General features: G+C 63.7%; 55 protein-coding genes (1 of these 55 only partly in view). 26 read left to right on the plus strand and 29 right to left on the minus strand.

Annotated elements, in window-relative coordinates; genetic code table 11:
- Positions 1–143: 143 nt before the first annotated feature.
- The 6 genes from lipA to leuS all read right to left on the minus strand — a co-directional run bounded on the left by lipA (position 144) and on the right by leuS (position 7,317).
- Positions 144–1,196 (minus strand): lipoyl synthase, encoded by a 1,053-nt coding sequence (gene lipA / locus AAHM40_RS18685; protein WP_342245975.1) that lies wholly within the window; start codon positions 1,194–1,196, stop codon positions 144–146.
- Between the two features lie 140 nt (positions 1,197–1,336).
- On the minus strand, positions 1,337–2,653 hold the full coding sequence (locus AAHM40_RS18690; RefSeq protein ID WP_342245976.1) for a lytic murein transglycosylase: 1,317 nt from the start codon (positions 2,651–2,653) through the stop codon (positions 1,337–1,339).
- A 65-nt stretch (positions 2,654–2,718) separates the two neighbouring features.
- A complete protein-coding gene (arfA, locus tag AAHM40_RS18695) occupies positions 2,719–2,877 on the minus strand; it encodes an alternative ribosome rescue factor ArfA (protein WP_342245977.1) in 159 nt (52 codons plus the stop codon).
- 71 nt (positions 2,878–2,948) lie between these two features.
- Entirely contained in the window at positions 2,949–3,986 is a 1,038-nt protein-coding gene (gene holA, locus AAHM40_RS18700) for a DNA polymerase III subunit delta (protein WP_342245978.1), read from the minus strand.
- 40 nt (positions 3,987–4,026) lie between these two features.
- A complete protein-coding gene (locus AAHM40_RS18705) occupies positions 4,027–4,635 on the minus strand; it encodes an LPS-assembly lipoprotein LptE (RefSeq protein WP_274801852.1) in 609 nt (202 codons plus the stop codon).
- A 60-nt stretch (positions 4,636–4,695) separates the two neighbouring features.
- Complete coding sequence (leuS, locus tag AAHM40_RS18710) at positions 4,696–7,317, minus strand: leucine--tRNA ligase (protein ID WP_342245979.1); 2,622 nt, start codon at positions 7,315–7,317, stop codon at positions 4,696–4,698.
- Positions 7,318–7,570: 253 nt separating this feature from the next.
- Here leuS and AAHM40_RS18715 point away from each other — a divergent pair, with 253 nt between their 5' ends.
- Together AAHM40_RS18715 and AAHM40_RS18720 are read left to right on the plus strand one after the other, a co-directional pair.
- Positions 7,571–8,008, plus strand: coding sequence for a hypothetical protein (locus AAHM40_RS18715; protein WP_342245980.1), 438 nt, complete (start codon positions 7,571–7,573; stop codon positions 8,006–8,008).
- A gap of 24 nt (positions 8,009–8,032) precedes the next feature.
- A complete protein-coding gene (locus AAHM40_RS18720) occupies positions 8,033–8,794 on the plus strand; it encodes a YdcF family protein (protein WP_342245981.1) in 762 nt (253 codons plus the stop codon).
- A 62-nt stretch (positions 8,795–8,856) separates the two neighbouring features.
- Here AAHM40_RS18720 and lnt read toward each other — a convergent pair whose 3' ends face one another.
- The 5 genes from lnt to miaB all read right to left on the minus strand — a co-directional run bounded on the left by lnt (position 8,857) and on the right by miaB (position 14,254).
- Complete coding sequence (gene lnt / locus AAHM40_RS18725) at positions 8,857–10,377, minus strand: apolipoprotein N-acyltransferase (protein ID WP_342245982.1); 1,521 nt, start codon at positions 10,375–10,377, stop codon at positions 8,857–8,859.
- 109 nt (positions 10,378–10,486) lie between these two features.
- Positions 10,487–11,326 carry an HlyC/CorC family transporter gene (locus tag AAHM40_RS18730; RefSeq protein WP_342245983.1) on the minus strand — a complete coding sequence of 280 codons (840 nt, stop codon included), beginning with the start codon at positions 11,324–11,326 and terminating at the stop codon, positions 10,487–10,489.
- A gap of 21 nt (positions 11,327–11,347) precedes the next feature.
- Positions 11,348–11,812 (minus strand): rRNA maturation RNase YbeY, encoded by a 465-nt coding sequence (gene ybeY, locus AAHM40_RS18735; RefSeq protein ID WP_280284720.1) that lies wholly within the window; start codon positions 11,810–11,812, stop codon positions 11,348–11,350.
- On the minus strand, positions 11,805–12,821 hold the full coding sequence (locus AAHM40_RS18740) for a PhoH family protein (RefSeq protein WP_028631423.1): 1,017 nt from the start codon (positions 12,819–12,821) through the stop codon (positions 11,805–11,807). Before AAHM40_RS18740 ends, ybeY begins: the two co-directional genes overlap by 8 nt.
- A gap of 92 nt (positions 12,822–12,913) precedes the next feature.
- Complete coding sequence (miaB, locus tag AAHM40_RS18745; protein WP_342245984.1) at positions 12,914–14,254, minus strand: tRNA (N6-isopentenyl adenosine(37)-C2)-methylthiotransferase MiaB; 1,341 nt, start codon at positions 14,252–14,254, stop codon at positions 12,914–12,916.
- A gap of 134 nt (positions 14,255–14,388) precedes the next feature.
- Here miaB and AAHM40_RS18750 point away from each other — a divergent pair, with 134 nt between their 5' ends.
- Positions 14,389–14,712, plus strand: coding sequence for a DUF1820 family protein (locus tag AAHM40_RS18750; protein WP_028631425.1), 324 nt, complete (start codon positions 14,389–14,391; stop codon positions 14,710–14,712).
- Positions 14,713–14,740: 28 nt separating this feature from the next.
- Here the strand turns inward: AAHM40_RS18750 and AAHM40_RS18755 are convergent, their stop codons facing one another.
- The 5 genes from AAHM40_RS18755 to AAHM40_RS18775 form a co-directional block, all read right to left on the minus strand.
- On the minus strand, positions 14,741–15,289 hold the full coding sequence (locus AAHM40_RS18755; protein ID WP_342245985.1) for a tetratricopeptide repeat protein: 549 nt from the start codon (positions 15,287–15,289) through the stop codon (positions 14,741–14,743).
- 93 nt (positions 15,290–15,382) lie between these two features.
- On the minus strand, positions 15,383–16,030 hold the full coding sequence (locus AAHM40_RS18760) for a hypothetical protein (protein ID WP_342245986.1): 648 nt from the start codon (positions 16,028–16,030) through the stop codon (positions 15,383–15,385).
- Positions 16,030–17,319: a glutamate-1-semialdehyde 2,1-aminomutase gene (gene hemL, locus AAHM40_RS18765; protein ID WP_342245987.1), complete on the minus strand. Its 1,290-nt coding sequence runs from the start codon at positions 17,317–17,319 to the stop codon at positions 16,030–16,032. Before hemL ends, AAHM40_RS18760 begins: the two co-directional genes overlap by 1 nt.
- Before the next feature lie 32 nt (positions 17,320–17,351).
- Positions 17,352–17,981: a thiamine phosphate synthase gene (thiE, locus tag AAHM40_RS18770; protein WP_342245988.1), complete on the minus strand. Its 630-nt coding sequence runs from the start codon at positions 17,979–17,981 to the stop codon at positions 17,352–17,354.
- Complete coding sequence (locus AAHM40_RS18775; RefSeq protein WP_280284726.1) at positions 17,978–18,775, minus strand: hydroxymethylpyrimidine/phosphomethylpyrimidine kinase; 798 nt, start codon at positions 18,773–18,775, stop codon at positions 17,978–17,980. The genes thiE and AAHM40_RS18775 overlap by 4 nt, the downstream gene beginning before the upstream one ends.
- Before the next feature lie 252 nt (positions 18,776–19,027).
- On the opposite strand from AAHM40_RS18775, the gene AAHM40_RS18780 reads away from it, so the two are divergent.
- The 4 genes from AAHM40_RS18780 (at position 19,028) to amn (ending at position 25,446) form a co-directional block, all read left to right on the plus strand.
- Positions 19,028–21,424: a hybrid sensor histidine kinase/response regulator gene (locus AAHM40_RS18780; RefSeq protein ID WP_342245989.1), complete on the plus strand. Its 2,397-nt coding sequence runs from the start codon at positions 19,028–19,030 to the stop codon at positions 21,422–21,424.
- Positions 21,425–21,545: 121 nt separating this feature from the next.
- The gene (locus tag AAHM40_RS18785; protein WP_342245990.1) at positions 21,546–22,199 is read left to right on the plus strand and encodes a TetR/AcrR family transcriptional regulator; all 654 of its coding nucleotides are present in this window, start codon (positions 21,546–21,548) and stop codon (positions 22,197–22,199) included.
- On the plus strand, positions 22,196–23,845 hold the full coding sequence (locus tag AAHM40_RS18790) for an acyl-CoA dehydrogenase family protein (protein ID WP_342245991.1): 1,650 nt from the start codon (positions 22,196–22,198) through the stop codon (positions 23,843–23,845). The genes AAHM40_RS18785 and AAHM40_RS18790 overlap by 4 nt, the downstream gene beginning before the upstream one ends.
- 119 nt (positions 23,846–23,964) lie before the next feature.
- On the plus strand, positions 23,965–25,446 hold the full coding sequence (gene amn, locus AAHM40_RS18795) for an AMP nucleosidase (protein ID WP_280284730.1): 1,482 nt from the start codon (positions 23,965–23,967) through the stop codon (positions 25,444–25,446).
- Between the two features lie 84 nt (positions 25,447–25,530).
- Here the strand turns inward: amn and AAHM40_RS18800 are convergent, their stop codons facing one another.
- Positions 25,531–26,577, minus strand: coding sequence for an MBL fold metallo-hydrolase (locus tag AAHM40_RS18800; RefSeq protein ID WP_342245992.1), 1,047 nt, complete (start codon positions 26,575–26,577; stop codon positions 25,531–25,533).
- Between the two features lie 144 nt (positions 26,578–26,721).
- Here AAHM40_RS18800 and AAHM40_RS18805 point away from each other — a divergent pair, with 144 nt between their 5' ends.
- Positions 26,722–27,288, plus strand: a complete 567-nt coding sequence (locus AAHM40_RS18805; protein ID WP_342246035.1) for a pseudouridine synthase — start codon at positions 26,722–26,724, stop codon at positions 27,286–27,288.
- 46 nt (positions 27,289–27,334) lie between these two features.
- Here AAHM40_RS18805 and AAHM40_RS18810 read toward each other — a convergent pair whose 3' ends face one another.
- The 6 genes from AAHM40_RS18810 to AAHM40_RS18835 all read right to left on the minus strand — a co-directional run bounded on the left by AAHM40_RS18810 (position 27,335) and on the right by AAHM40_RS18835 (position 30,824).
- Positions 27,335–27,538, minus strand: coding sequence for a DUF2788 domain-containing protein (locus AAHM40_RS18810; RefSeq protein WP_342245993.1), 204 nt, complete (start codon positions 27,536–27,538; stop codon positions 27,335–27,337).
- 175 nt (positions 27,539–27,713) lie between these two features.
- Positions 27,714–28,193, minus strand: a complete 480-nt coding sequence (locus AAHM40_RS18815; RefSeq protein WP_028629708.1) for an Lrp/AsnC family transcriptional regulator — start codon at positions 28,191–28,193, stop codon at positions 27,714–27,716.
- A gap of 337 nt (positions 28,194–28,530) precedes the next feature.
- A complete protein-coding gene (locus AAHM40_RS18820; RefSeq protein WP_342246036.1) occupies positions 28,531–28,950 on the minus strand; it encodes an MAPEG family protein in 420 nt (139 codons plus the stop codon).
- Positions 28,951–29,015: 65 nt separating this feature from the next.
- Positions 29,016–29,903, minus strand: coding sequence for a cation diffusion facilitator family transporter (locus tag AAHM40_RS18825; protein ID WP_342245994.1), 888 nt, complete (start codon positions 29,901–29,903; stop codon positions 29,016–29,018).
- Positions 29,900–30,403: a DinB family protein gene (locus AAHM40_RS18830; RefSeq protein WP_342245995.1), complete on the minus strand. Its 504-nt coding sequence runs from the start codon at positions 30,401–30,403 to the stop codon at positions 29,900–29,902. Before AAHM40_RS18830 ends, AAHM40_RS18825 begins: the two co-directional genes overlap by 4 nt.
- Before the next feature lies 1 nt (position 30,404).
- On the minus strand, positions 30,405–30,824 hold the full coding sequence (locus AAHM40_RS18835; RefSeq protein ID WP_342245996.1) for a polyribonucleotide nucleotidyltransferase: 420 nt from the start codon (positions 30,822–30,824) through the stop codon (positions 30,405–30,407).
- A 127-nt stretch (positions 30,825–30,951) separates the two neighbouring features.
- Here AAHM40_RS18835 and hrpB point away from each other — a divergent pair, with 127 nt between their 5' ends.
- From hrpB to AAHM40_RS18905, 14 genes are all read left to right on the plus strand, one after another.
- Complete coding sequence (gene hrpB, locus AAHM40_RS18840; protein WP_342245997.1) at positions 30,952–33,474, plus strand: ATP-dependent helicase HrpB; 2,523 nt, start codon at positions 30,952–30,954, stop codon at positions 33,472–33,474.
- Between the two features lie 398 nt (positions 33,475–33,872).
- The gene (locus AAHM40_RS18845) at positions 33,873–35,360 is read left to right on the plus strand and encodes a glycosyltransferase (protein WP_342245998.1); all 1,488 of its coding nucleotides are present in this window, start codon (positions 33,873–33,875) and stop codon (positions 35,358–35,360) included.
- Entirely contained in the window at positions 35,357–36,898 is a 1,542-nt protein-coding gene (locus AAHM40_RS18850; RefSeq protein WP_342245999.1) for a glycosyltransferase, read from the plus strand. Before AAHM40_RS18845 ends, AAHM40_RS18850 begins: the two co-directional genes overlap by 4 nt.
- Positions 36,899–37,008: 110 nt before the next feature.
- Positions 37,009–37,770 (plus strand): class I SAM-dependent methyltransferase, encoded by a 762-nt coding sequence (locus AAHM40_RS18855; protein ID WP_342246000.1) that lies wholly within the window; start codon positions 37,009–37,011, stop codon positions 37,768–37,770.
- Between the two features lie 114 nt (positions 37,771–37,884).
- Positions 37,885–38,709 (plus strand): class I SAM-dependent methyltransferase, encoded by an 825-nt coding sequence (locus tag AAHM40_RS18860; RefSeq protein ID WP_342246001.1) that lies wholly within the window; start codon positions 37,885–37,887, stop codon positions 38,707–38,709.
- Between the two features lie 12 nt (positions 38,710–38,721).
- A complete protein-coding gene (locus AAHM40_RS18865; RefSeq protein WP_342246002.1) occupies positions 38,722–39,924 on the plus strand; it encodes an acyltransferase family protein in 1,203 nt (400 codons plus the stop codon).
- On the plus strand, positions 39,917–40,828 hold the full coding sequence (locus AAHM40_RS18870; protein WP_342246003.1) for an NAD-dependent epimerase/dehydratase family protein: 912 nt from the start codon (positions 39,917–39,919) through the stop codon (positions 40,826–40,828). Before AAHM40_RS18865 ends, AAHM40_RS18870 begins: the two co-directional genes overlap by 8 nt.
- Positions 40,828–41,799 carry a GDP-mannose 4,6-dehydratase gene (locus tag AAHM40_RS18875; protein ID WP_342246004.1) on the plus strand — a complete coding sequence of 324 codons (972 nt, stop codon included), beginning with the start codon at positions 40,828–40,830 and terminating at the stop codon, positions 41,797–41,799. The genes AAHM40_RS18870 and AAHM40_RS18875 overlap by 1 nt, the downstream gene beginning before the upstream one ends.
- A 3-nt stretch (positions 41,800–41,802) precedes the next feature.
- Positions 41,803–43,239 (plus strand): mannose-1-phosphate guanylyltransferase/mannose-6-phosphate isomerase, encoded by a 1,437-nt coding sequence (locus tag AAHM40_RS18880; RefSeq protein WP_342246005.1) that lies wholly within the window; start codon positions 41,803–41,805, stop codon positions 43,237–43,239.
- On the plus strand, positions 43,240–44,037 hold the full coding sequence (locus AAHM40_RS18885) for an ABC transporter permease (protein WP_342246006.1): 798 nt from the start codon (positions 43,240–43,242) through the stop codon (positions 44,035–44,037).
- Positions 44,037–45,299 carry an ABC transporter ATP-binding protein gene (locus AAHM40_RS18890; RefSeq protein WP_342246007.1) on the plus strand — a complete coding sequence of 421 codons (1,263 nt, stop codon included), beginning with the start codon at positions 44,037–44,039 and terminating at the stop codon, positions 45,297–45,299. Before AAHM40_RS18885 ends, AAHM40_RS18890 begins: the two co-directional genes overlap by 1 nt.
- Positions 45,296–46,684, plus strand: coding sequence for a glycosyltransferase family 4 protein (locus AAHM40_RS18895; RefSeq protein WP_342246008.1), 1,389 nt, complete (start codon positions 45,296–45,298; stop codon positions 46,682–46,684). The genes AAHM40_RS18890 and AAHM40_RS18895 overlap by 4 nt, the downstream gene beginning before the upstream one ends.
- Positions 46,668–47,804: a glycosyltransferase family 4 protein gene (locus AAHM40_RS18900; protein ID WP_342246009.1), complete on the plus strand. Its 1,137-nt coding sequence runs from the start codon at positions 46,668–46,670 to the stop codon at positions 47,802–47,804. The genes AAHM40_RS18895 and AAHM40_RS18900 overlap by 17 nt, the downstream gene beginning before the upstream one ends.
- Complete coding sequence (locus AAHM40_RS18905; RefSeq protein WP_342246010.1) at positions 47,805–48,956, plus strand: glycosyltransferase family 4 protein; 1,152 nt, start codon at positions 47,805–47,807, stop codon at positions 48,954–48,956.
- A gap of 43 nt (positions 48,957–48,999) precedes the next feature.
- Here AAHM40_RS18905 and AAHM40_RS18910 read toward each other — a convergent pair whose 3' ends face one another.
- Complete coding sequence (locus AAHM40_RS18910) at positions 49,000–50,085, minus strand: endonuclease/exonuclease/phosphatase family protein (protein WP_342246011.1); 1,086 nt, start codon at positions 50,083–50,085, stop codon at positions 49,000–49,002.
- Positions 50,086–50,173: 88 nt separating this feature from the next.
- On the opposite strand from AAHM40_RS18910, the gene AAHM40_RS18915 reads away from it, so the two are divergent.
- Together AAHM40_RS18915 and AAHM40_RS18920 are read left to right on the plus strand one after the other, a co-directional pair.
- Complete coding sequence (locus AAHM40_RS18915; RefSeq protein ID WP_342246012.1) at positions 50,174–50,422, plus strand: CDGSH iron-sulfur domain-containing protein; 249 nt, start codon at positions 50,174–50,176, stop codon at positions 50,420–50,422.
- Between the two features lie 13 nt (positions 50,423–50,435).
- Positions 50,436–51,239, plus strand: coding sequence for a substrate-binding periplasmic protein (locus tag AAHM40_RS18920; RefSeq protein ID WP_342246013.1), 804 nt, complete (start codon positions 50,436–50,438; stop codon positions 51,237–51,239).
- On the opposite strand, the gene AAHM40_RS18925 is transcribed toward AAHM40_RS18920, so the two are convergent.
- From AAHM40_RS18925 to AAHM40_RS18945, 5 genes are all read right to left on the minus strand, one after another.
- Positions 51,233–51,670: a VOC family protein gene (locus tag AAHM40_RS18925; protein ID WP_028629700.1), complete on the minus strand. Its 438-nt coding sequence runs from the start codon at positions 51,668–51,670 to the stop codon at positions 51,233–51,235. The two genes, AAHM40_RS18920 and AAHM40_RS18925, sit on opposite strands and share 7 nt — an antisense overlap.
- A 124-nt stretch (positions 51,671–51,794) precedes the next feature.
- Positions 51,795–52,457 carry a YciC family protein gene (locus AAHM40_RS18930; RefSeq protein ID WP_342246014.1) on the minus strand — a complete coding sequence of 221 codons (663 nt, stop codon included), beginning with the start codon at positions 52,455–52,457 and terminating at the stop codon, positions 51,795–51,797.
- A gap of 75 nt (positions 52,458–52,532) precedes the next feature.
- Positions 52,533–53,012, minus strand: coding sequence for a YbaK/EbsC family protein (locus AAHM40_RS18935; RefSeq protein ID WP_342246015.1), 480 nt, complete (start codon positions 53,010–53,012; stop codon positions 52,533–52,535).
- A 43-nt stretch (positions 53,013–53,055) separates the two neighbouring features.
- Positions 53,056–53,781, minus strand: coding sequence for a substrate-binding periplasmic protein (locus tag AAHM40_RS18940; RefSeq protein WP_342246016.1), 726 nt, complete (start codon positions 53,779–53,781; stop codon positions 53,056–53,058).
- Positions 53,782–53,943: 162 nt separating this feature from the next.
- Positions 53,944–54,510, minus strand: a complete 567-nt coding sequence (locus AAHM40_RS18945; protein ID WP_342246017.1) for a cysteine hydrolase family protein — start codon at positions 54,508–54,510, stop codon at positions 53,944–53,946.
- An 84-nt stretch (positions 54,511–54,594) separates the two neighbouring features.
- Here AAHM40_RS18945 and AAHM40_RS18950 point away from each other — a divergent pair, with 84 nt between their 5' ends.
- Positions 54,595–55,074, plus strand: coding sequence for an NYN domain-containing protein (locus AAHM40_RS18950; RefSeq protein ID WP_342246018.1), 480 nt, complete (start codon positions 54,595–54,597; stop codon positions 55,072–55,074).
- Between the two features lie 25 nt (positions 55,075–55,099).
- Positions 55,100–55,389: the 5' end (the start) of a 3'-5' exonuclease gene (locus tag AAHM40_RS18955; protein WP_342246019.1), read on the plus strand. Its footprint extends 322 nt past the window's final position; 290 of the gene's 612 nt are visible here — the first part of the coding sequence; its start codon is at positions 55,100–55,102; its stop codon lies beyond the right edge, outside the window.

Consider the following 55,389-nt stretch of genomic DNA (forward strand, 5'->3'; position numbering starts at 1 on the left):
GTGGGCCCCCCAACCCCCAAAAACCCCCCCCCCCCCCCCGTGGGGGGGGGGCCCGAGTCTTTTATGGGCTTTCGGATGGCGCCTGAGTGCTGGGTGAAAGCACCCTGTCGCCGACTTGCCGTAGCGGGCGGTGAGTCGCCAGCTCAGCTCAGGTTGAGTGCCGGAATGATGCTGACGTCGAGGGGCTGGCCCGGCACCGGAACCGGCGCTGCCAGGCCCAGGTTGTTCTTCTCGAACACTCGGTCTGCCCTGTAACTGGAGCGCACCAGCGGGCCCGCCGCGACTTCCATGAAGCCCTTCTGCAGGCCGATATCACGGAAGCGGTTGAACTCCTCCGGGCTGACCCAGCGCTTGACCGGCAAATGGTTGCGGGTGGGCTGCAGATACTGGCCGAGGGTGAGGATGTCCACGCCAATGGCGCGCAGGTCATCCATGGTCTCGATGACTTCCTCGTCAGTCTCGCCCAGTCCGAGCATCAGGCTGGTCTTGGCCAGCACGTCAGGACGGTGACGCTTGGCATGCTCCAGTACGCGCAGGGTTTTCTCGTAGCCGGCGCGCGGGTCGCGCACCACATGGGTCAGCCGCTTGACCGTCTCGACGTTCTGCGCGAAGACCTCAAGGCCGGAGTCCACGACTCGTTCGATGGCCTGAAGGTCGCCGTTGAAGTCCGGTGTCAGGGCCTCCACGACCACTTGCGGCGTGCGCTCCTTGATCGCGCGCACGCAGGCGGCGTAGTGACTGGCGCCGCCATCATGCAGGTCGTCGCGATCCACCGAGGTCAGCACGATATAGCGCAACGCCATCAGCTCGACGGATTTGGCGGTGTTCTGGGGTTCTTCCTGGTCCAGCCAACCGTTGGGGTTGCCCGTGTCCACGGCGCAGAAGCGGCAGGCGCGGGTGCACACCGAACCCATCAGCATGATGGTGGCGGTGCCGTTGGACCAGCACTCGCCCATGTTCGGGCAGTGCGATTCCTGGCACACCGTACTCAGGCGATGTTCACTGACATTGCGCTTGACCGCCTCGAAGCGGCTGCCGCCCGGTGCCTTAACCCGCAGCCACTTGGGCTTGGGTTCGAATACCTGCGCCTCGGTCGAGGCTCGGCGCTTCTGGCCATCCTTGATCGCGGTGATGCCCTGCGCAGTGCGGAACTTTTCACCGCTGGCGACGGGTTTGGAGGTGTCTGTATCGGACATAGGGAAACTGGCTCCGCTAGAGGCTCCGTGGGCTGCCGCAGGGGCAAAAAAGGGTGGCGCAGTGTATCACAAAGGCATCTGCACGAACTGGCCGCCGTCCGGAAGCGAGCGCGCCGGAGGCTGCGAGGAAGGCGGGGGGCTTAGCGCCCCTCGCGCAACTGCATGAGCAGTTCCAGGTTGGGGTAGCCGTCCGCTGGCCAGCCGAGACGCTGCTGGTAGCCGCGAATGGCCTTGCGAGTGTTGGCGCCAATGATGCCGTCCGGCGCACCCGCGGAGTAGCCGGCGGCCGTCAGCGATTCTTGCAGTTCCACGCGCTCGCTGCGGCTCAGCGGGCGTTCGTCGCGAGGCCAATTGGCAGTGAGTTCGCCACGACCATCGAAGCGTTCGCCCAACAGGCTCACTGCAAGGGCATAAGACGAAGAGTTGTTGTACTTGAGGATGGCGCGGAAGTTATCCAGCACCAGGAAGGCGGGGCCGCGATAGCCGGCAGGGAGCAACAGCGAGGCGGACTCCCCCGACAAGGATGCTGCTTGTGCGCCAGTCTGTACGCCCAGGGCTTGCCACTGTGCCACGGGCCTACGGATGTCGGCGTCGGCCTGTGCATAGTCGAAGCCTTGAGGCAGTTGCACCTGCAGCGCGGCAGGCTGGCCTTTGCGCCAGCCGGAGGCTTGCAGGTAGTGCGCGGCAGAGGCCAGGGCATCGGCCGAGGAGCTCCAGATGTTGCGGCGGCCGTCGCCGTCGAAGTCCACCGCGTGGCTGTTATAGGTGGTGGGAATGAATTGGGTCTGGCCCATGGCGCCGGCCCAGGAGCCCAGCATGCTGGCGGGCTGGATATCGCCGTGCTGGAGGATCTGCAGGGCAGCGAGCAGCTGTGCGTGAGCGAACGCCGGGCGACGACCTTCGTAGGCCAGTGTCGCCAGGGAGCGGATTACCGACTTGTCGCCCATGAACTGACCGAAGCTGCTTTCCATGCCCCAGATGGCGACCAGGGGCTCGCGGTCCACCCCGAAACGCTGTTCGATAGCGTCCAGCGTGGCTGCGTGTTCGGTCATGAGGGCCTGGCCCTTGCGCACACGGTAGGGCGATATGGCGCCTTCCAGGTATTCCCAGACCGGCCGAGTGAACTCGGGTTGGCTGCGATCGGCAGAGATCACGCTGGGGTCCGGGGTGATGCCGGCAAAGGCTCGATCGAAAGTCTCGGGGTTTATGCCGCTGGACAGGGCCTCGCGGCGAAAAGCGTCACGCCAGGCGCCGAAGCTGACGGCCGACATCGCTATCGGGGCCTGGGCGGATTGCGCCGAGGTTGTGGCGGGGGCGCTGGCGGGTTGGCTGACCTGGGGCTTTGGAGCGGAAGCAGGCTTCTGTGCCGGGGTGTCGGCGCAGGCGCTGAGCAGAGTGAGGGCAGAGGCCGCGGCCAGGCTGCGGAACATCAGGCTGGGGGCGGGAGCATCGAACATACGCGAGTCTCGAGGCAGACGAATCAAGCCGCGACCTTAACACGTCCGAGCCGATTCACGCCTTCTCAGGCTGCCATAAGCGACGAAGCCTCCCAATCTTGGGAGGCTTCGCGGCGGTAACTTCCATTGCCTTTTTGGGGCTTCTCCCGGCGGCAGCGAAAGAGTGGTTGGGCTACCAGGGACTTTGCGCGTTCGGGCGCGCCTTGCTTGCGTTTCTTGGCCATGGCCGATCCTCGATTGCGCCCGCACCACTGCAGGCGCGCGCATCATCAGCTTCTGTTCAGAAAATGTCCAGCTACTCGGCGGCCAGGGGCAGGCGTTGGCCGGCCAAAAGCAAGGCGAGACGTGCGAGGCCGTTCCAGGGATCACCTGGGGCTTGGCCCTTGATCTGCGCGTCAATGCGCTGGGCGTCCTGCAGCAACTGATTCCAGCGCGACGCCGGATGGCGCTGCAGGGCACGGGTAACCAATGGGCGGCGTTTGTCCCACACGGGGGGGCGCGCGGCGGCAAAGGCCTTTTCCAGGGGGACGCCCTGGCTGTATTGCTGGGCCAGGCCAGCGAGCAGGCGCAGTTCGCGGGCCAGTGCCCAGAGGATTACCGGTGGCTCAACACCCTCGCCGCGCAAGCCTTCCAGGGTGCGCAGGGTATGCGCGGGCTCGCCATTGAGGGCGGCGTCTATCAGGCCGAAGACGTCGAAACGGGCACTGTCGGCCACCGCTGCCTGGACGGTCGCGGCATCGATCTGCCCACCTTCGGCCAGCAGCTTGAGCTTTTCGATTTCCTGGGCGGCTGCCAGCAGGTTGCCTTCGACCCGTGCGGCTATCAGGTCTACCGCTTCCTGGTTGGCGGCAAGCCCGGCCTGGGACAGGCGCTGGCGAATCCATTGCGGCAGGTTGTGCGCGTCGATGGGCCAGATCTGGATGAACTGGGTATCCGGCCCGTCGATCAGTGCCTTGGCCCACTTGGTTTTCTGGGTGCTACCGTCGAGCTTGGGCAGGTTCAGCAGTAGAACGGTGTCTTCCGGCGGTCGCGCCAGGTATTCCAGCAGAGCGGCAGCGCCCTTGTCCCCGGGCTTGCCCGAGGGCATGCGCACTTCCAGCAGCCGCTTCTCAGCAAACAGCGAGAGGCTGGCGCCAGCTTCCAGTAGCAGGCCCCAGTCGAAGTTGGCTTCGGCATTGAACACCTGGCGCTCGCTGAAGTCCCGTGCTCGGGCGCTGGCGCGAATGGCGTCACAGGCTTCCTGGCAGAGCAGCGGTTCGTCGCCGCTGACGACGTAGACCGGTGCCAGCGGGCCCTGCAGGTGTTTGCCCAGTTGTGCGGGATTGAGTTTCATAGGCGCAAATGACCGGGGCCGCTCGTGCGGCCCCGTGTACTCACTGGATGGGCAGTTGCAGCGGCGATTGCTGCGGTTGCTGGGCCTTCTCGGCCTGGCGCGCGGCTTCCAGCGCTTCGGCTTCGGCCTTGGCCTTGGCTTCTGCGGTCTGTTGCAGCTGGTCGAGTTGGGCCGGGGTGATCAGTTGCAGGCGCATGAGCATCTGCTGGACCATTTCCTGGCGCATTTCCTGGCGCAGCTGGGCAGCTTCCTGGTCGGAACCGATCAGGTTGTTGCTGTCGTGCACGTAGTACTTCTGCACGGTCAGTTTGTCGTCCATCAGCAGCAGGTCATTGTTGCCGTGGATTTCGTATTGCAGGGTCTGGGTCAGTTCGTACTCTGCGCTGCGGGCGCCGGTGGTGTAGGAGGCGGTGCGCTGGGATTCGTCCTCGCGGGCCAATACAAGGGTGTAGGGCGCGCCGGCGTGGACATTCACGCCGTTGTCTTCCAGTGCTGCGCGCACGGCCTTGACGGTCGGGCCGTACAGGTTGCGGGCGGTCACGTCCATTTCGGTCAGGGCGAAGCTGGCGTCGCCAGTGCCGCGCAGCTGAAAACCGCACGCACTCAGCAGTGCGGCAAGGCCCAGGACCAGCAGATTCCGTTTCATCATTTCTTGCTTTCCCCTTGCGAGCAGACCGGCGCCGTTCCTGGAGGAGGGCGCCGGCTTCGATCAGTTGGCGACAATATTGACCAGTTTGCCTGGTACGACGATGACCTTGCGGATGGTCAGGCCGTCGGTGAAGCGCAGCACATTGTCGTTGGCGCGCGCAGTGGCTTCCACCGCCTCGCGGCTGGCGTCGGCCGGCACTTCGATATGACCACGCAGCTTGCCGTTGACCTGAACCACCAGTTGCAGGCTGTCCTGCACCAGGGCGGCTTCGTCCACGGTCGGCCAGGTGGCGTCGATGGACGCACCGGAGTGGCCCAGTTCACGCCAGACCACGTGGCTGATATGCGGAGTGATGGGGGCCAGCAGCAGCGCTACGGTTTCCAGGCCTTCCTGCAGGAGTGCGCGGTCTTCAGCGCTGGCTTGCGGGGCTTTCTCCAGCACGTTCATCAGGGTCATCACGGCAGCGATGGCAGTGTTGAACTTGTGGTGCTGGCCAATATCCTGGCTGGCCTGCTTGATGGCCAGGTGGATGGCGCGGTGCACGGCCTTCTGTTCGTCGTTCAGGGCGCTGCGGTCCAGGGCGGCCGGCAGACCCGCGGCGACATGCGCCTGGGCGAGGCGCCAGACGCGACGGAGGAAGCGGCTAGCGCCCTCGACACCGGAGTCGGACCACTCGAGGCTCATGTCCGGCGGCGAGGCGAACATCATGAACAGGCGGCAGGTGTCGGCGCCGTAGGCGTCGATCATGGCTTGCGGGTCGACGCCGTTGTTCTTCGACTTCGACATTTTCTCGGTGCCGCCGATTTCCACCGGCAGGCCGTCGGTCTTCAGGCGGGCGCCGATGACCTTGGCCTTGGCGTCGCGCTCGACCTCGACGTCGGCCGGGTTGAACCAGTCCTTGCCACCGTTGGCTGCAACGCGGTAGTAGGTCTCGGCCACCACCATGCCCTGGGTGAGCAGGTTCTTGAACGGCTCGTCGGAGCTGACCAGGCCCTCATCACGCATCAGCTTGTGGAAGAAGCGCGCGTAGAGCAGGTGCAGGATCGCGTGTTCGATACCACCGATGTATTGGTCCACCGGCAGCCAGTGGTTGGCCGCAGCCGGGTCGACCATGCCCTTGTCATAGTTTGGCGAGGCGTAGCGGGCGAAGTACCAGGAGCTCTCCACGAAGGTATCCATGGTGTCGGTTTCGCGCTTTGCCGCTGTGCCGCATTTCGGGCAGGTGCAGTTATAGAATTCGGGCATCTTCGCCAGCGGGCTGCCGGCGCCGTCCGGTACCACATCTTCCGGCAGCACGACCGGCAGCTGGTCTTCCGGCACTGGCACGTCACCACAGCTCGGGCAGTGGATGATCGGGATCGGGCAGCCCCAGTAGCGCTGGCGGCTGATGCCCCAGTCGCGCAGGCGGAACTGGGTGCGGGCTTGGCCGAGGCCTTTCTTTTGCAAGGCCACTTCGATGGCGTCGAAGGCACCCTGGTAGTCCAGGCCGTCGAACTCGCCGGAGTTGATCAGTTGCCCGTGCTCGCCATAGGCGTCTTGCCACGGGGCGGGCGTTTCGTCGCCGGCAGCGGTGCGGATCACCGGTTTTATCGGCAGGTCGTACTTGTGGGCAAAGGCGAAGTCGCGCTCATCGTGGGCCGGCACGGCCATCACGGCACCTTCGCCATAATTCATGAGGACGTAGTTGGCGACCCAGACGGGCAGTTTGTCGCCAGTCAGCGGGTGTTCGACGAACAGCGGAGTGGGCAGGCCCTTTTTCTCCTGGGTGGCGATGTCGGCTTCGGCGACGCCACCGCGTTTGCATTCGTCGATGAAGGCTTGCAGCTCAGCGGCTTTGTCGGCCGGCAGCTTCTGCACGGCCAGGGTGGCCAGCGGGTGCTCGGCGGCGACAGCGACGTAAGTGGCGCCCAGCAGGGTGTCCGGACGAGTGGTGAAGACCTTCAGTGCCCCGGCCTGGCCAATGCTGGCCTGGTCGTAGGGGAAGCTGACTTCCATGCCGCGGGATTTGCCAATCCAGTTGCGCTGCATGGTCTTGACCTGTTCGGGCCAGCCGTCTAGGTCGTCGAGGCTGCTCAAGAGTTCATCCGCATAGGCGGTGATCTTGAAGTAGTACATCGGGATCTCGCGCTTCTCTACCAGCGCACCGGAGCGCCAGCCGCGGCCGTCGATGACCTGCTCGTTGGCAAGGACCGTCTGGTCTGCCGGGTCCCAGTTGACGGTGCCGTTCTTGCGGTAGATCACGCCTTTTTCGAACAGTTTGGTGAACAGCCACTGCTCCCAACGGTAGTAGTCGGGCTTGCAGGTGGTGACTTCACGGGACCAGTCGATGGCCAGGCCCAGGCTCTTCAGCTGGGTCTTCATGTAGTCGATATTTTCGTAGGTCCACTTGGCCGGTGCGACGTTGTTCTTCATGGCGGCGTTTTCTGCCGGCATGCCGAAGGCGTCCCAGCCCATGGGCTGCAGCACGTTCTTGCCCAGCATGCGCTGATAGCGGGCGATCACGTCGCCGATCGTGTAGTTGCGCACGTGCCCCATGTGTAGCTTGCCGCTCGGGTAGGGGAACATCGACAGGCAATAGAAGGTGTCCTTGCCGGGCTGCTCACTCACTTCAAAGGATTTATGCGCGTCCCAGTGGGCTTGCGCGGCGGCTTCGATTTCGCGGGGCTGATACTGTTCGTGCATGGCTACTGGCGCTGGAGGATGGGGTTCCTCGGTCCGGGTGCGCTGGCCTTGGCCACGCTGCCGGACCCTGGAGGAAACAGAAATTCAAGCGACGTAGCATACATGACCCCTGTCGGCCTAGGGAAACCCTGAATGCACGGCCCGGCGTCCGTCGGCAATCCCGGCGCCGTTTGTCGCGGGCACCTTGCAGCGGGTAACCGGACGCTAAGCTTTTCATAAGCAACGCAAGCGTTTACGCAGTTCGAGGTGTTGGATGGGTGAGTTGCGGCGGACGGACTCAGGGAGCGGGCTCTACGAGCGGTTGTTACACCGGCTGGCCCTGGCGCTGGATGAAGCGGATACGGCGGTTCGCTTGCGCGACGAGGAACCGCTCGAACTGGAACTCAAGGGACTGACTCCTGCCGAGATGGAGTTGATCCGCGCCTATCTGGATCGCGACATGCGCTGGTTGCGCGGCTGGCATGCCGCCGCTGAGGAGCTGGCGGCGATCGAGGAGTTCCCCCGTCGAACCCCGCGTGCCGACAGCGGCCCACCCAAGAGCTTCGCCCTCAAGCCCAAACCCCTGTTAAAGCGCCGCCAGCAACTGTGCTGCGCCATGTGCGGTACGCCGGCCATCTGGCAGCGCGGCCAGGGTGTGCCGGCGTGCATGTCCTGTGGATCGCAGCTTTTCCGTACGTCCAATCCCCGTTAGGCTCCGGGCACCCTGGAGGTGCCCATGCCGATTCGCTACATCATCAAGCAATTCCTGCTCCCGCCCGGTGGCCTGCTGCTCTTGCTGCTGCTGGCCTGGTGGCTGCGTCGGCGCATGCCGCGCCTGTCTCTGGCCTGTTTCATTGTGGGGCTTGGAGGTCTCTGGCTGATGAGCCTGCCGATCATGGTCGAATGGTCGGCCAAGGCGCTGGAGCGCGATCCGCCCCTGGCCCTGGCGGAGTGGCCTCAGTTGGCCAGTCGGGTGGATGCCATCGTTGTGCTGGGTGGCGGCCGTGAACAGGCCGACCCGGCCTGGGGCGCGGATCAGCCTTCGCCCATGGCGATGGAGCGCCTGCGCTATGCCGCGCGTCTGGCCCGTGCCAGTGGCCTGCCGCTGTTGACCAGTGGCGGCCTGCACTTTGGGGAACCGCCCTCCGAGGCGCGGATCATGGCCGATACACTTGGGCGTGATTTCGGCCTGCAGGTGCGTTGGCAGGAAGGGAACAGCCGCACCACCTGGGAGAACGCCACCTACAGTGCAGCGCTGCTCCAACCTGCCGGGGTGCGCCGGGTACTGCTGGTGACCCAGGCTTCGCACATGCCCCGGGCCCGATGGAGTTTCGAGCGGGCGGGGTTCGAGGTGGTGGCGGCGCCCGTGGGTTACCTCGGCGTACCCAATGGCCGCCCGCTGGGCGGCTGGTTGCCGGAGTCCAAGGCGGTCTGGCAGAGCGGAATGCTGCTGAACGAGGTCGTCGGACTGCTGGCCTATCCACTGGCCTATGACTGAGAGGGCCGCGTTCCTTGTCGGGTGTGAGTGCTTTCACCCCCAACAAGGAGCGGCCAGCGCCGCTAAACCGTCTTGGCGATGCGGCTGGCCAGCAAGGCCCAGGCGAAGAGCAGACTGCAGAGAATCACCAATGGCCAGGCTCGCCACTGCAGGTAGGGCGTCAGGCCCTGCATGGGCAGGACTTCGCCGTAGAGCACGTCTTGCTGGAACTGCGGGATGCCCTCGGTGACCTGGCCGAACGGGTCGATCAGTACCGTTACGCCGTTGTTGGTGGCGCGGATCATCCAGCGGCCAGCCTCCAGTGCGCGCATCTGGGCCATCTGCAGATGCTGCAGCGGGCCGATCGAGGTGCCGAACCAGGTGTCATTGCTCACCGTCAGGAGGATGTCGCTCTGGGCGGCCAGTCCGGCAGCGAATTCCGGATAGACCACTTCGTAGCAGATGTAGGGGGCGATGCGGTATCCCTTGGCCATCAGTGGCCCCTGGCTGGAGTCGCCGCGGGCGAAGTCGGACATGGGCAGGTCGAAGAAGGCGATCAGCCCGCGCAGCACTTCCTGCAGCGGCACGTACTCGCCGAATGGCACCAGCTTCTGCTTGAGGTAAGTCCCTTCGCCCTGGCCGACCACGGTGATGCCGTTGTAGTAGCGCTTCTCGCCCCGTTCATTGCTCTGGCGGATCGGTACGCCCGTGATAAGGGCTGACTGTCGATCAGTGGCGAAGCGATTCATCACACCGAGGTAGCCCTCGACGAATTCCTTGAGCACTGGCACGGCGGTTTCCGGCCAGATGATCAGGTCGGCCTTTTGCGCGCTGAAGGTCATGTCGCGGTAGAGCGCGAGCTGGGCGTTGAGTTGCTCCGGGTCCCATTTCAAGTTCTGTTCGATGTTGCCCTGCATGGCCGCGACCTTCAGCGGCGCGCCGGCTGGCTGGGTCCAGGCGTGGCCCTTGAGTGCCAGGCCGCCGCCCCAGGGCGCGATCAACAGCACGATGCCGGCACCAAGGAATGCGGGACGGCTGCGCAGGCGTGCAAGGTTTACCAGCAAGGCGGCGGACAGTGCCAGCGCGAAGGACACCAGCCAGACGCCGCCCACCGGCGCAAGGCCGGCGAGTGGGCCGTCGAGCTGGCTGTAGCCGGCGTAAAGCCAGGGGAAGCCCGTGAGGAACCAGCCGCGAAAGGCTTCCTGGGCCAGCCAGAGGGCGGCGAACGCCAGGGTGTCGGCCAGGGCTGCCTCGCTGCGACGTATCCAGCGTGCCCAGACCAGTGCGGGCAGGGCGAAAAAAAGGGCAACACCGGCGCTGAATCCGATGGTGAGGAAACTCGCCAGCGGCACCGAGGCGGCGCCGTAGTCGTGGATGCTGACGTAGATCCAACTGGTACCGGTGCTGAACAGGCCAAAGCCATAGCACCAGCCGCGCCAGAAGGCTGCCTTGGGCGCCAGGTCGCGCAGGCCGAGGTAGAACAGGGCCAGGGACAGCAGTTGCAGGGGCCAGAAGTCGAAGGGGGCGAAAGCCAGGGGGGTGAGGGCACCGGCGGCCAGGGCCAACAGGTTGCCCGGCCAGCCGGGGCGGGTGATCCAGTTCATGCTCGGTCCTTGGGCGGATAGGGAGCTGGAAAAGCATGCGAGCGGAGCCTTTTTCCGGCTCCGGGCGCGATTATCCACGGGCGCCCCTTCTCTGTGGAGGGGGCGCGTATCAACGGGAAAGCGGGGAAAGGCGCAGCAGATGAATGCGGCGGCTGTCCGCGTTGAGCACGCGGAAGCGGAACTCGCCGATCTCGGTGGTTTCGTTGCGCTTGGGTAGATGACCAAAGGAACCCATGACCAGGCCGCCTACGGTGTCGAACTCGTCCTCGGAGAAGTCCGTCTCGAAGAACTCGTTGAAGGCATCCACCGGAGTCAGTGCCTTGACGATGAAGTCGCCACTGGGCAGCGGCTTGATGTAGCTGTCTTCCTCGACATCGTGCTCGTCTTCGATGTCGCCGACGATCTGCTCCAGCACGTCTTCGATGGTCACCAGGCCGGCAACGCCACCGTATTCGTCGATGACGACGGCCATGTGGTTATGGTTGGCGCGGAATTCCCGCAGCAGCACGTTGAGGCGCTTGGATTCGGGCACGAATGTGGCCGGGCGCAACAGGTCCTTGATGTTGAACGACTGGCCGTTGTCCTGAAGGATCAGTGGCAACAGGTCCTTGGCCAGGAGGATGCCCATGACGTCATCCAGGCTTTCGCCGACGACCGGGTAGCGGGAGTGAGCGGCGTCGATGATCGCCGGGAGGAACTCCTTGGGCGTCTGGTTGGCCCTGATGCTGATCATCTGCGAGCGCGGCACCATGATGTCGCGTACTTGCAGATCAGCGACCTGTATGGCGCCTTCGACAATCGACAGCGCTTCGCTGTCGAGCAGTTTGTTCTGATGGGCCTCGCGCAGCAGCTCGAGGAGCTCCTGGCGGCTTTTCGGCTCATGGGCAAAGGCCTGGGTCAGCTTTTCCAGCCAGGACCTGTGCCCGTTGCTCGATCGATCTTCGCTCATATGTCCTTTGCTCGGTGCTTCTTATTGGTCTTCGTCGTCGCGGTAAGGGTCGGGGTGGCCAAGTTCAGCCAGCAATTCCCGTTCCAGTGTTTCCATTTCCTCGGCTTCCGCATCTTCGATGTGGTCGTATCCGAGCAGGTGCAGGCAACCGTGGATCACCAGGTGCGCCCAATGTGCCTCCAGGGCCTTGCCCTGTTCGGCTGCTTCCCGTGCCACAACCGGCGCGCAGACCACCAGGTCGCCGAGCAGCGGGATATCCAGCAACTCGTCCGGTACGTCGGCAGGGAAGGAGAGCACGTTGGTAGCGTAGTCCTTGTGTCGCCAGGTGCGGTTCAGTTCGCGGCCTTCGGGCTCGTCCACCAGTCGGATGGTCAGCTCGGAGTCGGCGCTGCGCTGGCGCAGGGCCAGTTCGCACCAGCGACGGAAGTCCGCCTCGCTCGGCAGGCCTGGGGCCGTGCTTGCGAGCTGCAGGTCAAGTTCAAGCATTGTCGTTTATCGCGCCTGGGTCGTTGTCGGCCGGCTTGGCCTTGGCTGGCTGCTGGCGGCTGTCGAAGCGGTCGTAGGCTTCCACGATGCGTTGCACCAGCGGGTGGCGCACCACGTCCTGGGATTTGAAGTGGGTGAAGCTGATGCCGGGAACGTCACGCAGCACGTCGATCACATGGGTCAGGCCGGATTTCGTGCCGCGCGGCAGGTCGATCTGGGTGATGTCGCCAGTGATCACGGCGGTGGAACCGAAGCCGATACGGGTCAGGAACATCTTCATCTGCTCGAGGGTCGTGTTCTGACTCTCGTCGAGAATGATGAAGCTGTTGTTAAGAGTGCGGCCGCGCATGTAGGCCAGCGGGGCAACTTCGATGACCTGCTTTTCGATCAGCTTGGCTACCTGCTCGAAGCCGAGCATCTCGTAAAGCGCGTCGTACAGCGGGCGCAGGTAGGGGTCGATCTTCTGCGAGAGGTCGCCAGGGAGGAAGCCGAGCTTCTCGCCCGCCTCGACCGCCGGTCGAACCAACAGGATGCGGCGCACTTGCTCGCGTTCCAGGGCGTCCACGGCGCAGGCGACTGCCAGGTAGGTCTTGCCGGTGCCGGCCGGACCGATGCCGAAATTGATGTCGTGATCGAGGATCGATTTCACGTAGCTCTGCTGGTTGGCCCCGCGGGGGCGGATGTTGCCTTTGCGGGTGCGCAGTGTCACGGCTTCGGTCCTGGGGCTGGCTTCTTCCATTCCCGTCTCGCGGAGGAAGAGGTGCACCAGGTCGGGCGACAATTCGATGGCTTCGGTTTCGCGGTAGAGGCGACGCAGGAGGTTTTCCGTGGCGCGGGTGCGTTGAGGGTCGCCAACCAGTTCGAACTGGTTTCCTCGGTTACGGATCTCGATTTCCATGCGTTGTTCGATCAAGCGCAGATGCTCGTCGAACTGGCCGCAGAGATTGGCGAAGCGGCGGGCTTCAAAGGGTTCCAGGGTGAAGCGGTGCAAATCCAGGGAGGCGTTCAATGTCGTGTGTTCGCCCTTGGGCGGTAGAAATGGAATGACTTGAAGAATAACCCCGGGGGGCCGCCTGGAAAAGCACGGACCCCGAAGGTCGATCAGTGCAGGGCTTCCTCGAGCAGGCTGCCGCGCAGGGAGTGGGGCAGGGCATCGTCGATGCGCACATCGACGAACTGGCCGATCAGGCGCGGGTTGGCGCTGCGGAAGTTGACGATGCGGTTGTTCTCGGTGCGGCCCTGGAGCATGCCCGGGTCTTTCTTGGAAAAGTCACTGACCAGGATGCGCTGGATGCTGCCAACCATTCGTCGGCTGATCTCGAAACCCTGCTGGTGGATGCGGCCCTGGAGTATCTGCAGGCGCTGCTTCTTCACCTCTTCCGGGGTGTCGTCCACCAGATCGGCTGCCGGGGTGCCCGGGCGCGAGCTGTAAATGAAGGAGAAGGAGAAGTCGAAGCCGACGTCTTCCACCAGTTTCATGGTGGCTTCGAAGTCCTTGTCGGTCTCACCAGGGAAGCCGACGATGAAGTCCGAACTGATGCAGATATCCGGCACCGCGGCTTTCAGCTTGCGGATGCGCGACTTGTATTCGAGCGTGGTGTGGTTGCGCTTCATGGCCGCCAGGATGCGGTCGGAGCCTGCCTGCACCGGCAGGTGGACGAATTTAACCAGCTCCGGCACTTCGGCGTGGGCCTGGATCAGCGCATCAGAGAACTCCAGCGGGTGCGAGGTGGTGTAGCGGATGCGGTCGATACCCTCGACGGCAGCGACCACGCGGATCAGCTCGGCGAAGTCGGCGATGCGCCCATCATGGGTCAGACCGCGATAGCCGTTGACATTCTGGCCCAGCAGGGTCACTTCGCGGACGCCGTTCTCGGCCAGGTGGATGACCTCGGCCAGTACGTCGTCGAACGGACGGCTGACTTCCTCGCCACGGGTGTAGGGCACGACGCAGAAGGTGCAGTACTTGCTGCAGCCTTCCATCACTGAGACGAATGCGCTGGGGCCATCGACTCGGGGCTCGGGCAGGCGGTCGAACTTCTCGATCTCGGGGAAGCTGATGTCAACCTGGGGTTTGCGGGTGAGGCGTGCGGCGTCGATCATTTCCGGCAGGCGGTGCAGGGTCTGCGGGCCGAATACCACGTCCACGTAGGGCGCGCGCTCACGGATGGCGGCGCCTTCCTGGCTGGCCACGCAACCACCAACGCCAATCACCAGTTCCGGGTTCTGCTGTTTCAGTTCGCGCCAACGGCCAAGTTGCGAAAACACCTTCTCCTGCGCCTTCTCGCGGATCGAGCAGGTGTTGAGCAGTATCACGTCGGCTTCTTCCGCGCGTTCGGTGACCTCCAGTGCCTGATGTTCGCCGAGCAGGTCGACCATGCGCGACGAGTCGTACTCATTCATCTGGCAGCCGTGGGTTTCGATATAGAGCTTCTTGGCCATGCACTTCAGATCAGGTGGTTCGAAGAACCGCGCATTATAGTCGCCATCCCCCAGCGTTCCTAGCGCCGGCTGCCTGATGGCTATGCTATGATCTGCGCCCCCGAGAACGCCCCGCGACGACCCGCCGAACCGCCATGAGCAAGTCCACCCCAATCTACAAGGTGATCTTCCTGAACCAGGGCCAGGTGTACGAGATGTACGCCAAGCAGATCTACCAGAGCGATCTGTGGGGCTTTCTTGAGGTGGAGGAATTTGTCTTCGGTGAGCGCACTCAGGTAGTCGTCGACCCCAGCGAAGAGAAGCTCAAGGCCCAATTCGAAGGCGTGGTGCGCAGTTTCTTGCCGATGCATTCGATCATTCGCATCGATGAAGTGGAGCGCCTGGGCACGCCGAAGATCAGCGAGGCGAAAGGTAGCGGCAACGTGATGCCATTCCCCATGCCGATGCCGGAGAAGTAAGCGGGTACCGGTATGTGTGCCGCTGCCGTCAGGGCAGGGGCGAGAAAGGCGAGCCGCCGTCGGCTGCCTGCAGTTCCAGCAGGTAGTTGCGGAAGATCTGTCCCAGTACCTGGGTCGCGATTTCCAGCTCATCACTACGCATCTGTGCGGCCACCAGGTCGGCGCTGTCCATTGCCTCGTCCGAACCATTCACTGCGGCCATCTTCAGCACGATGTACGCCTGCACGTTATTGGCTGGTACGCCTTCGCCCCGGAAGAACATGTTGCCCAGGCGCAATTGGGCCATGGCATGACCATTGAGGGACGCTTGCTCGAACCATTGCAGGGCCTGGGCCAGGTCGCGTGGGGTGCGTTTGCCGTCGTAGTAGAACTCGCCGAGCTCATACTGGGCTTCGGCGTCACCGCCCTTGGCGGCCTGTTGGCAGGCGGAAATGGCTTCCGAGAGGTTTTCCGGCAGGCTGTTCAGGTTGCAGCGGCCGGTTGCAGGGATCAGCAGGGAGTTACCGCCGGCATTTGCCAGCAGCGGCAGGAAAAGCAACAGGCAGCCCAGAATAAGGGTGCGGCCGGTGCGGTTCATGGGGATCACAGCGCCTCGGAAGCAGTGCAGGCATCATGCCCGGCCGGCGAGAAACGCGCCGACCGTCACATTATGAAATAAGCCGGGGCGATCTTACAAAGCCTTTACTTTGTTTGTGTTTGTCTCGGTGCCGCGAAGGTGCAGTAGCAGCCAGGCTAGAAGCGGATAGGCGGGGGTGAGCAGGGCGTGGAACAGGTCGACTCGGCGTAACGGACCGACAAAGCCGTCAGTCCCCACAGCCAGCCCGGCCACGAGGAACAGGCCGATGGTCGCCAGCGCCGCCAGCAGCGGCAGGGGCTGCTCCGGTAGCCGGCCCAGGCCGGCCAGCAGAATCAGGGCAAAGGCGGCGAGACTCAACAGCAGGCGGTATTCGCTTAGCAGCTCGAAGCGCCGGGCCAGTTCGAAGAAGACGCACAAGCCGATCACCAGGCGACCCCAGCCAGCGCGGCTCCAGATAGTGCCTCTTGCGAAGGCAAAGATCGCCAGGGCGACCAGCGGTAGCGCGAGGAAGGTCCCGGCCTGGCTGAACAGGCTGTGGATTTCGTGCCAGGAAGGATCGAGCGAGAAGCGCACGACCCCGCACAGGGCAGCAGCGGCCGGAATCAGCAGTCCGAGCAAGGCGCAGAACCAGGCCGGCCGCTCCGCGTCCGCCAGCGTCTTGCTCGCCTGGACCAGCGCGAAGGCGCTGGTCAGGCAGGCGAGGGCGAGGATGCCGTCGGAGAGCGCGGTGCTGTACTGCATCAGGCCTGCTTGAGTTTGGCGAAGGCGCGCTCGGCGGCGTCCAGGGTGATCGCCAGTTCCTTGTCGCCGTGGGCGATGGAAGTGAAGCCCGCCTCATAGGCGCTCGGCGCCAGGTACACGCCGCCGTCCAGCATCAGGTGGAAGAAGCGCTTGAAGCGTTCGGCATCGCTTGCCATCACGTCCTGGAAGGTGATGATGTCGTCGGCGCCGCTGAAGTAGAGGCCGAACATGCCGCCCACCTGGGTGGTCACGAATGGGATGCCGGCGGCATCGGCGCGCTGCTGCAGGCCGTCGAGCATGCGAGTGGTGTAGTCGGTCAGCTCTGCGTGGAAGCCAGGGCGGCTGATCAGTTTCAGGGTGGTCAGGCCGGCGGCCATGGCCAGCGGGTTACCGGACAGGGTGCCGGCCTGGTAAACCGGGCCCAGCGGAGCGATGCACGACATGATTTCGCGCTTGCCGCCGAAGCAGCCCACCGGCATGCCGCCGCCGATGATCTTGCCGAAGGTGGAGAGGTCCGGGGAGATACCGTAGTGGGCCTGGGCACCGCCGAGGGCGACGCGGAAGCCGGTCATCACTTCGTCGAAGATCAGCACCACACCGTGTTTGTCGCACAGGCTGCGCAGACCTTCGAGGAAACCCCGGGCCGGCGGCACGCAGTTCATGTTGCCGGCCACCGGCTCGACGATGATGCAGGCTACCTCGTTGCCCACTTCGGCCAGGGTCTTTTCAACCGCGTCGATGTCGTTGAACGGCAGGGTCAGAGTGTGCTGGGCGAAGGCCGCCGGAACGCCCGGGGAGCTGGGCACGCCCAACGTCAAGGCGCCGGAACCAGCTTTCACCAGCAGGGAATCTGAGTGCCCGTGGTAGCAACCTTCGAACTTGATGATGCTGTCGCGGCCGGTGTAGCCGCGCGCCAGACGAATGGCGCTCATGGTGGCTTCGGTGCCGGAGCTGACCATGCGCACCATCTCCATGGATGGCACCAGGGAGCAGACCAGATCGGCCATCTCCACTTCCAGCGCGGTGGGCGCGCCGTAGGACAGGCCGTGTTCCAGTTGCTTGCGCACCGCGTCCAGCACGTCCGGATGGCTGTGGCCGAGGATCATCGGGCCCCAGGAGCCGACGTAGTCCACGTAGCGCTTGTCATCCTCGTCCGTTACGTAGGCCCCGATCGCATGCTTGAAGAACAGCGGGGTGCCGCCGACGCTCTTGAAGGCGCGGACCGGCGAGTTGACACCGCCGGGGATGTGTTTCTGGGCGTTGGCGAACAGGGTTTCGGAACGGGACATGGGCAGGACTCTCTTTACAAGCGAATTCGGGTTCAGGCGGCGTCGAACAGGGCGCTGAAGGTGTGGGCGCGGCGTTCTACTTCAGCTGCAGAATCAGCGCCGAACAACGCGTGGACCACCGCTACCATGCTGGCGCCGCGGGCGATCAGTTCGGGAGCGTTATCCAGGGTCACGCCGCCGATGGCGACAATCGGCAACTGGAAGCGCTGCTTTGCCTGGTCCAGCAGGTCCAGGGTGGCAGCCGGTGCGCCCGGTTTGGTCTGGGAATTGTAGAAGCGGCCGAAGGCGATATAGCTGGCGCCTTCCTTGATCGCTGCGGCCGCCAGGTCGAGGCTGGCGTGGCAGGTGCCGCCGATGATGGCCTGGCGGCCGAGCAGGGCTCGGGCTGCGGCCAGGGAACCGTCGCCCTGGCCCAGGTGCAGGCCGACGCCCAGGCGTGCGGCCAGTTCAGCGTCATCATTGATGATCAATTGGGCACCGTAGCGAGTGCACAGTTCGCCCAGTGCCTCGGCCTCGCGCAGGCGGCGGGCGTCGTCAGTGGATTTGTCGCGATACTGCAGCAATTTGGCGCCACCCTTCAGTGCGGCCTCGACATAGGGAAGCAGCTTGCCGCCGGCCAGCAACTGGCTGTCGGTAATGGCGTAGAGACCGCGCAGTTTCATTGGCAGAAGTCCAGCGGCAAGCGGCGCGGCACGTACTGGCCATGGCCGGGTTGTTCGGCGTCACGCAGGGTGCGCCAGGTGTAGTCGAGCGCGGTGCGCACGGCGCTGGACAGTTCCTCGCCCAGGGCCAGGCGGCCGGACAGGGCGCTGGCCAGGGTGCAACCCGAGCCGTGGTAGCTGCCGGGCAGGCGCTGGCAGGTGAAGGTGTGGCGCTGACCGTCCTGGGTGTAGAGGCGGTTATGCACTTCGGTCTCGTCGCCGTGGCCGCCGGTGATCAGCAGGTTGCGGCAGAAGGGCAGGAGCTTCTCCGCGCATTCGTCCGGAGTGCCTTCCGGCAGTTCGGCGAGGATGCGCGCTTCCGGCAGGTTCGGGGTGGCGATGGCGGCCACCGGCAGCAGGCGTTCGCGGATCGCGTAGCCCACCTCGTCCTTGCCCAGTGCACCGCCGCCTCCGGCGCGCAACACCGGGTCGCAGACCAGCGGAATGCCCGGCAGCGACTGCATGATTTCCAACACGGTTTCGACCATCTGCACCGAGCCGAGCATCCCCAGCTTGACGGCGGCTACCGGCAGGTCGGCGATCACGGCATGGGCCTGGGCCAGCACCCATTCGCGATCCAGAACGCGGAAGTCGGAAACGTTGACGGTGTCCTGCACGGTCAGGGCGGTCACCGCCGGAGCGGCGTGGCAGCCTTGTGCGATCAGGGCTTCGATGTCCGCCTGGAGGCCGGCGCCACCACTGGGGTCGTGGCCGGAAAGGCAGAGGACTACGGGGCGAGAGTTGGTCGTTTTCATGGTCGGCGAGCTTACCATTAAACACCTCGCCGAGCCGCACCGGCGGCGCTTTGCCTCAGGGGTGTTCGGGGTGGCATTGTCCTTCGACCTGTAAGGCCCGGAATAGAGCTGTTTTGGCATGATGGCAATGTGCAGCTTTCAGCCGCTCTGCGCTGTGCTAGAGTGCTGTTTTCGAACAACCTGGCCCCGGGTGGCGCGCCGAATAAGGAGGCGGGGCTCCCGGACGCGGTCAAGAGGCCATTGCGGGGCTGCATGCGTACCCTCCTTTTCCTATCTCTTTGCCTGCTCGCGGGGCTGGCCAATGCCGTGGAGTTCGACGAACAGCTGCGCAGTCTTCCGCTGGGCAAGCACATGGACGTGTTCGAAGACGTTCGTGGCGATGCCGAGATCGACGACATCACGTCCCCAGCCCTGGCCAGTAGCTTCCGTCGCAATGACAAGTCTGTGCTCAATGCCGGTTACTCTCGCTCAGTCTTCTGGCTGCGGGTCGACCTGAACTACCGCCCGCTCGACCGAGGCGGCCAGCAGGACTGGCTGCTGGAACTGGCTTACCCGCCGCTGGACCACCTCGACCTCTACCTGCCTGATGGCCAGGGTGGTTATCGCCTCGCCCAGCGCACCGGCGATGCGTTGCCGTTCGACAGCCGTCAAATCAAGCAGAACAACTACGTCTTCAGCATCAGCCTGCAACCCAATCAGATCAAGCGCATCTATCTGCGACTGCAGAGCGAGGGCTCCATCCAGGCGCCGCTGACGCTCTGGTCGCAGAAAGCCTTCCTCGAGGAACAGCCGGAACGCATTTATGTGCTCGGCATCATTTATGGCGTGCTGCTGGTGATGCTGTTCTACAACCTCTTCATCTTCCTCAGCGTCCGCGACACCAGCTACCTCTACTACATCCTCTATATCGGTTCCTTCGGGCTCTACCAGATTTCGGTCAATGGCGCGGGCATTCAGTACTTCTGGCCGGACAACCCCTGGTGGGCGAATGCGGCGACGCCTTTCCTGATCGGTTCGGCTGCACTGTTCGGCTGCCAGTTCTCTCGTAGTTTCCTGCACACCGCCGACCACAGCCCCTGGATGGACCGCGCTCTGCTGGGCCTGATGGCCCTGGGCGGACTGGCAATGGTCTTGGCGTTGACCGCCAGCTACGGCCTGGCCCTGCGCCTGGCCACCTCCCTGGCGCTGATCTTCACGGTGGTGATTTTCTCCGCCGGTGTGCTGGCCTGGCTGCGGGGGATGCGCGTAGCGCGCTATTTCATCATTGCCTGGAGCGCCTTCCTCCTTGGTGGTGCCATCAACACCCTGATGGTGCTGGGCTACCTGCCGAACGTCTTCTTGACCATGTACGCCAGCCAGATCGGCTCGGCACTGGAAGTGGGGCTGCTGTCCCTGGCCCTGGCCGATCGTATCAACGCCATGAAGGAAGAGCGTGCGCGCATCCTCCTGGACGCCGGCCGCAAGCTGGAAACGCTTAACCAGGAACTGGCCAACAGCAACCGCCTGAAAGACGAGTTCCTCGCCACCGTCACCCATGAGCTGCGCACGCCGATGAACGGTGTCATCGGTTCCCTCGAGCTGATGCAAACCCTGCCGCTGGACGATGAACTGGAGCAGTATCAGCGCACCGCCTCCGGTTCAGCGCGGGACATGATGCGGTTGGTCAACGACATTCTCGCCATGACCGAGCTGCAGGCCGGCAAGCTTTACCCGCGGCGCGAGCCCTTCAGCCTGCGGGGGCTGGTTGACAGCTTGCGGGTGCAGTACGGCCCCCGCGCCGAGGAAAAGGGGCTGGTGTTCGAGCTGAAGCTCGACCAGAAGCTGCCGGACACTCTCGAAGGTGACGCCGGCAAACTGGCCCAGGCGCTGGGCTACCTGCTGGATAACGCCATCAAGTTCACCAATCAAGGCCGCGTCGGCCTCAAGGTCAGCGGCGAGGAACCGGCCAACGGCAGTCTGGCGTTGCGCATCGAGGTCACCGACACCGGCATTGGCTTTGCGACTCCACCGGATGGTCTGATCTATCGGCGCTTCTACCAGCTCGACGGTTCCATGACCCGCGAGTACGGCGGCCTCGGCATCGGCCTTGCGCTCAGTCAGCAACTGGTGGCGTTGCTCGGTGGCAAACTTTCCCATCAATCCCAACCCGGTCGTGGCAGCACCTTCAGCCTGGACCTGAGCCTGGCATTGCCGGCCCAGGCCCTGGTCGTGCCGGCGCGTCGTCCCGGTGGTCAGCCACAACGCCGACCGGAGCAATGCACCGTGCTGGTGGTGGAAGACAACGCCATCAACCAGTTGGTGACCCGCGGCATGCTGCTCAAGCTCGGTTACCGCGTGCGCACTGCGGACAACGGCGCCGAGGCCCTCGAACAGATCCGTCGCGAGCCCATCGACGCCGTATTGATGGACTGCCAGATGCCGGTGATGGATGGGTTCGCTACCTGTCGCGCCCTGCGCGCCATGCCTGGCTGCGCCGATCTGCCAGTGCTGGCCATAACCGCGCACAGTCATAGCGGTGACCGAGAACGGTGCCTGGCGGCAGGTATGAGCGACTACATGGCCAAGCCGGTGAAGTTCGAGGAGCTGCGCACCCTGCTCAACGACTGGCTGCTGTGCAAGCCGGCCGTGGCTGCCAGGTCGTTGAGCTGATCGCTCCAGCAGGCGTATCGCTCTGCGTGGCGGCGCATATGTCACCAAACGCGGCATTTCTCCCGCTTTCTGCAAGGTCTGAATCCTGATTCACTGAAAGAAGTGAATCAGGATTCAGACCATGGCCTATCGCACCACCGCTTCCCGACTCGACCGTGATCAGGCGCTGCGCACCCGCATTCTCGCGTGTGCCCACGCACGGGTGGTGGAAGGCGGCTTCGCCGCGCTGACCATGCAGGCCCTGGCCGAGGACGCCGGCATCGCCACCGGGAGTCTCTATCGCCATTTCGGCAACAAGGGCGAGCTGGCGGCGGAGGTGTTCGCCAAGGCCAGCCAACTGGAAGTCGACAGCCTGGCCGAGGTGCTGCGTGGCGAAGGACCGGCTGCCGAGCGCCTGGACAGAGGGCTGCGCCAGTTCGCTGCGCGCGCCTGGCACAGCCAGCGGCTGGCCTTTGCCCTGATCGCGGAACCGGTCGACCCCGAGGTGGACGAACAGCGTCTGCTCTACCGCGAGGCCTACGCCGAACTGTTCAGCCAACTGTTGGCGGAAGGTCAGGCGCGTGGTGAGTTCCAGGTGCCCTCCATATCCCTGACAGCAGCCTGCCTGGTCGGCGCTATCGCCGAGTCCCTGGTCGGCCCGCTGTCGCCTCCGGCCCGCGCCCTGCGCGAGTCCGGTCATGCGTCGGACGACCTCGAGGCCGTCTGCACCACTCTCGTCACTTTCTGCCTGCGCGCCCTGGGCGCCAGTCCATCTGCCCCTGGAGACTTGCGATGAGCCTGCACGAGTTCGCTGAAACCCATGAAGTTTTCAACCAGGTGCCGCCACTGGATGGCGCCAACCTTTATCGCGTCGACCTCCCGCTACAGGAGTGGGTGCGTCATTACCAGGGTGGTTGGGCTGAACAGCGCCTGGATACTTATGGCGCCTTGGCCGGCGGCTCACTGATGGTGGCGGGTTTTCTCGCCAATGAGAACAAGCCGGTGTTCAAGAGCCATGACCGCTATGGCCACCGCGTCGACCTGGTGGAGTTCCACCCGGCTTACCACGAGCTGATGCGCGCTGCCATCGAGCACGGTATTCCTTCCATGCCCTGGACCGATCCGCGTGCCGGTTCCCAGGTCGCCCGCGCCGGGATGAGCTACCTGCACAGCCAGGCCGAAGCCGGCACCGGCTGCCCGCTGACCATGACCTTCGCCAGCGTGCCCGCGCTGCGTCTGCAGGCGAACATCGCCGAGAAGTGGTTGCCGAAGATACTGTCCACCGAGTACGACCCGCGCAACCTGCCCATCGAGCAGAAGACCGGCGCCACCATCGGCATGGCGATGACCGAGAAGCAAGGCGGTACCGATGTCCGTGCCAATACCACCCGCGCCCACCCGGTGGGCATCCCGGGGCCGGGCCAGGCCTACGAACTGGTAGGGCACAAGTGGTTCTGCTCGGCGCCCATGTGCGACGCATTCCTTACCCTGGCCTACACCGACAAGGGGCTGTCCTGCTTCCTGCTGCCGCGTCACCGTCCAGACGGCAGCCGCAACGAATTCTACATCCAGCGTCTGAAGAACAAACTGGGCAACTGGTCCAACGCCTCCAGCGAGGTCGAGTACCGTGGCGCCCTGGCCTGGATGGTGGGTGAAGAGGGGCGTGGCGTCCCGACCATCATCGAGATGGTGGCCCTGACGCGCTTCGACTGCATGATCGGTTCCAGTGCCCTGATGCGTCAGGCGTTGACCCAGGCCGCCCACCACTGCGCCTACCGCAAGGTCGGTGGACGCGTGCTGGCTGAGCAGCCACTGATGCAGAACGTGTTGGCCGATCTCGCGCTCGAAAGCGAAGCCGCATTGGCCCTGACCATGCGCATGGGCCGCGCCCTGGACAACGCCCACGACGAACAGGAAGACAAGTTCGCCCGCCTGGTGACCGCCGTGGGAAAATACTGGATCTGCAAACGTGCCCCCGCGATGATCAACGAAGCCGCCGAATGCCTGGGGGGCGCGGGCTATGTGGAAGACACCATCCTGCCGCGCCTCTACCGCGAAGCACCGGTCAACTCCACCTGGGAAGGCTCCGGCAACGTGCAGTGCCTGGACGTACTGCGTGCCCTGTCCAAGGAGCCCGGTGTGCTCGACGTGCTGTTCGCCGAGTTGGGCGACGGCCACGGCGATGCGCGACTCGCGTCCTTCATCGGCAACCTCAAGAAGGGCTTCGCTGATACCGGCGATATTCAGTACCGCGCCCGCCAGCTCACCGAAGACGTTGCCGTAGCGCTGCAGGCCAAGCTGCTGCTGGAGGCCGGCAACGCCACTGTCGCCGACGCCTTCATCGGCAGCCGCCTGAACGGTTACGGCCGCGTCTATGGCACGCTGCCGCGCGGCGCCGACGTGGAGGCCCTGGTGGCCCGGGCTACACCGCATCTGGCTTGATCCCAAGGTTCCTCCACTCGCCTTGTGGCGGGTGGAGTGAGCGGCGAGGCAACCTGCCGAATCGTTCTATGCCTTTATCTGTCCAAGCAGGCAAGATAGGTCCAGAGCGAATTGAAAGGATGCCGACCGTGAGCCTCGAACCGAACGATTTTGTGATTGCCGAAACCGCCGAGGAAGCTGTTGATCGCCTCGCCGAGCTGCACAGGCAGGCTACCGGAGCCCTCAGTCAGGCGCTGAAGCGCTATATCAAGGAACGCATCGAGCCGGATGCCGAGCAGCGCGCGCTGTTCCGCTACCCGCTGCTGCGCATCACCTACCGCTGCCAGGGCGAAGTGCCCTCCACCACTCGCGCGTACGCCAAGATCCAGGTGCCGGGCAACTACTGCGTTACCGTTACCCACCCGGACGCCTTCCGTAAGTATTTGCTGGAGCAGTTGCGGCCGTTGATGCATGACTTCACCGTGCAGGTGGAAGTGGGTATCAGCCAGCAGAACATCCCGTATCCCTACGTGGTGGAGCAGGGCGACGAACTGGCCGGTTCCGGGGTGACCGCCGCCGAACTGGCGCGCGTGTTCCCCAGTACCGATCTTTCCGCCGCCACCGATGGCGTGGCTGATGGCCTTTACGATTGGGAAAACGCCGACCCGCTGCCCCTGGCGCTGTTTGACGCCGCGCGCGTGGATTTCTCCCTGCGCCGCCTGGTGCATTACACCGGCAGCGACTGGCGCCACGTGCAGCCGTGGATTTTGCTGACCAACTATCACCGCTACGTCGACCAGTTCATTCGACACGGCATCGATCAACTGCACGAAGACCCGCGCTTCGTGCGCATGGTGCTGCCGGGCAACGTGGTGGTGGAACGCGGTATGGACGAAGGCGAGATGCAGGCCATCGTCGACGGTGTGGTCTGGCACCGTTACCAGATGCCGGCTTACCACCTGATCGCAGCCGATGGACATGGTGTCACCCTGGTGAACATCGGCGTCGGGCCGTCCAATGCCAAGAACATCACTGACCACCTGGCCGTGCTGCGCCCGCACTGCTGGCTGATGATCGGCCACTGTGGCGGCCTGCGGCAGTCGCAGACCATTGGCGACTACGTGCTGGCCCACGCCTACATGCGCCGCGACGGCATACTCGATCGAGTGCTGCCGCCGAATATCCCGCTGCCGGCCCTGGCCGAAGTGCAGCAGGCATTGCAGGAGGCCGCGGCGCAGGTCACCGGTGAGCGTGGCGAAGACCTCAAGCGCCGCCTGCGCACCGGTACCGTGCTCACTTATGACGACCGCAACTGGGAGCTGCGTTGGGCCCAGGAACGACCGCTGATCAACCTGTCGCGGGCGGTAGCGGTGGATATGGAAAGCGGCACGATTGCGGCCCAGGGCTACCGTCTGCGGGTGCCCTACGGCACCTTGCTGTGTGTCTCCGATAAGCCGCTGCACAGCGAGATCAAGCTGCCCGGATCGGCCAGTGCCTTCTACCAGCGCGCCGTCAGCCAGCACCTGCGCATTGGCATTGCAGCCCTCGACCTGCTGCGTACTCAACTGAACGCATTGCACTCGCGCAAGCTGCGCAGCTTTGATGAGCCGCCATTCCGCTGATCGACGTGGCGTCCTGATCGTCCAGGGCGCGATTTCATTCGCGAAACGAACGAAGAAGGGCCGCGCAGTGCGGCCCTTCTTCATTCAATCGTTCAAGGCTGGAATCAACCACTGATAGCCCGGAGTCGGCACACGGAAGACAGTGGCGTCCACCTGCCAGTCGGCAAGTGCCTTGGTCAGGTCGCGGGGCGGAGCGAATTGACCTTCGTCGGTGAGGTTGAAGGTGCCGAAGTGGATGGCCAGGCTGCACCCGGACTCCAGCTGCTTGTGGGCTTGCACGGCGTCGTCCGGGTTCATGTGGTTGTCGCGCATGAACCAGCGCGGCGCGTAGGCTCCGATGGGCAGGGCGGAAAAACGCATCGGCCCGAAGCGTTCGCGGATCAGGCGAAACTCCGGTCCCAGGCCGGTATCCCCGGGGAACAGGAAGGGGCCGTCCGGCGACTCGATCACGAAACCCATCCACAGCGTCTCGTTGGTATCGCTGCGGGTTCGCGCCGACCAGTGCTGTACCGGCACCGCATGCAGTTTGAGGCCGCCCGCCAGCGGCAGTTCCTGCCACCAGTCCAGTTCGGTGACCTGCTTGAAGCCGGCTTCACGAATCAACACCCCGTTGCCCAGCCCACTGACCACGGTGGCCAGAGGGAAGCGCTCGACCAGCGCGCGCAGGCTTTCCAGGTCCAGGTGGTCGTAATGGTTGTGACTGACCAGGATCAGGTCGATGGGCGGTAGCTGGTCCAGTTGCAGGCCTGGCGGGTGATGGCGCCTGGGGCCGACGAAGCTGAAGGGGCTGACCCGCTGGGACCAGACCGGGTCGGTGAGGATGTTCAACCCGCGATGCTGGATCAGCAGAGTGGCGTGGTTGATGTAGGTGACCCGCAGCTCGTCGCCCTCAACCCGGATCGGCACCTCGGGTGGGATGGCCGGGCCGGGCTGGTCGAGCCAGTCCGCCTGCTTCTCGCGGCTGAACTGCCAACGCAGGAAGGCGCGCAAGTCCTTGTGTGGCTTGGGTTCCAGGTTCCGAAAGCGCTGGCCGTCGAAGTTGTCCGAGGCCCGGCCACGATAGGGTGAGCGGTGATAGCCCGCGAGGGTCATCAAGTTGATCAGCCAGATAGGACGCAGGGCACGCGACATGGCGTTCTCTCTTGCGGCAGGGACGCACTCAACCTAGCATGCCTCTCCCATTCCCAGACCGCCAACCCGTTTCCAGGCATGTCGCGTCCAACTCGCCCCCCTCGTCCCGCTTCCCGTCGCCCCAATCCCGCTGCTCCCCGTCGCGTGGCCAAGGCGCCGCCGGCCGAACTGCGCCTGGTGCTGTTCAACAAGCCCTTCGACGTGCTGACCCAGTTCAGCGACGGGGAGGGCCGCGCGACGCTCAAGGACTACATCCCCATCCCCGGTATTTATCCCGCCGGGCGGCTGGACCGTGACAGCGAGGGACTGCTGCTGTTGACCAATGACGGCCGCTTGCAGGCGCGCATCGCCGACCCGAAGCATAAACTGCCGAAGACCTACTGGGTGCAGGTGGAAGGTGAGCCCAGCGAAGAGCAGCTCCGGCAATTGCGCGAGGGCGTGGAGTTGAACGACGGGCCGACCCTGCCGGCTGAAGCACGGCGGATCGAAGAACCGCAGCTATGGGAGCGCAACCCGCCTGTGCGTTTTCGCAAGAGCGTGCCCACTGCCTGGCTGGAACTGGTGATTCGTGAAGGGCGCAACCGCCAGGTCAGGCGCATGACCGCAGCGGTAGGGCTGCCTACCTTGCGCCTGGTACGAGTACGAATAGGCCCCTGGAGCCTCGATGGGCTGGGGCTGGGGGAATACAAAGAGGTGCCGGCCCAACTCTGACTGGCTTGCTGAGCCCGCCTTGGCTGACGGGCTCGGGTGCTGCGACTCAGATACCTTCCAGGCCGCCAATTACCAGCGTCTTGATGACGAAGCCCAGCACGCCCAGGCCGAGGGCAAGGAACAGGATCATGGTGCCGAAGCGTCCGGCCCTGGACTTCTTGGCCAGGTCCCAGACGATGAAGGCCATGAAGGCCACCAGGCCGGCGATCATCACCGTCATCATCAATTCTTCGAATTTCTCCGGGCTCATCTCACACCTCGTGGACTGAATACAGGCTGCACCCGCACAGCCGAAGGGCCAGGCGGAAGGCGGGGCGGTGCGCTTGTGATTCTGTGAGCCGGAGGGCTCTTATGAGGCGGGGCCACGCGGGGGTACAGCAAAGCGCGAGGATTATACGCCAAGCCATCTGCCGCGCGAGGGCCGTTCAGCCGCGCAGATGGCCCAGGGGGAGTTCCGTGCTGCTCAGTACCTGGTTGAGCACAAAGCTCGAGCGGACGCTGGTCACCCCTTCGATTCGGGTCAGTTGCCCGAGCAGGAACTGTTGGTAGTGGTCCATGTCCGGCACCACTACCTTCAGCTGGTAGTCCGCCTCCATACCGGTGACCAGGCTGCACTCCAGCACCTCGGGACATTGGCTGATCACCTCCTGGAAGTGCTCGAAGCGCTCCGGTGTGTGCCGGTCCATTCCGATCAGTACGTAGGCGGTGAGGCTGAGACCCAGCTTCTTGCGGTCCAGCAAGGCGACCTGGCGCACGATATAGCCGTCATCCTCCAGTTGCTTGACCCGTCGCGAGCAGGGCGAAGGGGACAGCCCGATGCGCTCAGCCAGCTCCTGATTGGAGATGCGCGCGTCGCGCTGCAGTTCGGCGAGGATCTTGAGGTCGTAGCGATCGAGCTTTTCCATTGCGGCCGCCATAATTTGATTAGATTGCTATATATATTGCAGTTTTAGTGATTAATTGCGCAATAGATAGTTCGGTGAGCAATATTCGCAATCATTCGTCGCGCGCCTGGACGTAAGATTTCTCTCAGTTTCACGGCCCGGACAGCAAGTCCACCCGACCCGCCCAATCAGGTGCGTCGGCGCCGCCGATCCAACCGGATCGAGCAGGCCCCCGGGTCCGCGCTGCCCAATCAGGCAGGCGATGAAAGCGGCGACACAATCGCCAGCACAGGACGAATTTCCCGAAGGGGGCCCGCAGTATGGGGCCCCCTTTTTTCTTGCGAGTATGAAGCGGTTGTCAGGCCAAGCCTGCCAGCTTCAGCAGCCACCAGGCCAGGATCGCGACCTGAACGAAGAAGCCGGCAAACCTCAACCAGACGAAAAGCGCGCTGGTGCCGATCAGGTGCATGCAGCTCTGGAACAGCCGGGCGCCGAGAAGCAGGCCCGCGAGCGGGTCGGTGATTGCGGTTTGCCCGGCAGCGATAACGTAGAGCAGTACGGCTGCCTGCATCGGCAGGTTTTCCAGTGCATTGGCATGGGCGCGTACCAGGCGCTGGCCGAAAGCTCCGGGGGTATTGCTGCCGTCAGCGGCAAAGGCGTTGACCTTCATCCGCCCAGCCAGCACCAGCAAACCGCGCTGGTTCACCATCAGGAAAACCAGCAGCAGGCTCCAGGCCACCAACCCGAGCAGGACAGCGGCGGATAGGGAGAGGGACAGGGGCATTGCAGACTCCTCGTTCTTGTTATGGGAAGAGGCAGTCTAGGGTTTTTAGAGTAATTGCTCTAGTCGTGCTTCACCACTTCGCAGGGGTCGGCATGCACCAGCACTTCGGCGCGAGGATACTGCGCTGTGATGGCATCCGCGGCCGCTTCGCAGAGAACATGGGCACGGGAAAGCGTCAGCTCCCCCGGAAGCTCCAGGTGAAGTTGCACGTACCAGTGGTTGCCGGAAATCCGCGTGCGCAGGTCGTGTGCGCCAAGCACGCCGGGGACGGCGCACGCCAGCCGGTGCATGTCGGCGCTGATCGCCGGCGTCAGTTCCTCGTCCATCAACACCGAAATCGATTCCCGCGCGATGCTGATGGCACTCCAGAGGATGTAGCCGGCGATACCCAGGCCGAACAGCGCATCAGCCTGTTGCCACCCCAGGTTGGCCAGCACCAGGGCGAGAAGAATCCCGCCGTTGAGCAGCAGGTCGGAGCGGTAGTGGAGGGAGTCGGCGCGGACGGCGGTGGAGCCGGTAGCGCGGATCACACTGCGTTGCAAAAGGAGCAGTGCGGCGGTGAGGGCCAGTGACAGGATCATCACGCCGATACCGAGCATTTCCGCCTCGAGCGGCTGCGGGTCATTGAGGCGTTCGTAGGCCTGGGCCGCCACCAGCACGGAACTGACGCTGATGAATAGCGCTTGTGCCAGCCCCGCCAGGGCTTCGGCCTTGCCGTGACCGTAGCGATGGTCGTCATCAGCAGGTTTCAGGGCGTAGTGCACCGCCAGCAGGTTGAGCAGGGAGGCTGCGCTATCCATCAGCGAATCGGTCAGGCCGGCGAGCAGGCTGACCGAGCCGCTCATGACCCAGGCGATGGCCTTGGCTATGACGAGGATGATGGCGACGGCGAGGGAGGCTCGAGTGGCCAGGCGCAGCAATTGCGCGTGCCGGCGGGGTGAGGTCATGCCGACTCCGGCTTGAAATAGATGAAGTCCATGGCTGGCATTTCCAGGCCCATGGCCGAAATCGCGGCGGAGGCCTGGCCGCGGTGGTGAGTACCGTGGTTGACCAGGTGGGTGACGATATCTGCCAGAGAGCGGCGCTGGGGATCGCCGCGCATATTGCGGTAGTTCAGTGGACGCAGCAGGGCGTTGCCCTCCAGTCCGGCCAGCTGCGCCTGCCAGGCGTGCACGCCCGCCGCCAGGCAAGCGGCAAGTTCGTCGCGCCCGGTAGCGACTTCCACGTCCAGGCGATCATAGGGCGGTGGCTCCTGGCGTACCCGGGCCAGCCAGATGCGATCCACTGCCGCCAGATGGTTCAGGGTCCCGTGCAGGCTGCCGAAGAACAACCCGCACGGCGCGCGGAAGGCCGCATCATCCACGGGGCGCAGGCTCTCCAGCAGGCGCTGGTAAGCCCAGCCGTGGTAGGCCAGCAGATGCTGGAAGTGCCTGGCCAGCGCGTCCATTTCAGGCGGCTGGGCGTAAGCCCAGGGCGGCCAGTTGCTGTAGGTTGCCGCTGCGCTGAAGCAATTGCGGGTTGTCCAGCGGCAGGTCATGGCCGGTTTCGCGGGCGATGATCGATTTCAGGCGTACCGGGTCGACCTTGCCGTCGGCGGTAATGGCCTCCTGGAGCTTCTCGGGGGCGACCTGCGCATTCTGGCCCTCGGGCAGGTAGATGGCCCCGGTGGCGAAGTCGACGGCGAAGGCGATCAGGCCAGGGATCACGTAGAAGAGAATGCCGATGGCATCCATGGCTGCTACGGCCGGGTCGATCTTGCCTTCGATCTGGCCGCGACGATCCGGGTAGAACAAGGTGCCACAGGCGGTGAGCTGGGTGAGCAGGGCGGCGGCGACGGCGCCGCCGATCCAACGGGAAGCAATGCGCATAAGCATCTCCTGGTCGAAAGATCGCAACTATATCAAGGCTGTTGTTGCAAAACTGCCTGACATGGCTAAGACCCCGGCAAGGAACTGGCAGTTCGCCGGTATACTTTCGCGCCAGTCTGGAGCGCCCATGAATCCGTTACCCATCGATGCCGTCCTGCCCGCCTTGCGCGCCGCCCTGCAATCTCGCAACGAAGCCGTGCTGGAGGCGCCGCCCGGGGCCGGCAAGACCACACGCGTGCCGCTGGCGTTGCTGGACGAGCCCTGGCTGGCCGGACAGAGCATCCTGATGCTGGAACCCCGCCGCCTGGCTGCCCGCGCCGCTGCTGAGCGCCTGGCGAGCGAGCAGGGTGAGACGGTGGGCGAAACCGTTGGCTACCGCATCCGCATGGAATCCAAGGTCGGCCCGCGCACCCGTATCGAGGTGGTCACCGAGGGCATCCTTGCGCGCCGCCTGCAGGACGACCCGGCGCTGGAAGGCGTCGGCCTGGTGATCTTCGACGAGTTCCACGAGCGCAGCCTCGATGCAGACCTGGCCCTGGCGCTTTGCCTGAACGGACGCGCCCTGCTGCGCGACGATCCGCCGCTGAAGGTGCTGCTGATGTCCGCCACCCTGGAAGGCGAGCGTCTGTCGCGTCTATTGGATGAGGCTCCGGTGGTGCGCAGCGAAGGCCGCATGTTTCCGGTGGAGCAGCGCTGGGGCCGGCCGAGCCAGCCCGGTGAGGCGCTGGAGCCCAGGGTGGTGCAGACCGTGCTCCAGGCCCTGGCCGACGAGTCCGGCAGCCTGCTCGTGTTCCTCCCCGGTCAGGCGGAGATCCGTCGCGTCGCCGAGCAATTGGCAGAGCGTCTCGACGGTCGCCCCGACATCCTGCTCTGCCCGCTTCACGGCGAGCTGGACCTGGCGGCCCAGCGCGCCGCCATCGAGCCAGCCCCGGCGGGCAGGCGCAAGGTGGTGCTGGCCACCAACATTGCCGAAACCAGCCTGACCATCGATGGTGTGCGCGTCGTGGTGGATGCCGGCTTTGAGCGGGTGCCGCGTTTCGACCCGGCCAGCGGCATGACCCGCCTGGACACCCAGCGCATCTCCCGCGCCTCGGCCACCCAGCGCGCCGGCCGTGCGGGACGCCTGCAGTCGGGTGCCTGCTATCGCCTCTGGTCCGAGGCCCAGCACGAACAACTGGCCGCCCACGGCAGCGCGGAAATCCTCCAGGCCGACCTCGCAAGCCTGGCGCTGCAACTGGCGCGCTGGGGTGTCGGGGACCCCAATGAACTGGCCTGGCTCGATCCGCCGCCCAGTGCCGCCTATGCCCAGGGACGTGATCTGCTGCAACGCCTCGGCGCTCTGGCTGAGGACGGCAGCCTGACCCGCCACGGCCAGGCCATGGCCGAGCTGCCTGCCCATCCGCGCATTGCCCACCTGCTGCTGCGTGGCCAAGCCCTGGGGCTTGGCGCCCTGGCCTGTGACCTTGCGGCGTTGCTGGGCGAACGCGACATCCTGCGGGGCGGCGGTGCTGATCTCCATAGCCGCCTTGCCCTGCTGGCTGGCGGCGATCGGGCCGCACGCGCTGCCCGCGGCGGCGTGCAGCGAGCTCGCCAACTGGCGCGGCAGTTCCGCTCCTACCTGCGTGGCCCGGCCAGCGATCCGGTGGCTGATCCGGATCACCCGCGCTGGCTTGGCTGCCTGCTGGCCTTCGCCTACCCCGACCGTATCGCCCAGCAACGCCGCGCGGGCGGTTCCGACTACCGCCTGGCCAATGGCCGCGCGGCGACCTTCGGTGAACCAGACGCACTGATGAAGGAACCCTGGCTTGTGATTGCCGACCTCGGCAGCCGTCAGGGCCAGCGCGAGGAACGCATCTATCTCGCTGCCGACCTCGACCCGGAGCTGTTCGACGGCCCCTTGGCCGAGCAGGTGAGCCGCCACGACCTGCTGGACTGGGACGAGCGCGAAGGCGTGCTGCGGGCAGAAAGGCAGATCAGAGTCGGCGAACTGGTACTGGCCCGTGAGGCCTTGGCCGCGCTGGACGAGGAAGCCCGTTCGCGGGCGCTGCTCGGCCTGGTGCGACGCAAGGGGCTTGAGCTGTTGCCCTGGACCCCGGAGCTGCGCCAGTGGCAGGCGCGTGTAGCGCTGCTGCGCCGCCTCGACCTTGCCGACAAGGGCAGCAGCGAGTGGCCTGACCTCTCCGACGGCGCCCTGTTGACCCGTCTGGAAGACTGGCTGCAGCCCTGGCTGGGCAAAGTCAGCCGCCTCAGCCACTTTGCCAACCTCGACCTTGCCGGCATCCTTCAGAGCCTGCTGCCCTGGCCGCTACCGCAACACCTCGACGAACAGGCGCCACGTACCCTGGAGGTACCTTCCGGTTCACGCATCCGAGTGGACTACAGCGATGAGATGCCGGTGCTGGCCGTGCGATTGCAAGAGCTGTTTGGCCTTGCTGATACCCCCCGCATCGCCGGTGGCCGCCAGGTCGTCAAATTGCACCTGCTTTCTCCGGCTCAGCGCCCAGTGCAGGTGACCCAGGATCTGGCCAGCTTCTGGCGCAACACCTACACGGACGTGAAAAAGGACCTCAAGGGGCGCTACCCCAAGCACTACTGGCCGGATGATCCTCTGGTAGCTGAACCGACCGCTCGGGCAAAACCGAGGAAGTGAGTCGCGTTTGCTGCTTGGCAGCTGCAGTGGGCTATCCGGCCCATGGAATAGCGTCAGGCTTGGAAGGTGCTGGTTTCAGAGGCGCCTGATTCACTGCGCCAGTGCGTATCGGAACTAGCTGATTTATCTGCAATTCCGGTTGGTGAAATGGGTCGAGCCAGGAGCGATTCCAGTTCGCAGGCGGTACTTGCAAGTCACACTTTGGGCGCGCACTGGTGTGCCGGTTTCTTAATTCCGGCTGCTGCCACTTCCTGCTATCACACGACTATTCAGTCAGCTGTTTGGCCCTTGCCAGAGCGGTCAAGAACTGTTGGTATGCGCAGCTATTCCCTATGACAGGTCATTCACAGGCCTGAACAACAATAAGAGTGGCGCAGGACGGATTCTGCGGAAGTACTATGAATACGCTCATTCTCGTCGGTTCCAAGATTAATCAGGAAAACATCCAGCGTTCGCTTGGCAAGCCTGAATACAGCTACTTCTTCCTGATGAAGGAGTTCATTCCGGCACTCCAGCGATTGGGCACTGTCGTCGAGGTCAAGAACCTGGACGATGTCGACGCCCTCTACGACCTGCACAGTGCTCAGGGACGCAAGGTCATCTTCCTCAGCTTCAGCCCGCCTCAGCAGACGCCATTGGGCCTGCGCTGCCCAACCGTGCCGGTATTCGCCTGGGAGTTCGATAGCATTCCCGACATGCCCTGGGAGGGCGACCCGCGTAATGACTGGCACTACGTATTCGAGCGTATCCAGGGTTGCATCGCCACCAGCAGCGAGGCCGCTGATCTGGTCCGTGCGGCGACGCAGGGCCGGTTGCCGGTCCTCGCCGCCCCCGCCCCGGTATGGGAGCGTTTCGGCGAGCACGAGTGTCACCAGGGCCTGTTGCCTCTACAAAGTCCTCGCCATTTCTCTTTTTCCGGTGTGATCATCGACAGTCCAATCCTCGGCCTGAGTGCTGACGGACTGGTGCGCAAGATGGAACCGGCCGCTGCTCCCGAACCGGTTGTCGAGGCTGTGGCGCAACCGGAGATCGAGCAGGTTTCCGAACCGGCGGTGGTATCGCGCTGGGCGGAATACCGTCGCATCAGTCGGGCCTTGTTTTCAGACTGGTGGCTGGAGTTCACCGGGCGACCCAGGAAGGTCGAGGAGCCCGTGGCGGTCGCAGAGCCGCTTCCCGTGGCTGTCACGGCCACCAACCTGCAGGTCGAGGGCGTGGTCTATACGACCGTGCTCAATCCGGCAGACGGCCGCAAGAACTGGATCGACCTGATCACCGCCTTTTGCTGGGCCTTCCGCGACGAGCCTGGCGCCACGCTGGTGGTGAAGATGACGCACCACAACCTGGAGCATTACCGGGTGGTGCTGATGACCTTGCTCTCGCGCCTGGCGCCTTTCTCTTGTCGTGTGGTGGTGCTCCACGGCTTTCTGGAGGATGACCAGTACCGCCAGTTGGTTGACGCCAGCGACTATTACGTTAACGCCTCGTCCTGCGAGGGGCTGTGTCTTCCTTTGATGGAGTTTCTCTGCGCCGGCAAACCTGCCCTGGCGCCGCGACATACGGCAATGGCGGATTATCTGGACTCGAGTTTGGCCTTCCTCGTGCGGGGAGCGCTGGAGCCCACCTGCTGGCCGCATGACCCGACCGGGATGCTCTCCACCCACCGCTATCGCCTTGATTGGCAGTCCTTGATGGAGGCCTTCCGGGCCAGCTATGCCCTGGCCAGGGACGACGCCCGCGATTACCAGAAGCTTTCCGCGGCAGCGTTGAGGCGAATGAAAGCGTTCTGCGCCTTCGCGCCAGTGACCGATGCGCTCGGCGCGTTCTTCGAGCAGGTGGTCGATCACTCGCGTAGCGTCGAAACCCGAGTCCGGAGCGTAGCCAGATGAGACTCCTGGTTTATTCCGAAGTTGGCGCGGCGCAGATCGCCAGCAGCCTGGGGCTTCCCGACTACAGCTATTACTTCGTGCTGAAGGAGTTCCTTCCGGTGCTCCAGGAACTGGGCGAGGTCATTGTGGTGGAGCGGCCCTTGAGCGAGGTCGATCCGCTCTATGACGAGGCTTGCGCACACAACGAGATCTGCCTTTTTCTTAGCTTCACGCCTCCGCACAAGACCCCGGCGGGACTGCGTTGCCCAACCATCCCGGTCTTCGCCTGGGAGTTCGACTCCATTCCGAACCAGTCCTGGCTCGACGATGAACGGCAGAACTGGGCAACCGTGATTGCCGAATGTGGACAGGCCATCACCCATTCGCAATTGACCGTGCAGGCGGCCCGCGCAGAGCTGGGCGAGGACTTCCCGGTGGTGTCGATTCCAGCGCCCGTTTGGGACCGATATGCCGATATCCGTGATGCCGCGCAGGCGCAGCACATGGAGAGCCGCATCCATGTGCGCTCGGGTGTGTTGATGGATAGCCACGACCTGTCTCTTACACCCTATATCCCCAATGTCGACGCTGTGGCCAGGGCCGTCGCCAGCGTCCGGGATCGTGAGCGCGCGGCTCGTCCGCAGGAGGCCCCCGTGCCGTCTGTCGTGCCCTTAGCTGCTCCGCAATCGCGTGTGCGCATCACAATGCGCTATCTGGTCGAGTGGTACCGCCTGGTCTTTCTTGACCTTCTGCGGCCTTCGCGAGGCGTTCCAGCGGTACGAGTCGAGCCTGAGAAAGTGGAAGTACCACTGGAGCCGACCAACCCGGTAGAGCCGGGCGGACTGCCCGAGGTTCCCGGCGAGGTTGCCGAAATGCCCGTATGGTCGCCGGCCGAGTACAGCCTGCAACTCAGCGGCGTGGTGTTCACGGCGGTTTTCAACCCCTATGACGGCCGCAAGAATTGGGTCGACATGCTAACTGCGTTCTGTAGCGCGTTTCGTGATACCCCCGATGCCACGCTGCTGTTCAAGCTCGGACACCGTGACTATCAATCGGCCATGAACGACATGCTGATGTGCATGGCCCGGATGCCAGCGTTCAGGTGCCGCGTCGTGCTGCTGCACGGATTCCTTGATCGCGCTGATTACGATCAGTTGGTCCGTTCGACCGCGTTTGTCATCAACGCTTCTCACGGCGAAGGGCAGTGCTTGCCGCTGATGGAGTTTCTCAGTTGCGGCAAGCCCGCGGTGGCGCCGCAGCATTCGGCGATGGCGGATTACATTGACGATCAGGTGGCCTTCGTCGTTGATACCTGGCTGGACGCAACCGCCTGGCCGCATGATCCTCGCCTGGCCTACCGTACCCTTCGCCACCAGATTGATTGGTCCTCCCTGGTGAAGGCCTATCGCGATGCATACCGTTGCTACATCGATACTCCCGAGCGATACCAGCGCATGGCCGCCACGGCCATCGAGCGCATGCATGCGCACTGTTCCCGAACGACTGCCAAGGAACGGCTGCTGGCGTTCTTCAATAGCCGCGCGGAGGCCTGCGCATGAGTCTGTTCAGATCCTGGCTGCGAAAACTGGGACGGCGACTCGTTGGGCCTGATCCGTTGCCCACCGATGAGCGGGTCCGCTCCCTGGATTGTGGGTTGGTGGATGCGGTCATGGCCGGCTGGTTCCAGAACCACAGCAATGAATTGTTCCGCGGCTTTCCGATCAGCCCCGACGACGTGGTGCTGGATGTGGGCTGTGGCGCTGGCGGCGCCTCTCTGTTCTGTGCTCGACGCGGTGCCCACGTGATCTTCACCGACTCCGACGCAGGCAAGATTGCGGCCTTGGAAGAACGAGTCAGAGACAGCGGCGCGCGCAAGGTCGAGGGCTGGGTTTCCGACAGTCTGCCGCTGCCGGTGGCGGATGGACAGGCTAGCCGGATCGTGGCGCTGGAGATGCTAGAGCATGTAGAGCAGCCGGGTGCGATCCTGCGCGAGCTGTTCCGTGTCGGCCAGCCGGGCGCGCTGTACTTCCTTTCGGTTCCGGCGCAGGTGAGCGAAGAGTTGCAGCGCCCGTTGGCGCCCGCTGCGCATTTTCAGGCACCGAACCACATCAACGTGTTCTCCGAGGCAGCATTCGCTCAGTTGGTGACTGACGCCGGGTTGGTGATCGAATCCCGACATTCCTACGGTTTCTACTGGACGCTGTGGATGATGCTCTACTGGACGCTTGCCCGCGCGGAGGGGCGTTCCTTCGAGGGCGCCACACACGACCAACTGGCACCGCCGCACCATGCGCTGCTCGATGACTGGGCAACCCTATGGCATCGCGTGATCCATCTGCCCGGCGGCGATGTGCTGCGCGAAGGACTCGACCGGACGCTGCCCAAGACCCAGATCATCCTGGCACGCAAGCCGCTCGACGCTTGCCCATGAACGCAGCCCGAGCCGGAAGGACGATGCATGGAGAGCGCCGCTGGCGCGTACTCCTGATGGCGGATGGCCTGCGCGCCGTTCGCTCAACTCGAAAGCAGTTATCCAGGAGCTGAGATGCTGGAGATCCTCAAGCGCTTGTCAGGACGTGCGGCGGCCCCCGTGGCGGAGCCCGTCCCCCCCGCCAATGCCGACAACGTCGACTTATCCACGCTTGCCGATACCTCGCTGAGCGGGTGGTTCCGCCAGGAGAGCAACGAGCTGTTCGAAGGCTTCCCGATCTGTGCGGAAGATTCTGTGCTGGACATCGGTTGCGGCGATGGTCCCTTCGTACAGTTCTGTGCCCAGCGTGGGGCTGAGGTGATCTTTGCCGATATCGACGCTGATAAGGTCGCTGCGGTGGAGCGCGCGCTCCAAGGTTCTCCAGCGCGCGCGATGACGCCGCTAGTCACTGATGCCAATCCGATCCCGCTACCCGATGGGCGCGTCAGCAAGATCGTCGCGATGGAGGTGCTTGAACATGTCGAAGATCCCCGCCAGTTCATGAGCGAATTGGTGCGGGTCGGCCGTCCCGGCGCGCAGTACCTGATCACGGTTCCCGATCCGCTGGGCGAGAGTGTCCAGAAAGACCTGGCCCCGCCTGCCTACTTCGAGCACCCGAATCACATCCGGGTATTCCAGCGGGATGAGTTCGAGCGCCTGATCGAGGAAGCCGGCCTGGTGATCGAGCGCAAGGCCCAGTACGGATTCTACTGGTCGGTCTGGTGGTTCTTCTTCTGGGCCTGCAAGCAGGACCTGTCGCCGCCCTGGCACCCGCTGCTGGATAGCTGGACCCGCACTTGGAACATGCTGCTGTCGATGGAGGACGGTCCCCGTATCAAACAAGCGCTTGATCGCGCCATGCCCAAGAGCCAAGCGATCATCGCCCGCAAGCCGGTCTGACAGGTAGTACGTATGAGTAACGGAAAGAACATCGAGATCGAGTACTTGCGTGCACTCGCAGTGGGGTTGACGCTGCTCTCCCATTTGCCGGTCCTGTTGCCGTTCCACCAGACCTTCTTTAATACGTTGTTCAGCGTTTACATGCCCTGGACCGGCGTCGATCTGTTCTTCTGCATTTCCGGTTACGTCGTGAGCAAGGCTTACCTCGACTATTTCGACCAGCACCGGCAGCAGGGCCATTTCGGAGTTGCCGCCCAAAGTTTCTGGCTGCGCCGGCTCTATCGCCTGCTGCCGACGGCTTGGCTATGGATACTGATTCCCCTGGCGTTGTCGATCCTGTTCAACCAGACCGGCATCTTTGGCTCCTGGTTCGACAACCTGCGCAGCTTCACCGCGGTAGCGACCTTCAGCGGCAACCTGGCCAACCAGTACGGCGCGATTCTCGGACCCAACTCGGTGTACTGGAGCCTGGCCCTGGAAGAGCAGTTCTATTTCCTCTTCCCTCTATTCCTGCTGCTGGTGACCTCGACGCGCTGGCGGGTCATTGTCCTGCTGCTATTGATCGCGGTTCAGTTCGGCCTGGATCGCAATCCTTTCGGCACGCCCACCAGCGCCATGCTCACCTCGTTCCGTCTCGACGCCATGATGTGGGGGGTGTTGCTCTGCCTGTTCAGCCGTACCCCGCTGTTCCGTCAATTCGAGCCCACCCTCCTAGGAGAGAGTGCCTGGTGGCGCCTGGGCCTGATGCTGGTGCTGTTCTACCTGCTGGGCGCCATTGCGGGGCAGATGATCGCCGTGCCTGTCGCGGTGGGGTTGGTCGCGCTGGTGTCGCTGGCACTGGTTTGGATAGCCAGCTACCAGCGGGGCTATCTGTTCTGTCCTCCGCTGCTGTCAAAGCCGCTCGAATGGCTCGGTTCGCGCTCCTATGCGCTCTACGTCATCCATGTCTGCGCCTACCACTTCAGCGTCGAGTTGTGGACCCGTTACGCAACGGCACAGGGCCTGACACTCGACAAGTCCTTCACCGTCGAGCTGGTCCTCACCTCCATCGCGTTCATGGTGGTCGGAAGCGAGCTGAACTACCGCCTGGTGGAACAGCCCCTGCGGCGCAAGGGGGCCGAAATCGCCCATCGCCGTCTGGCGCGTTTTACCGGGGAGCAGCCCACCGCTGCGAATGTGACTGCTGGGCCAGCCGCGAGGGGGGAACTTGCCTAAGAAATTATTCATCACCGGGGCCACTGGCTTCGTTGGTCAGCATCTTGTCCGCCGCCTTCAGGAGGTGCCCGGAGACTGGCAACTGCTTGACCGTGGCCGATTCGATCTGCTGCGGCCGGAAGAACTGGATGTGGCCCTTGCCGGTGGCGTGCCCGATGCCGTGATCCACCTCGCCGGGCAGACCTTCGTGCCAGAAGCCTTTCGCGATCCGGCGGCGACCTTGCAGGTCAACGTCCAAGGCACGTTGAACCTGTTACAGGCGCTCAAGCGCGCAGGTTTCAGCGGCAGCTTCCTCTACGTCAGTTCCGGCGATGTCTACGGCCAGGTGGCCGAGGGTGACCTGCCGATCGATGAAAGCCTGCTGCCGCGGCCGCGAAATCCCTATGCGGTGAGCAAGCTTTCCGCCGAACTGTTGTGCCAGCAATGGAGTTACACCGAAGGCTGGCACATTGTTCTCGCACGGCCTTTTAACCATGTGGGAACCGGTCAGCGTGATGCCTTCGTTCTGGCCAGTGCAGCGCACCAGATCGCACGTATGCGCCTGGGGCTACAACCGCCGCGCCTTGAAGTCGGGGACGTGGATGTCACGCGCGACTTCCTGGATGTTCGCGATGTCATCGACGCCTATTTCGCGATTCTCGAAAAGGGCATCAGTGGTGAGGTTTACAACGTCTGCTCCGGGCAGGAGCAGAAGATTCGCGACCTGATCCAGCAACTCGCAGTACTCGCGGGGGTTGAGCTGGAACTGGTCGAGGACCCCGCGCGCATGAGGCGCGCGGAGCAACGTCGGGTCTGCGCCAGTAACGTCAAGCTGCAGCAGGCGACAGGCTGGAAGCCGACCATAACGATAAGACAAACCCTCGCGACGATACTGTCCGATTGGGAAACACGGGTGTTGCAATAATGACAAAAAATGCACTGATTACTGGGGTTACCGGCCAGGATGGCGCCTATCTCGCCAAACTGCTTCTGGAAAAGGGTTATCGCGTTCACGGCCTGGTCGCCCGGCGCAGCACCGATACACGCTGGCGTCTGCGCGAACTTGGTATCGAAGGGGAGCTGGCCTATCTCGACGGTGATCTGGCTGATGCCTGCTCCGTGCAGCGCGCCGTGATCAGGGCGAAGCCCGACGAGGTCTATAACCTCGGGGCGCAGAGCTTCGTCGGCAGTTCCTGGGACCAGCCCGTGACCACCGGCATAGTCGACGGTCTGGGTGTGACCCACCTGCTCGAGGCGATCCGTCAGTTCAGCCCGGAGACCCGTTTCTACCAGGCCTCCACCAGCGAAATGTTCGGCCTGATCCAGGCGGAACGGCAGGACGAAAGCACGCCGTTCTATCCGCGCAGCCCGTACGGCGTGGCCAAACTCTACGGCCACTGGATCACGGTGAACTACCGCGAGAGCTTCGGCCTGCACGCGTCCAGCGGCATCCTCTTCAACCATGAGTCACCGCTGCGCGGCATCGAGTTCGTGACCCGCAAGGTCACCGATGCTGTTGCCCGCATCAAGCTGGGCAAACAGCATGAACTCCGCCTGGGAAATATCGACGCCAAGCGCGACTGGGGTTTCGCCGGCGACTATGTCGAGGCCATGTGGCGAATGCTGCAACAGGAAAAGCCCGACGACTACGTCGTGGCCACTGGCGTCACCACCACCGTCCGTGACATGTGCAGGATCGCCTTCGAATACGTCGGACTGAAATACCAGGATCATGTCGTCATCGATCCTGCGTTCTTCCGCCCGGCTGAAGTCGAAGTTCTGTTGGGCAATCCCGGCAAGGCCGAGCGTGTATTGGGCTGGAGCCCGCAGACCAGCCTCGAGTCGCTGATTCATATGATGGTGGATGCCGACCTGCGTCGCGTGAGCAAGGAGTAGTTCATGCTGATTCCCGTCATTCTTTCCGGCGGCGCTGGCACACGCCTTTGGCCGGTATCTCGCGAAGGTCAGCCGAAGCCCTTCATGGTGCTTCCGGATGGCCAGACGCTTCTGCACAAGACCTACCATCGAGCCGCCGGTCTGCTGGGGGAGGGCGGCGACATCGTCACGGTGACCAACCGTGACTACTACTTCCAGAGCAAGGATCACTACCAGGCGGCTCGCCTCAGCCAGCGTGGGCATTTCGTCCTCGAGCCTGTCGGACGCAACACCGCGCCGGCGATCGCCATGGCCGCGTTGACCCTTCGCGAGCGCCACGGCGACACGGCGATCCTGGTGGTGATGCCGGCCGACCACCTGATCCGCGACACCAGCAGCTTTGGCCTCGCCGTTAAGCATGCGGCGGCGCTGGCGGCTGAAGGCTACCTGGTCACTTTCGGTGTGGTACCGTCCGCGCCGGAAACCGGTTTCGGCTATATCGAAAAAGGCGAGGCCATCGACGAGCGGGGCGGTTCCTTGGTCCAGCGTTTCGTCGAAAAACCCGACCTGGAAACGGCGAGGCATTTCCACGAAAGCGGGCGCTTCCTGTGGAATTCCGGGATGTTCTGCTTCAGCGTCGGCACCCTGCTGGGTGAACTGGAGCGTCATGCACCAGAGCTGCTGGCCCGCGCGGTCGACTGCCTGCACGCCAGCGCCAGCGACGAGCTCGGCTGCATCCTCCAGCAGGAACTCAGTGCCGAGCATTTCGCGGCCTTGCCGGATATTTCCATCGACTATGCCCTGATGGAGCGCTCCGACCGGGTGGCGGTCATCCCGGCAGCGTTCGACTGGAGCGACATCGGTTCCTGGGGCGCGCTCAGCGCCCTGGTCGAACCGGACGAACAGAACAACCGGGCGGCGGGAAACGCGATCTTCGTCGACTCACGAGGCACCTACGTGCAGAGCGACCAACGGCTGGTGGCCACGGTCGGGGTCAGCGACCTGATAGTGATCGATACCGCTGACGCCATTCTGGTCGCCCATGCCGACCACGCTCAGGATGTCCGCAAGGTGGTCAAGCAGCTGAAGGACAGCGAGCACGAGGCCTACCGTCTGCATCGCACGGTCGCCCGGCCCTGGGGCACCTACACCGTGCTGGAGGAGGGGCCGCGCTTCAAGATCAAGCGGATCGTGGTCAAGCCGGGGGCTTCCCTGTCGCTGCAAATGCACCATCACCGCAGCGAGCACTGGATCGTGGTTCGGGGCATGGCCAAGGTCACCACCGGTGAAGACACGCACCTGGTCAATAGCAACGAGTCCACCTACATCCCGGCCGGGCACAAGCACAGACTGGAGAATCCGGGGGTCATCGACCTCGTGATGATCGAAGTGCAGAGCGGTGAGTACCTTGGGGAGGACGACATCGTCCGCTTCGAGGATATGTATGGCAGGGCCCGCTAGATGATGCTCGAAGTGATCCGTTCGGTCTGGACCTACCGGGGATTCATCGTTGGCAGCGTTATGAGGGAGTTCCAGGCGCGCTACCGCAATTCATTGCTCGGCGCGCTGTGGACGGTACTCAATCCGCTGGCGATGATCGTCGTCTACACCGTGATCTTTTCCCAGGTCATGCGTGCGCGCCTGCCTGGACTGGACGATGGCTTGGCCTACAGCGTGTATCTCTGCGCCGGCCTGCTGACCTGGGGGCTGTTCGGCGAAATCACAACGCGCAGCCTGACGATGTTCCTGGACAACGCCAACCTGCTGAAGAAACTGAGCTTCCCGCGGATCTGTCTGCCACTGATCGTGCTGCTCAATGCCGGGGTGAACTTCGCCATCATCCTGGCGCTGTTCCTCGGTTTCCTGCTCCTCACTGGACGCTGGCCGGGCATCGCACTGCTGGCGTTGCCGGTGTTGCTGCTGCTCCAACTGTTGTTCGCTGCCGGGCTGGGCATGGTGCTCGGCGTACTCAACGTGTTCTTCCGGGATGTTGGCCAGTTCTTCGGCATCGGCCTGCAGTTCTGGTTCTGGCTGACCCCCATTGTCTATCCGTTATCGATACTGCCTGAGTCGATCCAGGGGCTGGTGTTCCTCAATCCGATGACGGCGCTCATGCAGGCTTACCAGGAATTGTTCCTCAAGGGCAGTTGGCCGAACTGGGCGAGCCTGATGCCGCTCTGTGTCATCAGTCTGCTGCTGTGCGCCGCTGGCCTCGCCTTGTTCCGCGGGCGATCCGGTGAAATGGTGGATGAACTCTGATGGGCAAGATCTGCGTCAATGGTCTGGGCAAGGCCTACAAGCATTACCCGACGCGCTGGTCGCGCCTGCGCGAATGGCTGTGGCCATTCTCGGGGCCGCGGCACTCGCTCCACTGGATCCTGCAAGGGGTGGAGTTCGAGATCAGCCCGGGGGAGGCCGTCGGCATTGTTGGCGTCAACGGCGCCGGCAAGAGCACCCTGCTGAAGATGATCGCCGGGACCACGCAACCGACCACCGGTGACATCCGGATCGAAGGTCGCGTGGCGGCCCTGCTCGAATTGGGCATGGGTTTCCACCCGGAGTTCACCGGTCGGCAGAACGTCTTCATGGCCGGTCAGTTGCTGGGGCTGGCCGTGGAGGAGATCCAGGCCATGATGCCGGAGGTCGAACAGTTCGCTGAAATCGGCGACGCCATCGACCAGCCGGTGCGCACCTATTCGAGCGGCATGCAGATGCGCCTGGCGTTCAGTGTCGCCACGGCGCGCCGCCCTGATGTGCTGATCGTGGACGAGGCACTGTCGGTAGGTGATGCCTATTTCCAGCACAAGAGCTTCGAACGCATTCGCAGCTTCCGCCGCGCCGGTACCACCTTGCTGATCGTTTCCCACGACCGCAGCGCGATCCAGTCGATCTGCGATCGCGCCGTGTTGCTCAATGAGGGGCGAGTCGCCATGCAGGGCCATCCGGAAGCGGTGATGGATTATTACAACGCACTGCTCGCCGAACGCGAGCGCATCACGGTGCGCCAGGAAATGCTGGCCGACGGTAATGTCCGCACCATCTCCGGCAGCGGCGAGGCGGGTATCGCTGATGTTCGTCTGCTCGACGAGCAGGGCCGGCCGCTGGAGGTGGTCGAGGTTGGGCAACTGGTCGAGCTGGAAGTGAAGGTCGAGATCCGCCAGCCCGTCGATCGCCTGGTGCTCGGGTTCATGATCAAGGACCGTTTCGGCCAGCCGATGTACGGGATCAATACGCACCGGGTCGACCAGCCACTGGACGGCCTGGTGGCCGGCGAGCGGATCACCTACCGCTTCGCCTTCCCCATGCGGCTGGGCAAGGGTAACTACTCCGTGGCGTTCTGCCTGTCGCGCCTGGATTCGCACCTCGACCGGAACTACGAGTGGCGCGACTACGGCCTGGTGTTCCACGTCATCAACCTGCGCCAGGAGGATTTCGTCGGCTGTTCCTGGCTGGATGCGCGAACCACGATCAGTCGTTCGGCCAGCGCTTCTCCTGTTTCCGTTCCAGAGGGCCTTTCATGAGTCGTCTGCTCGTCGAATGCACTTATGTGTTCGAACACCCCCATATGAACTCGGGCATCCAACGGGTCGTGCGCAATGTGATCCGGCAACTCGAGCACATCCACATAGATGTCGAGTGCGTGCCTGTCGTGTTCCTGCAGGGGCGGATGCATCGGGTGCTCAGCCTGGCTCCCCTGCCGGGGACAGGGCTTCCCTGGCACACGCGCATGAGTGTGACCCTGGAGCAAGCGCGCCTGGATTTCTGGATGTGGCATGCGCGCCTCGACCGCTGCTGGCCGATGACGCGCTCGCACAATGCGCGCCGTGTGCTTTTCGTGCTCAGCAAGCTGGCCAGCCTGGGGATCACCTTGCCGCTGCGCGCTGCCAATTTCTTCAGTCGCCGGCACCAGGCTCCCCAGCGCTCGGTTCTTCTGGAAATCCAACCCGGCGACCAGTTGTTGCTGCTCGACTCGTCCTGGCACGCGGATTTCTTTCCAATTGCCGAACGCCTGAAGGCTCAGGGCGTGGGCATCATCTCCGTGATTTACGACCTGATCCCGCTGACCCATCCACAGTTCTGCGATAACAACCTGGTCAAGGTGTTCGATCGCTGGTTCGACTGGATTGCCGAAATGGCAGATGGATTCATTTGCATCTCCACGACTATTCGCGACCAGTTGCGCGCAGAGATCGAGCGTCGCCGCGGCGCCGAGTTGGTCGAGAAGCTCTGGTTCGAGCACTTCTACCTGGGTTCGGAACTCGATCTGGCCAGCAAGCGCACGGAGCTCGATCCGGCGCTGTTAGCGATGTTCGCCGACGGGGCCCCGGTGTACCTCATGGTCAGCACCATCGAGCCACGCAAGAACCATGCGTACCTGCTGGATGCGTTCGAGCGGCTGTGGGCCAATGGGGCTGCGGCGCGGCTGTGCATCATCGGGCGGGTGGGCTGGAAGTGCGACGATCTGATGGAGCGAATTCGCAAGCACCCCGAGCGGAACAATCGCTTGTTCATGTTCAACGAGCTCAATGATCGCGGCCTGGAACAGGCCTACGCGCATGCGCGCGCGCTGGTGTTCCCGTCCTACGTCGAAGGTTTCGGTCTGCCCCTGGTGGAAGCCATGCAACGGCAGTTGCCGGTCATGGCCAGCGACATTCCGGTGTTTCGTGAGATCGGCGGGGATTTTGTCGCCTACTTCGATCTGGAGCGGCCCGAGAGCTTGGCCGAACTGGTCGAGCGCTTCGAGAGCAGTGGCACCTTCCCGGCTCAGCGCAGTGTCACCGACTGGACCTGGATTGGCTGGCGAGAGGCCAGTGCGCAGCTGATCTCGCGCGTCGTCGCGGCATTGCGTCGCCCACCGAAAGCCCAGCCGTCTGCTTTGGAAATCCACCGTGCGGATTGCCCTTAACACCCGTGTCCTGCAGGCGCCGCGTACCGGGATCGGACAGTATGTTGCTGCGCTGGCCACAGCCCTTGGCGGACGGTCTGATCTCGATCTGGAGCTGTTTCACGGCTGGGGATGGGATCAAACGCTGCCGCAGGCGGCCCTACCGGGTTATTCCCGCTGGACTGCAGCGGCTAAACGGATACCGGGCGCCTACCGAATCCGGCGTTGGCTGGAGCAGGGGCGCTTCGATGCCGGCCTGAATCGGCAGCCGGCTGACCTGTATCACGAGCCAAGCCTGTGGCCGCTGGAGTTCGACGGTCCGATGGTCATGACTCTGCATGACCTTACGCACGTACATTACCCTGAGACTCAGCCACGTGACCGCCTGGCGGAAATCGAACGCCTGGTCGGAGCGGGTGTTGAGCGCGCGCGCTGCATTCTCACGGACTCGGCCTTCGTTGCCGACGAGGTGTGCCGTCATTTCGGTCTGGCACCGGAGCGGGTGGTGGTGGCGCCGCTGGGCCATGACTCCCAGCGCTTTCATCCGCGTCCTGAGGCCTCCTTGCGCCCCGAGTTGCTGCCACTGGGGCTGCAGGCTGGCCGCTACCTGCTCTGCGTGGGGACAATGGAACCACGCAAGAATCTGGAACTTGCGCTTAAGGCCCACGGGATGCTGCCGGCCGCGCTGCGTGAACGTTACCCGCTTGCCATCGCGGGGATGCCGGGTTGGCGCAGCGGCCAGTTGGATAAGGCTCTGGCCGGAGCGGTGGCTTCGGGACATGTCCGATTGATGGGCTACCTCAATGATGAGGTGCTGGCGAGTCTGTTCGCAGGGGCACGCCTGCTCCTCTTCCCTTCGTTGTATGAAGGCTTCGGCCTGCCGGTGCTAGAGGCCATGGCCTGCGGAGTTCCAGTCGTACTGACGCGTACTTCGGCACTCCCCGAAGTGGCTGGGGAGGCCGGAACCTATGTCGAGCTGGGCGATGCCGAGGGCATGAGCGAGGCGATCTCGTGGTTGCTGGAAGACCATATGCAATGGCAGCGGCTGAGTGCCCTGGGCATTCGTCGGGCCGAGAATTTCACCTGGCAGCGTTGTGCGGACATCACCGTCGCGACCTACCATCAGGCCGTGAGGGGCTGAATGCGCGTACTGCATTTCTTCAAGACGTACCTGCCGGATTCGGTTGGAGGTATCGAACAGGTCATCTACCAGATGTGCCGCAGCGGTGCCGCGCACGGTATCGACAATAATGTCCTGACCCTTAGCGCGGACCCGAATCCGCCCGTTGTCGAGCTCGGTGGCCATCACGTGCACCGCGCTCGCCTGGATCTGCAGGTGGCATCCACCGGATTCTCCTATAGCGTGCTGTCGCGTTTTCGCGAGCTGGCAGCCGAAGCGGATGTCATCAACTACCACTTTCCCTGGCCATTCATGGACCTCGTCCATTTTGTTTCCCGGGCCCGCAAGCCCATGGTGGTCACCTACCACTCGGACATCATCCGCCAGAAACGCCTGCTCCAGCTCTACCACCCCCTGATGCACCGGTTTCTCGCGCAAGCCGACCGGATAGTCGCTGCATCGCCCAATTACCTCGGCACCAGCGAAGTATTACGTCGCTACCCGCACAAGACGGCCGTTATACCCTACGGGCTGGACAAGTCCAGCTATCCACAACCAGGTACCGAACGCCTGGAACACTGGCGGCAGGCGGTGGGGGAGGGGTTCTTCCTGTTCGTGGGCGTAATGCGCTATTACAAGGGCTTGCACATCTTGCTGGAGGCTGCGCAGGGCACCGGCTATCCCGTGGTAATCGTGGGTGCAGGGCCGTTGGAACAGCAGCTTAAAGCTCAGGCGGCGGCCCTGGGGGTAGAACATCACGTGCGCTTCGTCGGGCGCGTTAACGAGGAAGACAAGGTTGCCCTGTTACAGCTGTCGCGGGCGATCGTCTTCCCTTCTCATTTGCGCTCGGAAGCTTTCGGCATCTCTCTGCTCGAAGGTGCGATGTACGGTAAGCCGATGATTTCCAGCGAAATAGGCACAGGAACCAGTTACATCAATGCCGCCGGTGTGACCGGTCTGGTCGTGCCGCCCAGTGACCCTCAGGCGTTCCGCACAGCCATGACTCGGCTCTGGGAGAACCCTGCCGAGGTGGCTGCGATGGGCGCGCGGGCCGAGGCACGCTATCGAGAACTCTTCACGGCCGAGGAGATGGGTCGGCGCTGGGCAAAACTGTATCGGGAGGTGCTCGCCCGCGGAGCGTCAGCTTCTCCAGAGGGCTGCCTCGCTGAGTGATCACCGACCGTTGACGGCTTCGGTTGACGACCTCCGCACCTTCTCAATGCACCGACGGCAGAAAGAACCTGGCCATCAGCGGCAAGTGATCGGATATCCGCAGAGTATCGTCCCGGCGCACTCGCGCTTCGATTCGGGTCAAGCTGGGGCTGTGGAAGACGTAGTCCAGCGTACGGTCCGGCCCTTTCACCCCGGGGTCGTTGGGGTAATGGGTATACCACTGCGCTTGCCATGCGCCGCCGGCTTCCTCGACGCTGGGAATCATCGGGTACGGGTCCCATAGCGCTTTCAGTTCGCTGTTGCGGGCATAGCGGCGTCGCTGGGCTTCGGACAGTCGTTCGTACTGGCCTGGGGGCAACTGATTGAAGTCACCTGTGAGGATCCAGGGCAGGCCCTCGCTCTGTAACTGGTCGAGCAAGCCGCGGGTCATGGCGAGCTGACGTTTAAGGGTTTCCTGGTCCTCGGGCAGGGCATCCAGGTGCGTGTTGATCGCTGCCAGGCGGCCACCGCCGCGTATTGGCAGGTAGCTCACCAGCAGGGCCCGTTTCTTGTCGAACTGGCGGTTGATCGGATCGTTATCCTCCAGCGGCAGTTGCAGGCGTTCCGCGCTCTCGATGCGGAAGCGACTGAGGGTCGCCAGCTTCATGCCGACGCTGCCGAGTATGTGGGGATGCGGCACGAAGGCGGCCTTCCAGTAGAAGGCCTGGCTGGCGCAGGGGTAGAGGTCCGCCAGGCGCTCGTGGAGCTGGGCCAACTGATCCTGGTAGTCGGTGGCGCGGGCGCCCTCGTGCAGTTCCTGGAGATTGACGATATCCGGCTGCTCTTCGCGTATAACCCGTACGACCTCGTCCAGGCTGTAGGCCAGATCTTCGGGCGTGGGGCGCTCGTCCTGGCCTTCGTCGTCCGGGAGGTCGTAGTAGAAGACGTAGCGCTTGCCAGCCAGGTATTGCAGGTTCCAGGTCATCACCTTGAGTGCCTGGCCCGGCTGCAGTTGTGGCGCTTCGGCCAGGCAGGCCATGGGCGCAGGCTCGCGGGCCGCGGGATGCCACGTCAGTGCAAAGATCAGGGCGACCAGGCCAATGACAAGGACCGACAGGCTGAGCAGGGCAAAACGCAGGACTCGGGGCATCGGCAAGAGCAGGCATCTATGCTGGAAGAGGGCGAGCATACCCGAGCCGCCGCTGCGGCCCAAGCCAGACACGCCCGGGAGGATTGCCGTGAGCAGCGAAGTGCGGATCGCCCAAAAGGGGCCCTACGAGGTGGAGGTGGTCGCTGGCCAGGATTACTTCTGGTGTCGCTGTGGTCGAAGCCAGCAACAGCCATTTTGTGATGGGTCTCACAAGGGCAGTGGCCTGGTGCCACTCAAATTCCATGCAGAGGTCAGCGAAACCCTGTATTTCTGTGGCTGCAAACACAGCCACACACCGCCTTGCTGCGATGGCACTCATAACGAACTGCAAGACTGATCCGGGAGCCGGCATGCAGCTGGGAGCAGTCCTCTGGTCATTCCTGGCCTTTGTCTCCAAAGCGCGGCGTCGCCGACTCTGGCTGGCGGGCGTGCTACTGCTTCCCGGCCTGGCAAACGCGAACGACCAAGTACCGTTGCGGGTGATGACCGACTACTGGCCTCCATTTCGCATTGCTGGCGAAAGGGGGACATTGCGCGGCTTGGATATGGATCTACTGGCCGAACTGGAACGCCGTACCGGGCTGCGCTTCGAAGTGCAGCGTGCGCCGTGGTCGCGGGGGCTGGCTGCCCTAGAGCGGGGTTCGGCGGATCTGATGACCGGGCTTGCCCGGACTCCTGAGCGCGAGCGCTATATCGATTATCTGGAGCGCCCATACTTCAACTGCGCGCCGCGCTTCTACAGCCTGCCGGAGTTGGCCCAGAGCGTCACCGGCTACCCTCAGCTGGGCCAGTACGACATCGGTTTCGTGCGGGGCTCGGCCTACTTCGAACCCTTCGATTCCGACAAGGCGTTGCGCAAGGTCGGAGTCGGCAGTGAAGGGCAGTTACTGGGCATGCTGCGCCACAAGCGGCTGCAGTTGGTGATCGGCACCGACTGCCAGGTGGACTATGAATTGCTGCGCGACCCGGCCCTGGCTGGGCGCATCGTCAAACTGGCTTATCGGCCACCGGCACGCACCGAACTTTTCCTCGGCTTCTCGCGTCAGCGATCCTTGCTGCCCCAGCGCCAGGCCATTGCCGAGGCCCTGGGGAAGATGATCGATGAAGGTTGGGTGTTGGGCGCCGCGCAACGCTATCGCCCCGGCGCTCAGTGAGCGTGAGGTTCGACATACAGCTCGTAGCCCTGATCCAGGTCCATGTCCCAGAAGGTCGCTTCGATCTTGTGGCCGTCCAGATCGCGGACGAAACAGCCATAGTAGGGATCGCCGTATTCCGGACGCGGACCGGGTTCGCCGTCGCCCTTGCCGCCGGCATCCAGCGCTGCTTCGAAGAAAGCCAGCACGGCCTCCTTGCTAGGGGCGAAGAAGCCGATGTGCGCACCATTGCCAACGCTGGCCGGTCGGCCGTCCACGGGCGTCTGCACCCAGAACTCGGGGTACTCGCGGCCGTAGGCCACGGCGCCGGGGTGCTCCATGATGCGTCTGCAGCCCAGGGTGGCCAGCACCTTGTCGTAGAAGGCGACGGCGCGCTCGAAGTCGTTGGTGCCTACCGAGATGTGGGACAGGATGCTGGGATTTTCAGCCATGGGGGATCCTCCTTGAGTGGCTTGAAAAGACTAGCAGCCTGGCAAAAAAACTACTGCCCTCGGCCATGCGTTGTTGAAAACTGCCGTCGCTCGCTACGCAATTCAATCGTATTCCGGGCTGCAATCACTGCTCGGTCGCCTGCTCCGTCACCAGCGTGAACATCCGGTACAGGGTGATGCTGACAAACAGCTGGAAGAAACTATTGAAGCTTTCAAGCATCACGGTGCCCACCGGGTCCGGGTTGTCCCCGAGTTCGCGATAGGCGAACCAGTCCACCAGCCAGATCGGCCCCATTACCAGCAGCACGCAGGCGAGGATGCTCCAGAAATGGCCTCGGGTCAGGGCAAAGCTTTCCTTGATGGCGTCCAGTGGCGCCTTGCCCTCCAGTACCAGCAGGTATTCGGCGAACGCCAGTTTGATCATCACATAGAGGCCGGGAATGATCAGCATCCAGGCCCCGACCATGATCAGCAGGGTGCTGATGGCGGCCAGCACGGCGAAGGAGGGCCAGCGGAACAGCGCCATCTCCACCACCTGCCGGGGTTTGAGCCGGATGCGGTGGCTGCGGCTGTCGACGAAAATGATTAGCGCGCCGACGTAAAGCGGGTAGAACAGCATGCTGAGGATGATCGAGGCGCCCTGGGACTTGTCCGGGCCAAGCCAGGCGATCAGCCCTTGTTGGGCAATGGCTTCGATGAGGATGGTCGGCAGGCAGAGCAGGACGATCTCGCCGACATTGCGGGAGAAGAAGTACCAGGTGTCGCGCAGCAGCTCGAAAGGATTCATCAGCAGGCAGTCATATCTTGCGGCAGTCAGTCTTGGGCACTTTAGCCCAAGCTACGGCTGCCTCCAAAGGCATCCTCAGCTGGAGCGATAGTTCAGCACCCGATTGGGGAGGGTTGGCAGCAGGCGTGCAAGGTCGGCCGTGGAAACCTCCAGCGTGCGTTCTGGCAGGCCGGGTGAAAAGAGCAGGTACTCGTGCTGGAGGATAGCCTCGTCGAAGACCAGCGTAATTGCCGCAGCATGACCCAGCGGACAGGCGCACTGCGGCACGCAGCCGGTCAGGGCCACCAGCTCCTCGTCGCTGGCGATGCTCGGACGTGCACCCAGCAATGCCTTGAGCTGGACCCAGTCGGCCCGCGCGTTCTCCAGCGTTACCAGCATGGCGTAGCCGCCGCCTTTCAGGCGCAGGAACAGGCTCTTGCTCTCTACCCCGCGCAGGCCGAAACGCTGGCGCACCGCATGGGCGGTGGGGTAGTCGAGCACGGCTTCGTGACTGACTTCTCGGTAGGGGATGGCGAGATCGTCGAGCAGGGCCAGATTGCGGGCGTGAAGTGACATCAGAGTTCCGGGTGATGGGAAACAGGAGCGCGATGATAGTCGTTCAGGGTGGGCTCAGATCATCCAGCCCGGCTTCATGCAGAACCTGCTGCTCGATCTGTTGCAGGCGACCTGTTTTCGCCATGTGCCGCAGCACCTCCTCCAGGCGAACTGCCAGGTCGCGATGGCGTGGGTTGAGATAGTGGTGCATGGAGAACCGCTCCAGCACCGGATGCAGCGGCTGGATACCGCGCATGCCGTTCTGGCGCAGGATGCACATGCCCGAATAATAATCCTCTACATGCACGTCAACCCGCCCCCCAGCCAGTTTGCGCATACCGTTCTCCACCCCGTTGGACGGTGACATGCGCACGCCTTTCAGTCGCAGTTCCAGGGCCGCCTTGCCGCGTTCGAAACCTACCAGGTAGGGCCTGAGGCTGGACCAGCCGTGCAGTTGCAGCGGGCGATTGGCGAAGGCCACCGTGTAGGTCTCGAACAACGGAGTGCGGATCAGGAGCAGGTCGTTGCGCTGCTCGGCGACCAGGCTGGTGCGGCACAGTTCACCATCGTTAAGGCCGCGCTCGGCGTATTGCAAGGCGCGGGCGGCGGGTGCGGCGCGCGTCTCGATGCGGATGCCAAGCTCCGCGTAGGCTTCCACCAATATGCGTTTGCAGATCTGAAACAGGGGCAGGCCCTGGTCGGGGAAGGCGCTGAACACCAGGCGCGCCCCGGCATGACAAGGGACAGACAAGAGCAGCAGGGCAAGCAGGCAGCATCCATGAGCGCGCATTGCACAATCGCCTTTGGCACGGCCTGCGGCTGGAGTGACTACCAGACGGCGCCGCCTGCCATGGCGGGCGCCTTGCTCCCTGCAACAGACCCATGCGGTGGGTCTCGGCGTCTTCCCGTTCTCAAAGCTCGCGGGGGTAGCTGAAACTATAGACGCCCGCTCTCAAGGCGTCGGCCAGGTCGCCAGCAGTTCGTCAGCGAGCAGCACCTGGGCGTACTCGCCATGCAGGTTGGCCATGGCCATGTCATGCACTTCTTCGGCGCTGCGCGGGCGGCCGGCGAAGTCAGCCTTGGCGAAGGTGTAGCAGGCGTCCGTCACTACCCTTGTGGTGAAGCCCAGGTTGCCGGCGCTGCGGGCGGTGGCTTCTACCGAGTTCTCGCTAGCGACTCCGACGATCACCAGCGCATCGATGCCGCGTACTCGCAACCAGTGTTCCAGGCCGCTGTTGATAAAGGCGTCGGGGACGTTCTTTTCAAGCACCTGCTCGTGATCCAGAGGTGTGAACTCTGGCTGGAACAGGGCGCCGGATTGGCCGGGGGCAAAGACCGAATTCGGCTCGCGAGAGATGTGGCGGATGTGCACCAGCGGCCAACTGGCCTTGCGCCACTGTGCCAGCAAAGCAGCAATGTGGGTTTCCGCATCGGGGTTATTGCGTGGTTTGTCCAAGCGGCGAATACCCTGCTGCTGATCGATGATCAGCAGGGCACCTGGCGACTTCTGCAAGGTCATATCCACTTTCCATTCCCTGAGGCTGGCATACTGGCGGAAATCTAACCTTATCCAGCCGCCGCCAGCCAGCCGCGAGGAGCCGCGTTGAAGAAAATCGCAGTATTCGCCGACGTGCAGAACCTCTATTACACGGTGCGTCATGTCTACGGCTGCCACTTCCACTACAGCGCCTTCTGGCAGAGCGTCAGTGCCGAGGGGGCCATAGTCGAAGCCAGCGCCTACGCCATCGACCGGGGTGATCCCAAGCAACAGCAGTTCCAGCAAATCCTGCGCAATCTGGGCTTCCACGTGAAGCTCAAACCGTTCATCCAGCGCAGTGACGGTTCGGCGAAAGGCGACTGGGATGTCGGCATCACCATCGATGTGCTCGATGCTGCTCCCCGCGTGGATCTGGTGGTGTTGGCCTCAGGAGACGGCGATTTCGACCTGTTGCTGGAGCGAGTGGCCCAAGCCCATGGCGTGGAAACCCTGGTCTACGGCGTGCCCGGCCTCACCGCGCAATCGCTGATCCGTGCCGCGAGTCGCTATCAGCCCATCGAAGGCAACCTGCTGTTGCGGAATTGAAACCCGCCCCAATCTGGACATTCTTGTGGACCCCATCGCCGTCATCGACTTCGAGACCACCGGCATCACGCCGGGCAACGACTGCCGCGCCACCGAGATTGGCGTCGTCATCCTGGAGGGGGGACGTATCGTCGACCGCTATCAGAGCCTGATGAACGCCGGCATACCGGTACCTGCCTTCATCCAGGGCCTGACCGGGATCACCACCGCCATGCTGCGCGATGCGCCGCCGGTGGAGCAGGTAATGGGCGAGGCCGCCGACTTCATCGGCAACCTGCCGCTGCTGGCGCACAACGCCTCTTTCGACCAGAAGTT

It is taken from the genome of Pseudomonas sp. OTU5201 (genome assembly GCF_038440135.1).
In the GTDB taxonomy this organism is placed as follows: Bacteria; Pseudomonadota; Gammaproteobacteria; order Pseudomonadales; family Pseudomonadaceae; genus Metapseudomonas; species Metapseudomonas resinovorans.

Excerpts from the sequence above, each read along its gene's own strand:
- hemL (WP_342245987.1), bottom strand. The coding sequence starts at position 17,319 with ATGTCCCGTTCCGAAACCCTGTTCGCCAACGCCCAGAAACACATCCCC.
- AAHM40_RS18800 (WP_342245992.1), bottom strand. The coding sequence starts at position 26,577 with ATGTCGCGTGCCCTGCGTCCTATCTGGCTGATCAACTTGATGACCCTC.
- hrpB (WP_342245997.1), top strand. The coding sequence starts at position 30,952 with ATGAATCCGTTACCCATCGATGCCGTCCTGCCCGCCTTGCGCGCCGCC.
- ybeY (WP_280284720.1), bottom strand. The coding sequence starts at position 11,812 with ATGCTTGAACTTGACCTGCAGCTCGCAAGCACGGCCCCAGGCCTGCCG.
- AAHM40_RS18895 (WP_342246008.1), top strand. The coding sequence starts at position 45,296 with ATGAGTCGTCTGCTCGTCGAATGCACTTATGTGTTCGAACACCCCCAT.
- AAHM40_RS18815 (WP_028629708.1), bottom strand. The coding sequence starts at position 28,193 with ATGGAAAAGCTCGATCGCTACGACCTCAAGATCCTCGCCGAACTGCAG.
- AAHM40_RS18850 (WP_342245999.1), top strand. The coding sequence starts at position 35,357 with ATGAGACTCCTGGTTTATTCCGAAGTTGGCGCGGCGCAGATCGCCAGC.
- AAHM40_RS18945 (WP_342246017.1), bottom strand. The coding sequence starts at position 54,510 with ATGACCTTGCAGAAGTCGCCAGGTGCCCTGCTGATCATCGATCAGCAG.
- AAHM40_RS18885 (WP_342246006.1), top strand. The coding sequence starts at position 43,240 with ATGATGCTCGAAGTGATCCGTTCGGTCTGGACCTACCGGGGATTCATC.
- AAHM40_RS18875 (WP_342246004.1), top strand. The coding sequence starts at position 40,828 with ATGACAAAAAATGCACTGATTACTGGGGTTACCGGCCAGGATGGCGCC.
- AAHM40_RS18935 (WP_342246015.1), bottom strand. The coding sequence starts at position 53,012 with ATGTCACTTCACGCCCGCAATCTGGCCCTGCTCGACGATCTCGCCATC.
- AAHM40_RS18920 (WP_342246013.1), top strand. The coding sequence starts at position 50,436 with ATGCAGCTGGGAGCAGTCCTCTGGTCATTCCTGGCCTTTGTCTCCAAA.
- amn (WP_280284730.1), top strand. The coding sequence starts at position 23,965 with ATGCCGACCGTGAGCCTCGAACCGAACGATTTTGTGATTGCCGAAACC.
- thiE (WP_342245988.1), bottom strand. The coding sequence starts at position 17,981 with ATGAAACTGCGCGGTCTCTACGCCATTACCGACAGCCAGTTGCTGGCC.
- leuS (WP_342245979.1), bottom strand. The coding sequence starts at position 7,317 with ATGCACGAACAGTATCAGCCCCGCGAAATCGAAGCCGCCGCGCAAGCC.
- AAHM40_RS18880 (WP_342246005.1), top strand. The coding sequence starts at position 41,803 with ATGCTGATTCCCGTCATTCTTTCCGGCGGCGCTGGCACACGCCTTTGG.
- AAHM40_RS18865 (WP_342246002.1), top strand. The coding sequence starts at position 38,722 with ATGAGTAACGGAAAGAACATCGAGATCGAGTACTTGCGTGCACTCGCA.
- AAHM40_RS18790 (WP_342245991.1), top strand. The coding sequence starts at position 22,196 with ATGAGCCTGCACGAGTTCGCTGAAACCCATGAAGTTTTCAACCAGGTG.
- AAHM40_RS18810 (WP_342245993.1), bottom strand. The coding sequence starts at position 27,538 with ATGAGCCCGGAGAAATTCGAAGAATTGATGATGACGGTGATGATCGCC.
- AAHM40_RS18905 (WP_342246010.1), top strand. The coding sequence starts at position 47,805 with ATGCGCGTACTGCATTTCTTCAAGACGTACCTGCCGGATTCGGTTGGA.
- AAHM40_RS18835 (WP_342245996.1), bottom strand. The coding sequence starts at position 30,824 with ATGCGCATTGCTTCCCGTTGGATCGGCGGCGCCGTCGCCGCCGCCCTG.
- AAHM40_RS18860 (WP_342246001.1), top strand. The coding sequence starts at position 37,885 with ATGCTGGAGATCCTCAAGCGCTTGTCAGGACGTGCGGCGGCCCCCGTG.
- AAHM40_RS18690 (WP_342245976.1), bottom strand. The coding sequence starts at position 2,653 with ATGTTCGATGCTCCCGCCCCCAGCCTGATGTTCCGCAGCCTGGCCGCG.
- AAHM40_RS18825 (WP_342245994.1), bottom strand. The coding sequence starts at position 29,903 with ATGACCTCACCCCGCCGGCACGCGCAATTGCTGCGCCTGGCCACTCGA.
- AAHM40_RS18925 (WP_028629700.1), bottom strand. The coding sequence starts at position 51,670 with ATGGCTGAAAATCCCAGCATCCTGTCCCACATCTCGGTAGGCACCAAC.
- holA (WP_342245978.1), bottom strand. The coding sequence starts at position 3,986 with ATGAAACTCAATCCCGCACAACTGGGCAAACACCTGCAGGGCCCGCTG.
- AAHM40_RS18730 (WP_342245983.1), bottom strand. The coding sequence starts at position 11,326 with ATGAGCGAAGATCGATCGAGCAACGGGCACAGGTCCTGGCTGGAAAAG.
- AAHM40_RS18760 (WP_342245986.1), bottom strand. The coding sequence starts at position 16,030 with ATGCAGTACAGCACCGCGCTCTCCGACGGCATCCTCGCCCTCGCCTGC.
- AAHM40_RS18715 (WP_342245980.1), top strand. The coding sequence starts at position 7,571 with ATGGGTGAGTTGCGGCGGACGGACTCAGGGAGCGGGCTCTACGAGCGG.
- lipA (WP_342245975.1), bottom strand. The coding sequence starts at position 1,196 with ATGTCCGATACAGACACCTCCAAACCCGTCGCCAGCGGTGAAAAGTTC.
- miaB (WP_342245984.1), bottom strand. The coding sequence starts at position 14,254 with ATGGCCAAGAAGCTCTATATCGAAACCCACGGCTGCCAGATGAATGAG.
- AAHM40_RS18845 (WP_342245998.1), top strand. The coding sequence starts at position 33,873 with ATGAATACGCTCATTCTCGTCGGTTCCAAGATTAATCAGGAAAACATC.
- AAHM40_RS18855 (WP_342246000.1), top strand. The coding sequence starts at position 37,009 with ATGGCCGGCTGGTTCCAGAACCACAGCAATGAATTGTTCCGCGGCTTT.
- AAHM40_RS18705 (WP_274801852.1), bottom strand. The coding sequence starts at position 4,635 with ATGATGAAACGGAATCTGCTGGTCCTGGGCCTTGCCGCACTGCTGAGT.
- arfA (WP_342245977.1), bottom strand. The coding sequence starts at position 2,877 with ATGGCCAAGAAACGCAAGCAAGGCGCGCCCGAACGCGCAAAGTCCCTG.
- AAHM40_RS18755 (WP_342245985.1), bottom strand. The coding sequence starts at position 15,289 with ATGAACCGCACCGGCCGCACCCTTATTCTGGGCTGCCTGTTGCTTTTC.
- AAHM40_RS18750 (WP_028631425.1), top strand. The coding sequence starts at position 14,389 with ATGAGCAAGTCCACCCCAATCTACAAGGTGATCTTCCTGAACCAGGGC.
- lnt (WP_342245982.1), bottom strand. The coding sequence starts at position 10,377 with ATGAACTGGATCACCCGCCCCGGCTGGCCGGGCAACCTGTTGGCCCTG.
- AAHM40_RS18785 (WP_342245990.1), top strand. The coding sequence starts at position 21,546 with ATGGCCTATCGCACCACCGCTTCCCGACTCGACCGTGATCAGGCGCTG.
- AAHM40_RS18830 (WP_342245995.1), bottom strand. The coding sequence starts at position 30,403 with ATGGACGCGCTGGCCAGGCACTTCCAGCATCTGCTGGCCTACCACGGC.
- AAHM40_RS18910 (WP_342246011.1), bottom strand. The coding sequence starts at position 50,085 with ATGCCCCGAGTCCTGCGTTTTGCCCTGCTCAGCCTGTCGGTCCTTGTC.
- AAHM40_RS18775 (WP_280284726.1), bottom strand. The coding sequence starts at position 18,775 with ATGAAAACGACCAACTCTCGCCCCGTAGTCCTCTGCCTTTCCGGCCAC.
- AAHM40_RS18940 (WP_342246016.1), bottom strand. The coding sequence starts at position 53,781 with ATGCGCGCTCATGGATGCTGCCTGCTTGCCCTGCTGCTCTTGTCTGTC.
- AAHM40_RS18890 (WP_342246007.1), top strand. The coding sequence starts at position 44,037 with ATGGGCAAGATCTGCGTCAATGGTCTGGGCAAGGCCTACAAGCATTAC.
- AAHM40_RS18780 (WP_342245989.1), top strand. The coding sequence starts at position 19,028 with ATGCGTACCCTCCTTTTCCTATCTCTTTGCCTGCTCGCGGGGCTGGCC.
- AAHM40_RS18720 (WP_342245981.1), top strand. The coding sequence starts at position 8,033 with ATGCCGATTCGCTACATCATCAAGCAATTCCTGCTCCCGCCCGGTGGC.
- AAHM40_RS18930 (WP_342246014.1), bottom strand. The coding sequence starts at position 52,457 with ATGAATCCTTTCGAGCTGCTGCGCGACACCTGGTACTTCTTCTCCCGC.